Annotated in this window: 49 protein-coding genes (1 of these 49 running past the window's edge); 15 read left to right on the forward strand and 34 right to left on the reverse strand. The window is 65.1% G+C overall.

Annotated elements, in window-relative coordinates:
• Window positions 1–82: 82 nt before the first annotated feature.
• The 8 genes from truA to infA all read right to left on the reverse strand — a co-directional run bounded on the left by truA (window position 83) and on the right by infA (window position 4,813).
• Window positions 83–979 (reverse strand): tRNA pseudouridine(38-40) synthase TruA, encoded by an 897-nt coding sequence (truA, locus tag CH278_RS11945; RefSeq protein WP_027496334.1) that lies wholly within the window; start codon window positions 977–979, stop codon window positions 83–85.
• 5 nt (window positions 980–984) lie between these two features.
• Window positions 985–1,572, reverse strand: a complete 588-nt coding sequence (rplQ, locus tag CH278_RS11950) for a 50S ribosomal protein L17 (RefSeq protein WP_027496333.1) — start codon at window positions 1,570–1,572, stop codon at window positions 985–987.
• Window positions 1,573–1,606: 34 nt separating this feature from the next.
• Window positions 1,607–2,671 carry a DNA-directed RNA polymerase subunit alpha gene (locus tag CH278_RS11955; RefSeq protein WP_027496332.1) on the reverse strand — a complete coding sequence of 355 codons (1,065 nt, stop codon included), beginning with the start codon at window positions 2,669–2,671 and terminating at the stop codon, window positions 1,607–1,609.
• A gap of 99 nt (window positions 2,672–2,770) precedes the next feature.
• Window positions 2,771–3,376 carry a 30S ribosomal protein S4 gene (rpsD, locus tag CH278_RS11960; RefSeq protein ID WP_008718223.1) on the reverse strand — a complete coding sequence of 202 codons (606 nt, stop codon included), beginning with the start codon at window positions 3,374–3,376 and terminating at the stop codon, window positions 2,771–2,773.
• 21 nt (window positions 3,377–3,397) lie between these two features.
• A complete protein-coding gene (gene rpsK, locus CH278_RS11965; RefSeq protein WP_027496331.1) occupies window positions 3,398–3,811 on the reverse strand; it encodes a 30S ribosomal protein S11 in 414 nt (137 codons plus the stop codon).
• Window positions 3,811–4,185 carry a 30S ribosomal protein S13 gene (rpsM, locus tag CH278_RS11970; RefSeq protein WP_027496330.1) on the reverse strand — a complete coding sequence of 125 codons (375 nt, stop codon included), beginning with the start codon at window positions 4,183–4,185 and terminating at the stop codon, window positions 3,811–3,813. Before rpsM ends, rpsK begins: the two co-directional genes overlap by 1 nt.
• A gap of 204 nt (window positions 4,186–4,389) precedes the next feature.
• A complete protein-coding gene (gene rpmJ / locus CH278_RS11975; protein ID WP_025347279.1) occupies window positions 4,390–4,503 on the reverse strand; it encodes a 50S ribosomal protein L36 in 114 nt (37 codons plus the stop codon).
• Window positions 4,504–4,591: 88 nt separating this feature from the next.
• Window positions 4,592–4,813 (reverse strand): translation initiation factor IF-1, encoded by a 222-nt coding sequence (gene infA / locus CH278_RS11980; RefSeq protein ID WP_005140011.1) that lies wholly within the window; start codon window positions 4,811–4,813, stop codon window positions 4,592–4,594.
• 298 nt (window positions 4,814–5,111) lie between these two features.
• On the opposite strand from infA, the gene CH278_RS11985 reads away from it, so the two are divergent.
• On the forward strand, window positions 5,112–5,999 hold the full coding sequence (locus CH278_RS11985; protein ID WP_179274365.1) for a glycosyltransferase: 888 nt from the start codon (window positions 5,112–5,114) through the stop codon (window positions 5,997–5,999).
• A gap of 17 nt (window positions 6,000–6,016) precedes the next feature.
• Here CH278_RS11985 and map read toward each other — a convergent pair whose 3' ends face one another.
• From map to rpsH, 9 genes are all read right to left on the reverse strand, one after another.
• A complete protein-coding gene (gene map / locus CH278_RS11990; RefSeq protein ID WP_094621974.1) occupies window positions 6,017–6,814 on the reverse strand; it encodes a type I methionyl aminopeptidase in 798 nt (265 codons plus the stop codon).
• Window positions 6,814–7,368 (reverse strand): adenylate kinase, encoded by a 555-nt coding sequence (locus CH278_RS11995; protein ID WP_027496328.1) that lies wholly within the window; start codon window positions 7,366–7,368, stop codon window positions 6,814–6,816. Before CH278_RS11995 ends, map begins: the two co-directional genes overlap by 1 nt.
• On the reverse strand, window positions 7,365–8,687 hold the full coding sequence (secY, locus tag CH278_RS12000; RefSeq protein WP_027496327.1) for a preprotein translocase subunit SecY: 1,323 nt from the start codon (window positions 8,685–8,687) through the stop codon (window positions 7,365–7,367). The genes CH278_RS11995 and secY overlap by 4 nt, the downstream gene beginning before the upstream one ends.
• Window positions 8,688–9,001: 314 nt before the next feature.
• Window positions 9,002–9,445 (reverse strand): 50S ribosomal protein L15, encoded by a 444-nt coding sequence (gene rplO / locus CH278_RS12005; protein ID WP_027496326.1) that lies wholly within the window; start codon window positions 9,443–9,445, stop codon window positions 9,002–9,004.
• 2 nt (window positions 9,446–9,447) lie between these two features.
• Window positions 9,448–9,627: a 50S ribosomal protein L30 gene (rpmD, locus tag CH278_RS12010; protein WP_008718256.1), complete on the reverse strand. Its 180-nt coding sequence runs from the start codon at window positions 9,625–9,627 to the stop codon at window positions 9,448–9,450.
• On the reverse strand, window positions 9,627–10,301 hold the full coding sequence (gene rpsE / locus CH278_RS12015; RefSeq protein WP_032365630.1) for a 30S ribosomal protein S5: 675 nt from the start codon (window positions 10,299–10,301) through the stop codon (window positions 9,627–9,629). Before rpsE ends, rpmD begins: the two co-directional genes overlap by 1 nt.
• Window positions 10,302–10,335: 34 nt before the next feature.
• Window positions 10,336–10,752 carry a 50S ribosomal protein L18 gene (rplR, locus tag CH278_RS12020; protein WP_032365631.1) on the reverse strand — a complete coding sequence of 139 codons (417 nt, stop codon included), beginning with the start codon at window positions 10,750–10,752 and terminating at the stop codon, window positions 10,336–10,338.
• Window position 10,753: 1 nt separating this feature from the next.
• Window positions 10,754–11,293 (reverse strand): 50S ribosomal protein L6, encoded by a 540-nt coding sequence (gene rplF / locus CH278_RS12025; protein ID WP_027496323.1) that lies wholly within the window; start codon window positions 11,291–11,293, stop codon window positions 10,754–10,756.
• Between the two features lie 13 nt (window positions 11,294–11,306).
• The gene (rpsH, locus tag CH278_RS12030; protein ID WP_008718266.1) at window positions 11,307–11,705 is read right to left on the reverse strand and encodes a 30S ribosomal protein S8; all 399 of its coding nucleotides are present in this window, start codon (window positions 11,703–11,705) and stop codon (window positions 11,307–11,309) included.
• 399 nt (window positions 11,706–12,104) lie between these two features.
• Here rpsH and CH278_RS12035 point away from each other — a divergent pair, with 399 nt between their 5' ends.
• Window positions 12,105–13,472 carry a glutamine synthetase family protein gene (locus CH278_RS12035; protein ID WP_094621975.1) on the forward strand — a complete coding sequence of 456 codons (1,368 nt, stop codon included), beginning with the start codon at window positions 12,105–12,107 and terminating at the stop codon, window positions 13,470–13,472.
• A gap of 1 nt (window position 13,473) precedes the next feature.
• Window positions 13,474–14,172 carry a DUF6885 family protein gene (locus CH278_RS12040; RefSeq protein ID WP_094621976.1) on the forward strand — a complete coding sequence of 233 codons (699 nt, stop codon included), beginning with the start codon at window positions 13,474–13,476 and terminating at the stop codon, window positions 14,170–14,172.
• A gap of 91 nt (window positions 14,173–14,263) precedes the next feature.
• Here CH278_RS12040 and CH278_RS12045 read toward each other — a convergent pair whose 3' ends face one another.
• Genes CH278_RS12045 through rplN form a run of 4 tightly spaced genes read right to left on the reverse strand, consistent with a single transcriptional unit; the run spans window position 14,264 to window position 15,714 of the window.
• The gene (locus tag CH278_RS12045) at window positions 14,264–14,449 is read right to left on the reverse strand and encodes a type Z 30S ribosomal protein S14 (protein ID WP_008718273.1); all 186 of its coding nucleotides are present in this window, start codon (window positions 14,447–14,449) and stop codon (window positions 14,264–14,266) included.
• 4 nt (window positions 14,450–14,453) lie between these two features.
• Window positions 14,454–15,026 (reverse strand): 50S ribosomal protein L5, encoded by a 573-nt coding sequence (gene rplE, locus CH278_RS12050; RefSeq protein ID WP_008718275.1) that lies wholly within the window; start codon window positions 15,024–15,026, stop codon window positions 14,454–14,456.
• A 1-nt stretch (window position 15,027) separates the two neighbouring features.
• Window positions 15,028–15,345, reverse strand: coding sequence for a 50S ribosomal protein L24 (rplX, locus tag CH278_RS12055; RefSeq protein WP_008718278.1), 318 nt, complete (start codon window positions 15,343–15,345; stop codon window positions 15,028–15,030).
• Window positions 15,346–15,714 (reverse strand): 50S ribosomal protein L14, encoded by a 369-nt coding sequence (gene rplN / locus CH278_RS12060; RefSeq protein WP_027496320.1) that lies wholly within the window; start codon window positions 15,712–15,714, stop codon window positions 15,346–15,348.
• Between the two features lie 235 nt (window positions 15,715–15,949).
• Between rplN and CH278_RS12065 the strand changes: the two genes are divergently transcribed.
• The 4 genes from CH278_RS12065 to CH278_RS12080 are packed head-to-tail and all read left to right on the forward strand — an operon-like array spanning window position 15,950 to window position 22,132.
• Window positions 15,950–16,987 (forward strand): endonuclease domain-containing protein, encoded by a 1,038-nt coding sequence (locus CH278_RS12065; RefSeq protein ID WP_256991780.1) that lies wholly within the window; start codon window positions 15,950–15,952, stop codon window positions 16,985–16,987.
• Complete coding sequence (locus CH278_RS12070) at window positions 16,984–17,637, forward strand: hypothetical protein (RefSeq protein WP_094621978.1); 654 nt, start codon at window positions 16,984–16,986, stop codon at window positions 17,635–17,637. Before CH278_RS12065 ends, CH278_RS12070 begins: the two co-directional genes overlap by 4 nt.
• 17 nt (window positions 17,638–17,654) lie before the next feature.
• Entirely contained in the window at window positions 17,655–20,774 is a 3,120-nt protein-coding gene (locus CH278_RS12075) for a helicase HerA domain-containing protein (RefSeq protein ID WP_094622016.1), read from the forward strand.
• A 32-nt stretch (window positions 20,775–20,806) separates the two neighbouring features.
• Complete coding sequence (locus CH278_RS12080; protein ID WP_094621979.1) at window positions 20,807–22,132, forward strand: AIM24 family protein; 1,326 nt, start codon at window positions 20,807–20,809, stop codon at window positions 22,130–22,132.
• 65 nt (window positions 22,133–22,197) lie between these two features.
• On the opposite strand, the gene rpsQ is transcribed toward CH278_RS12080, so the two are convergent.
• Genes rpsQ through rpsJ form a run of 11 tightly spaced genes read right to left on the reverse strand, consistent with a single transcriptional unit; the run spans window position 22,198 to window position 27,498 of the window.
• The gene (gene rpsQ, locus CH278_RS12085; RefSeq protein WP_027496315.1) at window positions 22,198–22,476 is read right to left on the reverse strand and encodes a 30S ribosomal protein S17; all 279 of its coding nucleotides are present in this window, start codon (window positions 22,474–22,476) and stop codon (window positions 22,198–22,200) included.
• A complete protein-coding gene (rpmC, locus tag CH278_RS12090) occupies window positions 22,473–22,718 on the reverse strand; it encodes a 50S ribosomal protein L29 (protein ID WP_027496314.1) in 246 nt (81 codons plus the stop codon). The genes rpsQ and rpmC overlap by 4 nt, the downstream gene beginning before the upstream one ends.
• Window positions 22,718–23,134, reverse strand: coding sequence for a 50S ribosomal protein L16 (rplP, locus tag CH278_RS12095; RefSeq protein ID WP_027496313.1), 417 nt, complete (start codon window positions 23,132–23,134; stop codon window positions 22,718–22,720). The genes rpmC and rplP overlap by 1 nt, the downstream gene beginning before the upstream one ends.
• A 3-nt stretch (window positions 23,135–23,137) precedes the next feature.
• Window positions 23,138–23,947, reverse strand: coding sequence for a 30S ribosomal protein S3 (gene rpsC / locus CH278_RS12100; protein WP_027496312.1), 810 nt, complete (start codon window positions 23,945–23,947; stop codon window positions 23,138–23,140).
• A complete protein-coding gene (rplV, locus tag CH278_RS12105) occupies window positions 23,947–24,369 on the reverse strand; it encodes a 50S ribosomal protein L22 (protein ID WP_027496311.1) in 423 nt (140 codons plus the stop codon). The genes rpsC and rplV overlap by 1 nt, the downstream gene beginning before the upstream one ends.
• A complete protein-coding gene (rpsS, locus tag CH278_RS12110) occupies window positions 24,366–24,647 on the reverse strand; it encodes a 30S ribosomal protein S19 (protein WP_008718309.1) in 282 nt (93 codons plus the stop codon). Before rpsS ends, rplV begins: the two co-directional genes overlap by 4 nt.
• A 13-nt stretch (window positions 24,648–24,660) precedes the next feature.
• Window positions 24,661–25,497: a 50S ribosomal protein L2 gene (gene rplB / locus CH278_RS12115; protein WP_008718311.1), complete on the reverse strand. Its 837-nt coding sequence runs from the start codon at window positions 25,495–25,497 to the stop codon at window positions 24,661–24,663.
• Between the two features lie 39 nt (window positions 25,498–25,536).
• Complete coding sequence (rplW, locus tag CH278_RS12120; RefSeq protein WP_027496310.1) at window positions 25,537–25,842, reverse strand: 50S ribosomal protein L23; 306 nt, start codon at window positions 25,840–25,842, stop codon at window positions 25,537–25,539.
• Window positions 25,839–26,516, reverse strand: coding sequence for a 50S ribosomal protein L4 (gene rplD / locus CH278_RS12125; protein WP_008718317.1), 678 nt, complete (start codon window positions 26,514–26,516; stop codon window positions 25,839–25,841). Before rplD ends, rplW begins: the two co-directional genes overlap by 4 nt.
• The gene (rplC, locus tag CH278_RS12130) at window positions 26,513–27,178 is read right to left on the reverse strand and encodes a 50S ribosomal protein L3 (protein ID WP_027496309.1); all 666 of its coding nucleotides are present in this window, start codon (window positions 27,176–27,178) and stop codon (window positions 26,513–26,515) included. The genes rplD and rplC overlap by 4 nt, the downstream gene beginning before the upstream one ends.
• 14 nt (window positions 27,179–27,192) lie before the next feature.
• Window positions 27,193–27,498, reverse strand: coding sequence for a 30S ribosomal protein S10 (rpsJ, locus tag CH278_RS12135; protein ID WP_003938093.1), 306 nt, complete (start codon window positions 27,496–27,498; stop codon window positions 27,193–27,195).
• Between the two features lie 488 nt (window positions 27,499–27,986).
• Here rpsJ and CH278_RS12140 point away from each other — a divergent pair, with 488 nt between their 5' ends.
• The 8 genes from CH278_RS12140 to CH278_RS12175 all read left to right on the forward strand — a co-directional run bounded on the left by CH278_RS12140 (window position 27,987) and on the right by CH278_RS12175 (window position 35,227).
• Entirely contained in the window at window positions 27,987–28,481 is a 495-nt protein-coding gene (locus CH278_RS12140) for a hotdog fold domain-containing protein (RefSeq protein ID WP_032365637.1), read from the forward strand.
• Window positions 28,482–28,493: 12 nt separating this feature from the next.
• The gene (locus tag CH278_RS12145; RefSeq protein ID WP_094621980.1) at window positions 28,494–29,402 is read left to right on the forward strand and encodes a prephenate dehydrogenase dimerization domain-containing protein; all 909 of its coding nucleotides are present in this window, start codon (window positions 28,494–28,496) and stop codon (window positions 29,400–29,402) included.
• A 32-nt stretch (window positions 29,403–29,434) separates the two neighbouring features.
• Window positions 29,435–30,388 (forward strand): AurF N-oxygenase family protein, encoded by a 954-nt coding sequence (locus CH278_RS12150; protein WP_094622017.1) that lies wholly within the window; start codon window positions 29,435–29,437, stop codon window positions 30,386–30,388.
• A gap of 128 nt (window positions 30,389–30,516) precedes the next feature.
• Window positions 30,517–31,488, forward strand: coding sequence for a daunorubicin resistance protein DrrA family ABC transporter ATP-binding protein (locus CH278_RS12155; RefSeq protein WP_027496305.1), 972 nt, complete (start codon window positions 30,517–30,519; stop codon window positions 31,486–31,488).
• Window positions 31,485–32,342: an ABC transporter permease gene (locus tag CH278_RS12160; protein ID WP_032365639.1), complete on the forward strand. Its 858-nt coding sequence runs from the start codon at window positions 31,485–31,487 to the stop codon at window positions 32,340–32,342. The genes CH278_RS12155 and CH278_RS12160 overlap by 4 nt, the downstream gene beginning before the upstream one ends.
• Before the next feature lie 10 nt (window positions 32,343–32,352).
• Window positions 32,353–33,207, forward strand: coding sequence for an ABC transporter permease (locus CH278_RS12165; RefSeq protein WP_094621981.1), 855 nt, complete (start codon window positions 32,353–32,355; stop codon window positions 33,205–33,207).
• Window positions 33,208–33,288: 81 nt separating this feature from the next.
• Window positions 33,289–34,143, forward strand: a complete 855-nt coding sequence (locus CH278_RS12170; protein ID WP_176458062.1) for a glycosyltransferase — start codon at window positions 33,289–33,291, stop codon at window positions 34,141–34,143.
• 148 nt (window positions 34,144–34,291) lie between these two features.
• Entirely contained in the window at window positions 34,292–35,227 is a 936-nt protein-coding gene (locus CH278_RS12175; protein WP_032365693.1) for an esterase/lipase family protein, read from the forward strand.
• A 69-nt stretch (window positions 35,228–35,296) separates the two neighbouring features.
• Here the strand turns inward: CH278_RS12175 and CH278_RS12180 are convergent, their stop codons facing one another.
• Window positions 35,297–41,155, reverse strand: a complete 5,859-nt coding sequence (locus tag CH278_RS12180) for an amino acid adenylation domain-containing protein (RefSeq protein WP_094621982.1) — start codon at window positions 41,153–41,155, stop codon at window positions 35,297–35,299.
• Between the two features lie 111 nt (window positions 41,156–41,266).
• Window positions 41,267–57,671, reverse strand: the 3' portion of a protein-coding gene (locus tag CH278_RS12185) for a non-ribosomal peptide synthetase (protein ID WP_094621983.1). Its footprint extends 5,351 nt past the window's final position; only the last 16,405 of its 21,756 coding nucleotides appear in the window; the start codon falls outside the window, past its right edge — the gene reads right to left on this strand; the stop codon is at window positions 41,267–41,269.

Raw genomic sequence — 57,671 nt, forward strand, 5'->3', positions numbered from 1 at the left:
CGCCCCTCCCGAACGCTGCCGGTGACCACCGCTAGACGTATCGGCTGGATCGTGTCGGCACCGGACCCGGCGCAATCGTCGCTCATCCTTCTCCTCCACAGCATTCGTCGCCGACGATTGCCGGTCGAGTCTCCCGGGTGGCAGCATTGCGCGCGGCCAACATGTCGGCTGGTGGATAGTCGACCCGCACCAGGGCAAGTCCGTGGGCCGGGGCCACTGCCACCTCGCTCGCGCGTTCTCGACGACCGAGCAGGGAACGTGCCCAGTCGGGGGTTCGTCGTCCTTCACCGACGGCCTGCATCGCCCCGACCAGACTGCGCACCATCGACCAGCAGAACGCATCGGCGCTGACGTACGCGGTCAATCGATCCCCCTCGCGTTCCCAGTCGAAGCGCTGCAGTTCTCGCACTGTCGTGGCACCGTCTCGCCTCTTGCAGAACGCTGCGAAATCGTGCAGTCCGATCAGTGCCTGCGACGCCTCGCGTACCGCGTCCAGATCGATCGGCCGAGGCCAGGACACGACTCCGGCGACATCCAGAGGATCGACGCCGTAGAGCGCTGTGCCGAATCGGTACTCGTAGTGACGGCGATATGCCGAGAACCGAGCGTCGAAGTCGGGCGAGACCTCCGTGATCGCACGAACCCGGACGTCGGCGGGAAGGAAGCGCGCCATTCTTCGAATCAACCGGTCGTGCTCGTCCGGCACACCCACGGCGTCGAAATGTGCAACCTGACCGGTCGCGTGCACTCCGGCGTCGGTTCGACCGGCCACCGTCAGCTCGACCGGTTGACGGAGCACCGTGGAGAAAGCCTCCTCGAGCACGCCACACACGGTTCGGATACCGGGTTGCCGAGCCCAGCCGGAGAAGTTCGTGCCGTCGTACGAGATGTCGAGCCGATATCTGGTGGGGACCGACAAAGCGGGCCCGCCATCTCCTGAGGAAATGGCGGGCCCGCTTCGGTCGTGCTCGGAGCTCACAAGGACTAGTCCTTCTTCGCATCCTCGGCCTCGGGGGCGTCCGACGCGTGAGCGTCGTTGTCCTCGATGCCTTCGATGACTGCGTCGGCGTTGGCCACCTCGGCGTCGGTCGCGTCGGCTTCGACAGCCTCGACGACGTTGTCGTCTGCCGTGTCCTCGGCCGGAGCCTCGGTTGCGGCGGGAGCAGCCTTCGATGCCTTCACGCGGCGCGCGCGGTCGGCTTCGTTGGACACCGTCTGCTCGTTGACGAGCTCGATGATGGCCATCGGCGAGTTGTCACCCTTACGGGGGACGGTCTTGATGATGCGCGTGTAGCCACCGTCGCGATCGGCGAAGAAAGGCCCGATCTCGGCGAAGAGCTTGTGCACGACATCTTTGTTGTTGATCGTCTTGAGAACCTCACGACGATGGGCCAGATCACCCTTCTTGGCATGGGTGACGAGCTTCTCGGCGTGGGGACGAAGGCGCTTGGCCTTCGACTCGGTGGTGGTGATGCGGCCGTGCTCGAAGAGTGACGTCGCCAGGTTGGCCAGGATGGCCTTCTGGTGTGACGCCGACCCGCCGAGACGGCGGCCCTTGGTGGGCTTGGGCATGATGAATCTCCTAGTAAGAGCTCCAGCGAGCTGATTACAGCTGTTCTGTCTCGGCGTAGTCCTGCTCGGCGCCTTCGGTATCGCCGAAGGAGCCTGCGTCGGTGTCACTCCACGTGCCCGTGGTGGCGTCGTAGCCAGGCACGGTGCTCGGATCGAACGACGCGGGGCTGTCCTTGAGGGAAAGGCCGAGCGAGTGCAGCTTGACCTTCACCTCGTCGATGGACTTCTGCCCGAAGTTACGGATGTCGAGCAGATCGGACTCGGTACGACCAACCAACTCACCGACGGTGTGAACACCTTCGCGCTTGAGGCAGTTGTAGGAACGAACCGTCAGGTCCAGATCCTCGATGGGGAGTCCGAAGGATGCGATGTGATCGGCCTCGGCGGGCGAGGGTCCGATCTCGATGCCTTCTGCTTCGACGTTCAGCTCACGGGCGAGGCCGAAGAGCTCAACCAGGGTCTTGCCCGCCGAAGCGAGCGCGTCCCGCGCGGTGATGGAATTCTTGGTCTCCACGTCGAGAACGAGCCGATCGAAGTCGGTGCGCTGTTCGACGCGGGTGGCCTCCACCTTGTAGGTGACCTTGAGCACGGGCGAGTAGATCGAGTCGACCGGAATACGGCCGATCTCGGCACCCGATGCCTTGTTCTGAACGGCGGGGACGTAGCCGCGACCGCGCTCGACGACGAGCTCGATCTCCAACTTGCCCTTGTCGTTCAGGGTCGCGATGTGCAGATCCGGGTTGTTCACCGTGACGCCGGCCGGAGGCACGATGTCGCCTGCGGTGACAGCGCCGGGGCCCTGCTTGCGGACGTACATGGTGACCGGTTCGTCTTCTTCGGAGCTCACCACGAGTCCCTTGAGGTTCAGGATGATGTCGGTGACATCTTCCTTGACTCCGGGAACGGTGGTGAATTCGTGGAGGACGCCGTCGATACGGATGCTGGTGACAGCAGCGCCGGGGATCGACGACAGCAGGGTGCGGCGGAGCGAGTTGCCGAGTGTGTAACCGAAGCCGGGCTCGAGCGGCTCGATGACGAATTTCGAGCGGTTGTCGGCGATGACCTCTTCGGTCAGCGTCGGGCGCTGTGAAATGAGCATTCTGTGTTCCTCCTGTACGGGCGTCCGCTATTTGACGCCCACGTGTGGAGGCGAAGACGCATGTGAGCCTCGCGAGGAGACTCACATGCGTGCTGCGCCTTACTTCGAGTAGTACTCGACGATGAGCTGCTCCTGGAGCGGCACGTCGATCTGTGCGCGCTCCGGCACCCGGTGAACCAGGATGCGAAGACGGTTGGGGACGACCTGCAGCCACGGAGCCACCGGACGATCGCCGTAGCTCTCACGGGCGATCTGGATCGGCAGGGTCTGCGCGGACTTCTCGCGGACATCGATGATGTCGTACTGCGAGACGCGGTAGCTGGGGATGTCCACTCGCTTGTTGTTCACGAGGAAGTGGCCATGGGTGACCAGCTGGCGTGCCTGACGACGCGTACGTGCGAGACCCGCACGGTAGACGACGTTGTCGAGGCGAGTCTCGAGGATGGTCAGCAGGTTCTCACCCGTCTTGCCGGCGGCCCTGTTGGCTTCCTTGTAGTACAGACGGAACTGCTTCTCCATGACGCCGTAGGTGAAGCGAGCCTTCTGCTTCTCCTGCAGCTGGAGCAGGTACTCGCTCTCCTTGATCCGCGCGCGGCCGTGCTGGCCGGGCGGGTAGGGACGACGCTCGAACGCCTGGTCGCCTCCGACGAGGTCGACGCGCAGACGACGCGACTTGCGGGTGATAGGACCGGTATAACGTGCCATTTTCTAAACCTTTCCTTCCCGCTAGACCCGACGCCGCTTGGGCGGACGGCAGCCGTTGTGCGGCTGAGGGGTGACATCGGAGATGGTGCCGACCTCGAGGCCTGCGGCCTGAAGTGAGCGGATCGCGGTCTCACGGCCGGAGCCGGGACCCTTGACGAACACGTCGACCTTCTTGACGCCGTGCTCCTGAGCCTTGCGCGCAGCGTTCTCGGCTGCGAGCTGTGCGGCGAACGGAGTCGACTTGCGCGAGCCCTTGAAGCCCACGTGTCCCGAGGACGCCCACGAGATGACGTTTCCGGCGGGGTCGGTGATCGACACGATCGTGTTGTTGAACGTGCTCTTGATGTGCGCAGATCCGTGCGGGACGTTCTTCTTGTCCCTGCGACGCGTCTTCTGCGCCTTCTTCGGACCGGTACCGCGTGCTTTGGGGGGCATTACTTCGCCTTCTTCTTGCCGGCAATGGTGCGCTTGGGTCCCTTACGGGTACGCGCATTGGTCTTGGTGCGCTGTCCACGGACGGGCAGACCACGACGGTGGCGAAGACCCTGGTAGCAGCCGATTTCGATCTTGCGTCGGATGTCGGCCTGCACCTCGCGGCGCAGATCGCCCTCGACCTTGAGGGACTCGTTGATGTAATCGCTGAGCTTGCGCAGATCGTCGTCGCCAAGATCCTTGCTGCGCAGGTCGGGGCTGACGCCCGTTGCTGCGAGAATTTCCTTGGAGCGGGTACGGCCGACGCCGTAGATGTAAGTCAGTGCGATCTCCATGCGCTTTTCGCGCGGCAGATCCACACCTGCGAGACGTGCCATGTGGCATTTCCTTTTCTTGTCCGGAGGTCTGCTCCCAGTCCGTCCCCTGTGTCCTTCTCACCGCTGGGGTGGGAAGCGTCTTTCAACAAACTCAGTGGGGCCCCGGCCTCCGTGCCGGGGGTCTGCCGCAACGCGTGTGTTGCGGTTGGTGCTGGGAGGTCATCTTCTAGCTGTTGCCAAGCCGACGTGCGTGATGCTCGGTGGTTATCCCTGACGCTGCTTGTGACGCAGGTTGTCGCAGATCACCATGACGCGTCCGTTACGACGAATCACCTTGCACTTCTCGCAGATCTTCTTGACGCTCGGCTGAACCTTCACGTCGTTGATCTCCTGTGTGTAGCTCGGACGCGCTGCGAGCAGCGGACCGAGCATGGTTCTCCCCGACCGGACATGGCCGAGGAAGCTCTTACTTGTAGCGGTAAACGATGCGTCCACGCGTGAGGTCGTAGGGCGAAAGCTCTACCACGACGCGATCCTCGGGAAGGATGCGGATGTAGTGCTGACGCATCTTTCCGCTGATGTGGGCGAGTACCTTGTGGCCGTTTTCGAGCTCAATGCGAAACATCGCATTGGGCAGCGGTTCGACAACTCGGCCCTCTACCTCGATAGCACCGTCTTTCTTGGCCATATCCTCCGCGATCCTGGCTCTCACACCTGGTTGATTGCATCTGTTTCCGTTACCGTGATGCCCACTGACCGACTCCTCGGAACCGAGTCGGAGTATCGCCGGAGGGCCGCACAGCCCTCGAGGCATGCGGACATCCGGTACGCAGGGCGCACCGTCGATCTATGTTACCGGCAAAGGCACATCTGGCCAAATGCGCGCGAAGCGGGCACGAAACGCGTCGGATGGCGACGTTAGATTAACTGAGCTAACCTTTCGTCCGCCCGCCATCGTTCAGCCACCGAGCCCGCAAGGTGCCCTCTTGAGTTCCAACCCGTCCGGCCCAGCCGTCTCCGTGATCATTCCCGTACACAACGCCAGAGATGTGCTCGACGAGCAACTACGCGCGCTCGCCCACCAGGACTACGACGGCCCGTTCGAGGTCGTCGTCAGCGACAACGGCTCGACCGACGGAGTGCGCGAGTTCGTGCAGGACCACGCACTACGGGCCCGCTTGAATCTGAAGTACGTCGATTCGTCCGGCACCCCGGGCGCGTCGCATGCCCGCAATCGCGGTGCGGAAGCAGCCGAGGGCCCGCTGCTGGCCTTCTGCGATGCCGACGACGTCGTACACCCGACATGGCTGCGGCGCATCACCGCCGAACTGAACAGCTACGACCTCGTGGGAACCGGCCTGAGCACCGAGGCGCTGAACTCCGAAGCGACGCGCGCCGCAGTTCCGTTCGCCCCACCTTCGAATCAGGGCAAGTCGCCCTTTCGCCCGTTCGTCATCGGGGCGAGTATGGCGTGCCGCGCGTCGACCTACCGAGATCTCGGCGGGATGTTCGAATTCGTTCATGCCAGCGAGGACATGGAATTCTCCTGGCGCGCACAGCAATCGGGTGCCCGCCTGCACTTCATAGCCGAGCCGCTGGTCGAATATCGTCTGCGTACCGGCTACCGGGACAATTGGAAACAGGCGGGGGCACTCGGATACGGATCGGCCCACGTCCGCGGAATGTATCGGGCTGCCGGATGCCCGCCGTTCCGAATCAGCACAATTTCCGTAGCGCTCCTCGCGCTCGCGGTACGAAACCCATTGCTGCCGACCGCACTGACTCGGATGCCGACTCGCCTCTGGCTGCGCCTGACGGCAGCCCACCTCGGACTCATCCGAGGGGGCCGCCGGTACTCGTCACTCACCTGGTGAGCGTTGACCTGGTAGTTCTAGCGAGGCCGAACCGTCAGGATTCGCGGGCCGTCCTCGGTCACCGCGACCGTGTGTTCCCAGTGCGCCGCGCGTGAACCATCGGTGGTCACCACGGTCCACCCGTCGTCGAGAATGTCGGTCTCGTAGGTACCGAGCGTCAACATCGGTTCGATGGCCAGCGTGGAACCCACCACGAGTTCCGGGCCTTTGCCCGGCGCGCCCTCGTTCGCCAGGAACGGGTCCATATGCATTTCGCGGCCGATTCCGTGGCCGCCGTAACCGTCGACGATTCCGTATTTACGACCGTGAGCATCCTCGGCCGCGTGCGTACCGGACTCGATGGCGTGGGAGATGTCGGTCAGACGATTGCCGGGGATCATCGCTGCGATCCCGGCCTCCATGGAAAGCCTCGTCGCATCGCTCAGCAACGCATCGGCCTCGATGATGTCGCCGACGCCGAACGTCCACGCCGAATCTCCGTGCCAACCGTCCAGAACGGCACCGCAGTCGATGGACACGAGATCCCCGGTGACCAACAACTCGTCCGCCGACGGAATGCCGTGCACCACGCGGTCGTTCACCGAGGAGCAGATGCTGCCGGTGAAACCGTGGTACCCCAGGAAAGAGGGCACCGCACCGGCATCACGGATGACCGCCTCGGCAACTCGGTCGAGTTCGAGCGTCGAGACCCCGAACTTGGCTGCATCCCGTACGGCGACGAGAGCGGCACCTACCACGGCACCGGCTGCCGCCATCGCGTCGAGCTCACCAGCGCTCTTGAACGGGACAACTTTTCGTTTACGGCCGAACGCCATTACTTGCCGTGGTCCTCGATGGACTTCAGCGCGCGGGCGTTGACTTCGTCCACCTCACCGATCGCATCGACGGTGACCAGCTTGTCGGAGTAGTAGTCCAACAGCGGTGCCGTCTCGTCGCGGTATACCTTGAGCCGATTACGGATGACGTCCTCTTTGTCGTCCTCACGGCCGCGCGCCAGCATGCGGTCCACGACGACGTCCTCGTCGACGACGAAGGACAGCACTGCATCGAGATGCGCGTTCAGGTCGGAGAGGATGTCGACCAGAGCTTCGGCCTGACCGACCGAACGCGGGAAACCGTCGAGCAGGAATCCGTTGACGGCGTCGGGCTCGGCGAGTCGACTGCGCACCATGTCCACGGTGAGTTCGCTCGGCACGAGGTCGCCCGCGTCGAGGTACTTCTTCGCTTCCAATCCGAGCGGGGTCTTCTCGCCGATGTTGGCGCGAAAGAGATCGCCTGTCGAGATGTGTGGCACGCCCAGCTTCTCGGAGAGGAGGACGGCCTGAGTGCCTTTGCCGGCACCGGGGGGACCGAGCAGAACAAGTCTCACTTGAGGAACCCTTCGTAGTTACGCTGCATCAGCTGGCTTTCGATCTGCTTCACGGTGTCGAGGCCCACGCTGACCATGATCAACACGGCGGTACCACCGAACGGAAGGTTTTGAGCTCCGCCCGAACTGCCGATGTCGAGGAACAGGTTGGGAAGCACCGCAATGGTGCCCAGGTACACCGCACCGGGCAGCGTGATGCGACTGAGAACGTAGTTGAGGTAATCGGCTGTCGGCTTACCCGGTCGAATGCCCGGGATGAATCCACCGAACTTCTTCATCTCGTCGGCCCGCTCTTCGGGGTTGAACGTGATCGCCACGTAGAAGTACGTGAAGAAGACGATCAGCCCGAAGAAGATAGCGATGTACACCGGGTTCGCCGGGTTCACCAGATACTCGTTGATGATCCGCTGCCACCAGCTCGGATCGGTTGCGGTGCTGGCGGACGTGAGCTGGGCGATGAGATTGGGTAGGTAGAGGAGCGAGGACGCGAAGATCACCGGGATGACGCCGGCCTGGTTGACCTTGAGCGGCAGATACGTGGACGAGCCGCCGTACATCTTCCGCCCGACCATGCGCTTGGCGTACTGGACCGGAATTCGGCGCTGACCCTGCTCGACGAAGACCACACCGGTGATGATGAGGAACGCTGCGAAGCAGACGAACCCGAAGACCAACCCGCCGCGGCTCTCCAGAATCGAGTTGCCCTCGGACGGGATGCGCGACGCAATTCCGGCGAAGATCAGCAGCGACATTCCGTTGCCGACACCGCGCTCGGTGATGACCTCGCCGAACCACATCACGACGGCTGCGCCTGCAGTCATGACCAGCACGATGATGACGAGCCCGAAGATGGACTGGTCGGCGATGATGTCCTGCTGACATCCCTGGAGCAACTGGCCGCGCGAAGCGAGGGCCACCAGGCCGGTCGCCTGCAGGATGGCCAGTGCGATCGACAGGTAACGCGTGTACTGCGTCATCTTGGCCTGGCCCGACTGTCCCTCCTTGCGGAGTTCCTCGAACTTGGGGATGACGACGGTGAGCAGCTGCACGATGATGCTGGCGGTGATGTACGGCATGATGCCGATCGCGAACACCGAGAGCTGGAGGAGCGCTCCACCGGAGAACAAGTTGATCAACGAGTAGATGCCCGCCGAATCTCCACCGGAGACCTGGTCGATGCATGCTCGGACATTGGCGTAGTCGACACCCGGCGACGGCAGTGTTGCACCGAAGCGATACAGGGCCACCAGACCGAGCGTGAAGAGGATCTTCCGTCTCAGGTCAGGAGTCCTGAGGGCCGACACGAAGGCGGAAAGCAAAGATCCTCCTGGCACGACTGCGTTGACGCCGCGAGTGCTTCGTCGGGAGCGACTGATGCTCCCGTGAGCCTCACGAGCATGGACTGCGGACGACATACATCGACCGCATCGATACGAACTTCTCTGAACTCTAGAACTCTAACAGTGCGCATCGACCGGACCGACGGTCAGTGTTGGACCCTGGCCGATCGGTCGACACACACGACATTCCGTGTAGGCAACGATGGCCGCAGCTCAGCTACGAGAGCTGTGGCTGCGGCCATCGTCACGAACTGCTGCTCGACGCGCTGCTACTCAGCACATCGAAGCAATGCTCATACCTCGGTTGCAGAACCGCCGGCAGCGGCGATCTTTTCCTTGGCGGAGCCCGTGAACTTGTTGGCCGAGATATCGACCTTCACGGTGAGGTTTCCGTCTCCGAGAACCTTGACGAGCTCGTTCTTGCGAACAGCTCCCTTGGCGATCAGCTCGGGGATACCGATCTGACCACCCTCGGGGAACAGGCGCTCGATGTCGCGCAGGTTCACGACCTGGAACACGACACGGTTGCGGTTGGTGAAGCCCTTGAGCTTCGGGAGCCGCATGTGGAGGGGCATCTGGCCACCCTCGAAGCGTGCCGGCACGTTCTTGCGTGCGCCGGTTCCCTTGGTACCGCGACCTGCGGTCTTGCCGCGCTTGCCACCTTCACCACGGCCGACGCGAATCTTCGTCGACTTGGATCCGGCTGCGGGGCGCAGGTGGTGCAGTTTGATGGTCATGGTTAGACCTCCTCAACAGTTACGAGGTGGCGCACCGTGTTGACCAGTCCGCGGTTCTGCGGGTTGTCCTCGCGGACGACCGTCTGGCGGATGCCCTTGAGCCCGAGAGTACGCAGGCTGTCACGCTGGTTCGCCTTCTGGCCGATGGTGCTCTTGATCTGAGTGACCTTCAGCTGAGCCATTACTTCACCGCTCCTGCCTGTGCGCGTGCGCGCAGCATTCCGGCGGGTGCAACCTCTTCGAGGGTGAGGCCGCGGCGAGCCGCAACTTCCTCGGGACGCTGCAGACCCTTGAGGGCTGCGACGGTCGCGTGCACGACGTTGATGGCGTTGTCGCTACCGAGCGACTTCGACAGCACGTCGTGGACACCGGCACACTCCAGCACTGCGCGAACAGCACCACCGGCGATGACGCCGGTACCGGCGCTGGCCGGACGCAACATGACGACGCCGGCAGCGGCTTCGCCCTGGATGGGGTGGGTGATGGTGCCGGCGATCATCGGGACGCGGAAGAAGCTCTTGCGAGCCTCCTCGACACCCTTCTGGATGGCCGCGGGAACTTCCTTGGCCTTGCCGTAGCCGACGCCGACCAGTCCGTTGCCGTCACCGACGATGACGAGGGCGGTGAAGCTGAAGCGTCGACCACCCTTGACCACCTTGGAGACGCGGTTGATCGTGACGACCTTCTCGATGAAGTTCGACTTGTCCGCAGCGTTGCCGCCACGGCCGTTGTCACGACGATCGCGACCGCCACCACCGCGGTTGTCGCCGCGCTGGTTGTTGTCGCCACCTGCGTTGGGGCCACTGTTCTGTCCGGCGGGGCCGCTTCCGCCGTCACGCCGTTGACGTCCCGGCATCAGGCTGTCCTTCCGTTGTCAGTCATTGTCATCATCAGAACGTCAACCCGCCTTCGCGGGCAGCGTCTGCGAGTGCCGCGATGCGGCCGCTGTAGTTGTTGCCGCCGCGGTCGAACACGACTGCCTCGACGCCGGCTGCCTTCGCACGGCTGGCGATGAGCTCGCCGACCTTCGCGCTGACGGCCTTCTTGTCGCCCTCGAGTGCGCGCACATCGGCTTCGATGCTCGACGCGCTGGCCAGCGTGTGGCCCGCCAGGTCGTCGATCAACTGCACGTGGATGTGACGCGAGGACCGGTTGACGACCAAGCGCGGACGCTCGGGCGTTCCGGAGATCTTCTTGCGAAGGCGGAAGTGACGACGTGCCTTCGACAGGCGACGCTTCGTCGAGACGTCGGTGCCGCGCGGTGTGCGCTTGACGACGTTCGCCTTGTCTGCTGTTTGCTGGCTCATATCACTTACCCGTCTTTCCGACCTTGCGGCGGATCACTTCACCCTCGTAGCGGATGCCCTTGCCCTTGTACGGGTCCGGACGCCGCAGACGACGAATGTTGGCAGAGATCTGACCGACCTTCTGCTTGTCGATGCCGACAACGGTGAATCGCGTGGGCGACTCGACCGTGAACGTGATGCCCTCGGGTGCTTCGATCAGCACGGGATGGCTGTAACCGAGTGCGAACTCGAGGTCCTTGCCCTTGAGTACGACGCGGTAACCGACGCCGTGAATCTCCATCTTGGTGGTGTAACCGTTGGTGACACCGGTGATGAGGTTCGCGACGAGAGTGCGCGAGAGACCATGCAGCGAGCGGCTCTTACGCTCGTCGTCGGGCCGAGTGACGGCGATGGTGCCGTCGTCGGCGCGGGCGATCTTGATGGGCTCGGCGACTGTCAGGCTCAGGGCACCCTTGGGGCCCTTGACCGCAACGTCCTGGCCGTCGATGGTGATATCGACGCCAGCGGGGACTGCGACCGGCAATTTTCCAATACGTGACATGGTGTGGCCTCCCCTACCAGACGTAGGCGAGGACTTCTCCGCCCACACCCTGCTTGGCAGCCTGACGCTCCGTGAGCAGACCGGTGGACGTGGAGATGATCGCCACGCCCAGGCCGCCGAGAACCTTGGGCAGATTGGTGGATTTTGCGTACACCCGGAGACCGGGCTTGGAGACGCGTCGCACGCCGGCGAGGCTGCGCTCACGGCTCGGGCCGTACTTCAGATCGACGATGAGGGTCTTGCCCACCTCGGCGTCTTCCGTGCGGTAATCGGAGATGTAGCCCTCGCGCTTGAGGATCTCGGCGATGTTCGCCTTGAGCTTCGAGTGGGGAAGCTTCACCTCGTCGTGGTACGCCGAGTTGGCGTTGCGCAGACGGGTCAAGAAGTCTGCAATTGGATCGGTCATCGTCATGGTGTGACCTGTGCACCTTTCTCGCAGCGGTTCCCATGCAGCACGCGCGGGCTGGTGCCTTCCGGTTCCGGAGAACCCATCGGGCCTGGCTCGTCACATCGTGGGCCTACAGCGAAGTGAACATGTCCTGACCGACTGTTGCCGGTCAGGGGTTGCGCTCCAAGCAATGCATCGCTGCACTGCCAGGTGTTACGAGCTTCCGCATGTTCAATGCTGACGTGCGGAGAACTCGAGGTTGCGTTTGTTGTATTGCAAGGACTCGCGTGCAGGCACGACGAAGCCCGGGCAACCGCTCTAGTGTAGGCATCGCGCACCCGAAGACCAAATCGCCTTACCATTGCGGGACAGCTCGGGTCCAGTCGGACACCCCGACGAGTACTTCTTCGCTAACGTCGGACCATGACGGACTCGAAGGCAGTCGACATCGACCACCTCACCCACACTCTGCGCGACCGCAACATCGCAGGGGTGACGATCGGCTGGGTCGACAACAACGGCATCGTCCGATCACGCACCGTGCCCACCGCAGAATTGACTGCAGTCGCACGGCGTGGAGTGGGAGTCACCGCGGTGTTCGCGGTATTCGATTCGCATGACGGGATCACATTCGCCCACGAAGGACTGTCGACGCCGTCCGGCGATGTGCGGTTGATTCCGGTGATCGAGAGCGCGTCGAGCGTGGTCGCCCTGTCCGGACAGCCGGGGCTGGCCTGGGCGCACGGACGACAGGTCTCGGCAGACGGCACACCGTGGCCCTACGATCAGCGCTCAGTTCTCGAGCGGCAGGTGCAGAAGGCGTCCGATGCCGGTTTCGAGGTACGGGCCGGATTCGAGATCGAGTTCGCCCTGACTCGCGAGTCGGACGGACTGTCCGCTCATCGCGGACCTGCCTACTCGGCGAACGCACTCCGCGATGTCGATCAATTCGTCGTTCTATTGCTCGAGGCGCTGTCTGCGAATGGCCTCGACATCGGGCAGATTCATGCCGAGTACGGCGGCTCCCAGCTGGAGATCGCATTGAGTCCACTCGATCCACTTGCTGCGGCCGACGCGCAGGTACTCGCGCGGCAGACCATCCACTCAGCGGCCAAAGCCCAGGGCCTGAGGGCAAGCTTCGCTCCCCTGCCCTCGTCGAGCAGTGCGGGTAACGGATGGCACCTACACACATCACTGGTTCGCGACGGTCACAACGCTCTGACCGGCGACGGAGAGTACGGACTGTCCGACACCGGGCAGGCGTACATCGCGGGCCTCGTTCGAGAACTCCCGGGACTCACTGCCATCACGGCACCGAGTTCGGGGTCACTGCTGCGTCGTCGACCGGGGTACTGGGCAGGTGCCTTCGGATTCTGGGGCGTCGAGAACCGCGAGGCTGCAGTGCGACTCGTACCGGCCACGCCCCTTCTCGGCCCGGAACACACCAACGTCGAATTGAAGGCGTGCGACGCGTCCGCCAATCCGTATCTGGCGCTGGCCGTCACGATCGCGGCCGGTCTGGCGGGAGTGGCGGATTCGGCGCAGTTGCCGTCTCCGGTCCAGGAGGACGTAGGAGGTTGGGACGATGCTCGTCGGGATGCCGCGGGGATCTCCCCACTCGCGACGACCCACGCGCAACAGCGCAAAGACCTCCTGTCGTCCGCACTGGTCCGAGACGTGTTGGGCATGGAACTTCTGGGCGCGTTCGTCGCCTGCCGGGACGCCGATGCCACGTGGGCGGAGAGCCATACCGAGGACGAACTGCTCGAATCGCTGCGCTGGATCTACTGACGTGTTGCGACGGTTTGTCGGGGCAACCACAATCGTCTCGGCCCTCGATCATGCTCTGCCACAACCGGATCAACTCTGCGGACCGTTCTCGGCATCGGTTGCGCTGGCGGCCGTCATGGGCGACGACGCACCGGGCGTGACGGCCCTCGCGGTCGCGTCGAGGTCCGCGATCTGGCCGGGTGCAATCGACTCGGCCCGTCCTCCCGGAACCCCCCGAATCACCGACGGGTGGGATCTACTGCCGAGAGCCGCATCGATCGACGCAGCCGGGACCACGGCAGCAGGTCTCACGGAGGGCATCGAGACCGCGACCGACCACCGCGTCGCCGTGGTTCCCATCGTGGGGCCCTCCGTCGAGAGATTGCGTCTGTTGCTCGACCATCTTGCCGACGGGCCTTTCCGCTTCGGATCGTTGGCGAATGTACATACTGCAGAGTTGACCGAATTCGACTGGAACGTAGGACATTTCGTGACCGTCTGGGGATTCGATCCAGTCGAGGACGTAGTGGCGATTGCCGACACCTACCGGGAACTCGGAGACCCGGACATGCCGCCTGGATGTAGAACCGTCTCCACCGATGCCCTCGCGTCGGCGATGTCCGAGCGTGGCCTGCTGCTGCTCGTCGACAGCCAGAATCATCATGCGGCGGTGGATCTGGTCCGCTCTCTGGGTCTACGACACGACGTGTGGTCGGTGTGAAAGTCAGGACCTGAGCAACGCAAAATGGGCGTGGGTTCCTTTCGGAACCCACGCCCATCAGCGTGGTGTGGTGAAGCCCGGAGGCTTCAGATCACCAGGAGCTCTTGCGAACTCCGGGAAGCTCTCCGGCGTGTGCCATCTCGCGCACGCAGATACGGCAGAGGCCGAACTTGCGGAACACGGAATGGGGACGGCCGCAGCGGTTGCAGCGAGTGTATGCACGCACCGCGAACTTCGGCTTCTTGTTGGCCTTGTTGACCAATGCCTTCTTCGCCATGGACTCAGTTCTCCTTGAACGGGAAGCCGAGGTGCTTGAGCAGCGCGCGGCCTTCTTCGTTGTTGGTTGCGGTGGTTACTACGGTGATGTCCATGCCGCGCGGACGGTCGATCTTGTCCACGTCGATCTCGTGGAACATCGACTGCTCGTTGAGGCCGAACGTGTAGTTTCCGTTGCCGTCGAACTGCGTGCCCGAGAGGCCGCGGAAGTCCCTGATTCGGGGAAGGGCAATGGAAACCAGACGGTCGAGGAACTCCCACATGCGGTCGCCACGGAGGGTGACGCGTGCGCCGATGGGCATTCCTTCGCGCAGCTTGAACTGTGCGATGGACTTGCGAGCCTTGCGGATCTCCGGCTTCTGGCCGGTGATGGCAGCGAGGTCTGCAACTGCGCCGTTGATCAGCTTGGCGTCACGGGCGGCGTCGCCGACACCCATGTTGACGACGACCTTGACGATGCCGGGGATCTGCATGACGTTTTCGTATGCAAACTCGGTGTTCAGGGCGTCTTTGATCTCAGCGCGGTAGCGCGCCTTGAGGCGGGGCTGTTCGCCCGCGATGTTCTCGGTGGTAGTCATCTCAGATGTCCTTCCCGTTCTTGCGGGAAACACGAACGCGCTTGCCGGATTCTTCGTCGGTCCGGTAGCCCACGCGAGTGGGGTTTCCGTCCGAGTCGACAACTGCGACGTTCGATACGTGGATCGGGGCTTCCTGAGTGACGATGCCACCCGAGGATGCGCCGCGCTGGTTGGCAGAGACCGCGGTGTGCTTCTTGATGCGGTTCACGCCTTCGACCAGGACCTTGGAGTCAGCGGGGTAGGCCTGAATGACCTTGCCCTTGGCACCCTTGTCCTTGCCTGCGATCACGAGAACGGTGTCGCCCTTGTGCACCTTCATTTACAGCACCTCCGGGGCGAGCGAGACGATCTTCATGAACTTCTTCTCACGCAGCTCGCGGCCGACCGGGCCGAAGATGCGGGTTCCACGGGGGTCGTGGTCCGGCTTGATCAGCACCGCAGCGTTCTCGTCGAAACGGATGTACGAGCCATCCGGACGGCGACGCTCCTTGACGGTGCGGACGATGACGGCCTTGACGACCTCACCCTTCTTGATGTTTCCACCGGGAATGGCGTCTTTCACCGTAGCTACGATGATGTCGCCGATTCCGGCGTAGCGACGTGACGAACCACCGAGAACGCGGATGCAAAGGATTTCCTTCGCGCCCGTGTTATCAGCGACGCGTACTCGCGACTCCTGCTGAATCACTAACTTCTCCTTGACCTGGATGTACGTACGTGCCGGATTTCCGTCCCGACACGCGCGGTCGGCTGCCGAGAGCGGGCGCACGAAGACACACCGCTGCCACAGGCAACCGGTCAAGTGTAGGGGAACGCCGATGCCAGAGCCAAATCGCCGTCACGGAGACGTGCTCGCCCCCTACGTGTCGGACCTTGTCGGTACGGTTCGGAGATGGGGCAACAGGGGTGGGCGGGGAGCAGCTGTGACCGGGAACGGTGAGTCCGCAGGCTGGTGGTCGAGTCTTCCCGCAGATCGAGTGACTCGACTTCGCGGGGCGTCCGAACGCGAGCTCGCCGAATCCGCGAACCCGCTCCCCGCCGACGCACCTGCGATCGTCTTCTTCACTGTCGACGAGCCGGCATCTCGTCGTTCGGCAGACCTGGTCGAGATGGTGGTCACGTCTCTGGAGACCGCAGCGGTCCACTCGACCGCGCTGTGGCTCCCCGAGTTCGAGCACAACGCAGGGACCTCCACGTTGGAGCGGCGTGCCGCTCGCACGTCCGCCGTTCGCCTGGCTGCCGACTCGGCACACTTCGGCCCCTACATAGCGGCTCTGGCCGAGTCGGCCTCCTCGGGACGGCCGATACGCCGGGCGGTGTTCACCGTCGAGACCCGCGCGGCAGGTTCGGCGCGAGCTCTCGCGGCAGCTCACGGCCGCGACGTTGTCGCTCTCGTGCTGGTCGTACCCGACGCCGTGGACGCCGACTTCGTGTCGACCGCAGCGGAATGGCTGTGTGCTCACGCACGGGCGGGCGTGTGGCTCACCGGCGGTGGCTCGTCGAGGATGGACAGATTCCCGTCCGTACCGGTGCGCGCACCCGAAGTGCCTGCCGGCGTCAGCACTGTCCTCGATCGCTTCCGGCCGTTGAGCTATCCGCCGATCGCCGGGCACCCACACCCGGCGAGCGATCCGGAGAAGCGCCTGTACAGAGCGCTGGACCAGCACGAATGGGCCACCGGTCGAGAGCACAATCGCTCGATTCGGCTCGGCGAACTCAGCCGTCCGTTCACAGTCGACGTACTGTGGCGCACCGAGAGAGTCATCGTGGAAATCGACGGCGACGAGCACCGTGCCGCCCAGCGCTTCGCCGAGGACCGCGTGCGCGACAACCAGCTGCAGACACACGGGTACATGGTGTTGCGGTTCACCAACGCTCAGGTGATGGACGACCCGCACCGCGCTGTGGCTACCATCCGCGAGGCAGTATCGAGAAGACGATCGAAGGGGGATCCTCGATGAGTACCGAAGACCTGAACGGCACCGAAGCAGCAGTACTGCTCGTTCTGATGGCCGAAGCGAGTCCGGTGAAGAACAGCGCCCTCAAGGGACTCGGCCCCGAACTACCGAAGGCTTCCCGCGACAAACTGAAGAATGCGGGATTGATCGAGGTCGATTCTTCGGTGCGCCCGATGACCCTGGAGCTGACCGACAAAGGGTGGCGCACCTGCGGTGAGCTCATGGGCGGTGAACCACCGGCTCGGTCGACAGGCGCAGGCAAGGCCATGTTCACCGTGTTGGCAGGGTTACGTCGCTGGCTGGATCGCACCGACAGCCGTCCGGCCGATGTGTTCTCGCCCCGCGGGGACGAGACCGCCCCCCTCGACAGCTCCGAGAAGGCCGACAAGACCGTCGACATCGAGGCCTCGATTCGCACCGCGTACGCGTCGCTCGCACGTGAACCCGGTAGCACCGTTCGGCTGTCTCGCTTGCGAAACGAGTTGCGAGACATCCCTCGTGGCGATCTCGACGATGCTCTCGCACGGCTGCGACGCGCCGCGGACGTCTCGCTGATACCCGAGGAAAACCAGAAGACGCTGACCGACGAGGAACGCGCTGCAGCCGTCGTCGTCGGTAATCAGCAGAACCACCTTCTCTCGATCGAATCATGATGGGCGTGAACTCCACGATGACGGACAACGAGCAGATCCGGGCTCTGGAATCGGTACGGCTGAGCTGGGCCCCGACCCCCGACGACGTGTGGCGTTCGCAGTCCAACGTGCACGTTCCCGGCATGCACGAGCGGGTGTTCCTCGAGGTGATGAACGCCTACGACGACGCGGAGACGTCGGATGACGCCAGTCCGCTCGGAGTCGTCGTACGCGGGCCGGCCGGATCCGGCAAGACGCATCTGCTGGGGCAGGTGCGCGAGGAGGTGCAGCAGAAGGGCGGGTACTTCTTCCTGATCAGGCTGCTCGACGCCGCGGGCTTCTGGCGGTCGACTCTCATGGGGATGCTCGACGACCTGATGCGGCACTCCGGCCAAGGATCCGACAGCCAACTCGCACTTCTGCTGCGTCGCTTGTGCACGATCGGTGACATTCCCGACGAACAACGCGCAAAGATCATGGGCGAGAACATGATCGACGCCGAGACGCTGAACGACTTCGTCACCGCCGTATACAAGGTCCACCCCCGACATCGGCGTACCTCGCAGCACACGCTGCGCGCCTTGGTGCTGTCCATCGCCCCCGATTCGGCCGTCCAGGATCTCGGTGACGCATACCTGCAGTCGATCGACGACGTCGATGCCGAAGAATTCTCGCCCTGGGGAATCCGCCGGGCCGAGCTCGGTCACCAAGGCATTGCCGAGAACATCTCACGACTGCTGGCCATCACCGGTCCGACAATTCTCGCGATAGACCAGATCGACACGTTGGTCGCGCAATCCCGAACGGGATCGGATCAGGAGTTCGCCGACGCACAGGAAGACAAGGTCGTCGAGCAACTGGCGCACGGTCTGATGTCGCTGCGCGAAACGCTTCCTCGCACCGCGTCGGTTCTCTCGGCACTGTCGAGCGCGTGGGAGTTGATCGCTGCCCGCGGCGTGGCACCGATGCGCGACCGCTTCCGAGTGACGCAGCCTCTCAAGCCGATTCCGTCGTCCGACATCGGACGCCTGTTACTGGGACGACGTCTGGCGGCGTGCTTTCTCGAGGCCGGCTTCACCCCGCCGCATCCGACGTGGCCGGTGGCACCCGACGCATTCGAGCAGGCCCCGGACTTCACTCCGCGGCAGCTGCTGATCGCGGTCGACCGTCACATCAGGCACTGCCTCGACACCGGCGTCGCGTCGGAGTTGGAGAGTTTCACGGACAAGTCCGGGCCCGCGGATGCGCAGGACCTCCCCAAAGCACGGGTCGACGAACTCGACATACTCGACGATCGCTACGCACAACTGCGCAAACAGGTCGACGTCTCCATTCCGCTGAAGCCCGACAGTGAGGACTCGATCGTCCCCGTACTCCTGTCTGCGGGCCTGACCGCGTGGATCCACGAGCATCAGTCCTCGGACGACAGCCTTGCCCAGGACCCGCCCCCGAGCGGCAAGCCTGCTCTGCACGCTCGGCTACGCCACACCGTCGACACCGATACGGACGACGAGGAGCACTGGTGCTTCCGCGCGGTCACCTCCGGCAATGCCAGGGCCGCGTTGGCCCGTGTGGAGCGTGCGGTGACCACGGCCGGCCTCAGGGCAGACATGCCGAAACGGCGACTGATCCTCATCAGAAACGACCCGTGGCCCAATGGCGCGAAGACCGAGCAGACCGTCGCCGCTCTGCGACGTGCAGGCGGCATTGTCGTGCCGTTCGGCGACGAGGACCGCAGGGCCTTGGCGGCTCTGTCGGTGCTGCTGGCCGAGAACTCCCCCGCTCTCACGTCGTGGTTGCTCGCGCGCAAGCCCGCACACGAGGTCGAACTGTTCTCCTCCGTGTTGCCTGCAGTCAGCGTCGTCGACGACGACACCGCATTGATCGAACCCGAGAACACCGTCGCGGCCGAACCGATTGCGAGCCGCCGGCCGTCGATCGTCGCCGGGTCGGAAGTGAGCACCGGTGCGGACGTCGCAATCCAACTCGAGGCGCTCCGTAAGCACACAGCGATCTTCGCGGGTTCCGGATCGGGGAAGACGGTACTGATTCGCCGACTGGTGGAAGAATGTGCGCTGCAAGGTGTTTCGGCGATCGTGTTGGACGTCAACAACGACCTGGCTCGCCTCGGCACCGCGTGGCCCGAGGACGAACGGACGTGGCCGCCGGGCGACGAGGCCAAGGCGACGGCGTATCTACGCGACACCGACGTCGTGGTGTGGACGCCCCGCAAGTCGGCGGGCCGACCGCTGAGCTTTCAGCCACTGCCCGATTTCGTCAGCGTTCTCGGTGATGCCGACGAGTTCGATTCCTCCGTCGAATCCGCATTGGCGTCGCTCGAGCCCGCCGCCGGCGTCCTGGGTACTTCCCAGAAGGCGAAACACGGCCGCGCAGTGCTGAAGTCGGCGCTCGATCTCTTCGGTCGACGCCCACAGGGCGGCACGCTGGCGGACTTCATCGACCTGCTCGAAGAATTGCCCGAGGACACCAGCGATCTGCGCGATGCCGTACGGATCGCGCAGGGACTGGCCGAAAATCTGAAGGCTGCCGTGGCCAACGACCCCATGTTCGCAGGGGCGGGCACCCCGGTCGACCCGGCAGTGCTGCTGACTCCGGCCGACGGAAAGAAGGCCCGAGTATCGGTGATCAATCTTGCGGGCCTGACCACCGACGAGCAGAAGCAGAGCTTCGTCAATCAGCTGCAGATGGGCCTGTTCTCCTGGATCAAGAAGAACCCGGCGGGTGACCGGCCGCTCGGCGGACTGTTCGTGATGGACGAGGCGCAGAACTTCGCCCCCTCCGATCGCACGACCGCAGCGACACACAGCACACTTGCGCTGGCGTCGCAGGCGCGTAAGTACGGTCTCGGTCTCGTGTTTGCCACGCAGGCACCGAAGGGGTTGCACAACCGCATCGCCGGAAACGCGTCGACGCAGTTCTACGGGCTGCTCAACAGCCCGTCCCAGGTCGAGGCGGCCAAGGAGATGGCCCGCGTCAAAGGCGGCTCGGTACCCGATGTCGGCCGTTTGCCCGCGGGGCAGTTCTACGCTGCCGTCGAGGGCGCAGAGTTCCGGCGAACCGCCACTCCCCTGTGCCTGTCCTACCACCCGAAGAGCCCGCCGACCGAGGAAGAAGTCATCGAACTCGCGCGTTCCTGACAGCACGCGTCGACACTGGCACACTGGATCCGATGAAAAACCTCGCTCGCGGGGAGAACTGCCCCGCTCCGACCGGCCGGCTGACGGTGACACTTGCCGCCTCGACGTCGGTCGACGTGTCCGCGCTGCTGTTGGGGCCGGACGGACGGGTGCGTTCGGACGCGGATCTGGTGTTCTACAACCAACCCGAGGGCGCGGGCCTCGAGTACCAGCGCGGGCCGTCCGGCCATCTCGTCCTGATCGATCCCTCCGCGATTCCAGCCGATATCGAGACCGTTGCCATCGCGGCATCGCTGGACGGTACCGGTCCGGCAACGTTCGCTGCCGCCGGACCGACATCGGCGACCGTCTCCGACGCGTCGGGCGGTGCGATCGTCGGATTCACCGCCGACGCACTCGGCGACGAGAGTGCTCTCGTCATCCTGGAGTTCTATCGCCGCAACCAGCAATGGAAAATCCGGGCGGTGGGCCAGGGGTACGCCGATGGGTTGGCGGGCCTGGCCACCGCGTTCGGTATCAGCGTCGAGGACGACGATCCGCCCACACCCGAGGCACCGACGGCACCACCCTCGCACCGAAGCGAAGCGATCGTGAATTCACCTGTCCCACAAGGAGTCCTGACCATGAGAAGTGAACTGTTCGCGCCCGCCCACGCCGAAGTTCCCGGATCGGGGATTCAGAAACAGGGCAGCAAGATGTGCCGGGTCGGCATGAACGGCGAGATCATGGCTCGGGCCGGCTCGATGGTCGCGTACCAGGGCACTCTGCAGTTCGAGGCCAAGGGCTCCGGGGGTATAGGTCGAGCCCTCAAACAAGCCCTGTCCGGCGAAGGCGTCCCTCTGATGAAGGTCACGGGCCAGGGCGACCTGTTCCTCGCCAACGCCGCACAGGACGTCCATCTGATCGATCTCGACGGTACGGACGGGCTCACCATCAACGGGGCCAACGTTCTCGCGTTCGACTCCTCGCTGAGTTACGACATCAAGCGTGTCCAGGGTGCCGCTGCGGGTGGAAACGCGGGGTTCTTCAACTGTGTGTTCACCGGTCGGGGCCGTATCGCCATCACCACCGACGGAGTGCCGGTCGTCCTGAACGTCGACCAGCCGACGTTCGCCGACCCGCAGGCAGCAGTTGCGTGGTCGTCGTCTCTGCAGACGAGAGTGAAGAAGAACGACTCATTCGGGCTCGGAACGTTGATCGGCCGCTCGACCGGAGAGAGGTTCACGCTGGAATTCGCCGGCCAGGGGTTCGTGGTGGTGCAGCCGTCGGAACAGCCGCCGGGTGGACTGGTCGGCGGTACCGGTGGCGGTGAGCAAGCAGGCGTCGGCGGAGCACTGGGCGGCTTGCTGGGCAGGTAGGCCGCATGCTTCGGAAAGCACAAATGCCCGCCCCCGGGAAGGGAGCGGGCATTTTTGTGCAGGTACTACTTGGCCTTTTCGAGAACCTCGACCAGTCGCCAGTGCTTCGTGGCGGACAGCGGACGGGTCTCCATGAGCTGAACGCGATCGCCTACGCCGGCGTCGCCCTTCTCGTCATGTGCCTTGACCTTGGTGGTGCGACGAATGATCTTGCTGTAGAGGGGGTGCTTGACCCTGTCCTCGAGCTCGACGACGATCGTCTTCTCCATCTTGTCGGATACGACGTAGCCGATCCGAGTCTTGCGGTTGTTGCGCTCTTCAGTCACAGTCTTTTCCTCGCTCATGCCGCGTCACCTGCAGTGTCCTCGGAAGGACCAGATGCCAAGCCGAGCTCACGCTCGCGCAGGACGGTGTAGATGCGCGCGATCTCGTGACGGACGGTGCGCAGTCGACGGTTGTTGTCCAACTGGCCGGTAGCCATCTGGAAACGAAGGTTGAACAGCTCTTCCTTCGACTCACGCAGCTTGGTGACCAGCTCTTCACCGGTGAGCTCGCGGAGCTCTGCGGCTGGGGTTCCGGTAGCCATCAGAACTGCTCCTCCCTGGTGATGATGCGTGCCTTGATGGGCAGCTTGTGGATGGCGCGAGTCAGTGCCTCACGCGCAATGGTCTCGTCGGGGTACGACAGCTCGAAGAGCACGCGACCCGGCTTGACGTTCGCGATCCACCACTCGGGCGAACCCTTACCGGAACCCATGCGGGTCTCGGCAGGCTTCTTGGTGAGCGGGCGGTCCGGGAAGATGTTGATCCAGACCTTGCCGCCACGCTTGATGTGGCGAGTGATCGCGATACGAGCGGACTCGATCTGACGGTTGGTGATGTAGGCGGGCTCGAGAGCCTGAATGCCGTAGTCACCGAATGTCACCTGAGTTCCGCCCTTGGCGGCACCCGAACGCTTCGGGTGGTGCTGCTTGCGGTGCTTGACCCGGCGGGGGATCAACATGCGTCAGCCCTCCTGAGTGGGCTCGGTCGAGGCCGGAGCCTCGGTTGCGGATGCCGCGCGGCCGGCCTCGGTGCTGGTCGCCGTGGTGCCCGAGGCACCGCTGCGACGCGGACGAGTGGGACGCTCACGACGGGGACGGTCTGCACCGGCGGCCGGAGCCGCAGCGGCAGCGAGTTCACGCCGTCCGCCGACGATGTCGCCCTTGTAGATCCAGACCTTGACGCCGATGCGGCCGAAGGTGGTCTTGGCCTCGTACAGCCCGTAGTCGATGTCGGCACGGAGCGTGTGCAGGGGAACGCGTCCCTCGCGGTAGAACTCCGAGCGAGACATTTCAGCGCCACCGAGACGGCCGGAGCACTGAACACGAATGCCCTTGACATTCGGCTGACGCATGGCCGACTGGATGGCCTTACGCATCGCGCGACGGAATGCGACGCGATTGCTGAGCTGCTCGGCAACACCCTGGGCCACGAGCTGAGCTTCGGACTCGGCGTTCTTGACCTCGAGGATGTTGAGCTGAACCTGCTTGCCGGTCAGCTTCTCGAGCGCTCCGCGGATGCGGTCGGCCTCGGCACCACGGCGACCGATGACGATGCCCGGACGTGCCGTGTGGATGTCCACGCGAACACGGTCACGAGTGCGCTCGATCTCGACCTTGGCGATACCCGCGCGCTCCATGCCGGTGGCGAGGAGCTTGCGGATCTCGACGTCTTCCTTGACGTACTCCGAGTACTGCTTGTCTGCGTACCAACGCGACTTCCAGTCAGTGGTGATACCCAAGCGGAAGCCGTGCGGGTTGATTTTCTGACCCACTACTGAGCCCCTTCCTTGGACGCCTGGCCCTTACGACGGTTACGAGACGTTCCGCCGGTCTTGGGCAGGCTTTCGACGATCACCGTGATGTGGCTGGTGCGCTTGCGGATCCGGAATGCCCGGCCCTGAGCACGCGGCTGGAATCGCTTGAGGGTCGTGCCCTCGTCGACGAATGCAGTAGCGACGATCAGCGTGCTGGGATCGAGATCCAGGTTGTTCTCGGCGTTGGCGGCTGCGGACGCGATCACCTTGGCGACCGGCTCGCTCGCTGCCTGCGGCGCGAACTTGAGGATGTTGAGCGCGTCCTCGACGGAGCGCCCACGAACCAGATCCACGACGCGACGTGCCTTCATCGGCGTGACGCGAACGTGCTTCGCTACGGCCTTGGCAGTCGGATTGGCGGTGGGGGTGAAGTTGGTCATCGCCTCTTCGCCTTCCGGTCGTCCTTGATGTGACCCTTGAACGTGCGGGTCGGTGCGAACTCTCCGAGCTTGTGGCCGACCATCGAGTCGGACACGAACACCGGTACGTGCTTGCGACCGTCGTGGACGGCGAAAGTGTGACCGATGAAGTCGGGGAGGATTGTCGATCGACGGGACCAGGTCTTGATGACCTGCTTGGTTCCCTTGTCGTTCTGGACGTCAACCTTCGCGAGGAGGTGATCGTCTACGAACGGGCCTTTCTTCAGGCTGCGTGGCATTCTGAACTCCCTCCTAGCGCTTGTTCTTGCCGGTACGACGACGACGGACGATGAGCTTGTCGCTCGCCTTGTTCTTGCGGGTACGGCCTTCAGGCTGTCCCCAGGGGCTGACCGGGTGGCGTCCACCGGAGGTCTTGCCCTCGCCGCCACCGTGCGGGTGGTCGACCGGGTTCATCACGACACCACGAACGGTCGGGCGCTTGCCCTTCCAGCGCATGCGGCCGGCCTTGCCCCAGTTGATGTTCGACTGCTCGGCGTTGCCGACCTCGCCGACGGTTGCGCGGCAGCGCACGTCGACGCGACGGATTTCACCGGACGGCATACGCAGCGTGGCGTAGGGGCCTTCCTTACCGAGGAGCTGGATGCTCGCTCCGGCGGAGCGGGCCATCTTCGCGCCACCACCCGGACGGAGCTCGACCGCGTGAATGGTCGTACCCGTCGGGATGTTGCGCAGGGGCAGGTTGTTGCCGGGCTTGATGTCGGCATTGGCACCCTGCTCGATCGGCGAGCCCTGGGCGATGCCCTTGGGTGCGACGATGTAGCGCTTCTCGCCGTCTGCGAAGTGCAGCAGTGCGATGTTCGCGGTGCGGTTGGGGTCGTACTCGATGTGAGCGACCTTGGCCGGCACGCCGTCCTTGTCGTTGCGACGGAAATCGATGAGACGGTACGCACGCTTGTGACCGCCACCCTTGTGCCGGGTGGTGATACGACCGTGTGCGTTACGTCCACCGCGACCGTGCAGCGGGCGGATCAGCGACTTCTCGGGGGTCGAACGCGTGATCTCAGCGAAGTCGGACACGCTGGAGCCACGACGGCCCGGGGTTGTCGGCTTGTATTTACGGATTGCCATGAGTCTTCTCGTCCTCTATATCCGAAGAGTCCCAGTCGCTTACGCGACCGGACCTCCGAAGATCTCGATGGGCTTGCTGTCGGCGGAGAGCGTTACGAGCGCGCGCTTGGTGTCCTTGCGCTTGCCGTAACCGAACCGGGTCCGCTTACGCTTGCCCTGACGGTTCATCGTGTTGACGCTGGTCACGGTGACGTCGAAGATCTTCTCGACGGCAATCTTGATCTGCGTCTTGTTCGAGTCCGGGTGCACCAGGAACGTGTACGTGCCTTCTTCGATCAGTCCGTAGGACTTCTCGGAGATGACCGGTGCCAGCAAGATGTCGCGGGGATCGGCGATCGTGGTCACTTGCTTGCCTCCTCGTTCTTTGCAGGCCCAGCGATGAAGGTGTTCAGCGCTTCCACGCTGAAAACGACATCATCGGCGTTGAGCACGTCGTACGTGTTGAGCTGGTCGGGTGCGATGGGGTGCACGCCGTCCAGGTTCTGAACGCTCTTCCAGGCTGCGATGTCCTCGCGGCCGACGACGAGCAGGACCTTCTTGCGGTCCGAGATCTCGGCGAGGAACGTCTTCGCACCCTTGGTGGACGGAACCTGTCCGGCAACCAATTCGGTGATGACGTGCAGGCGCTCGCTGCGGGCCCGATCGGAGAGGGCTCCGCGCAGTGCGGCGGCCTTCATCTTCTTGGGGGTCCGCTGGCTGTAGTCGCGCGGCTGCGGTCCGTGGACCGTGCCACCGCCGACGAACTGAGGAGCGCGGGTCGAGCCCTGACGGGCGCGGCCGGTGCCCTTCTGCCGGTACGGCTTCTTGCCGCCGCCGCGAACCTCGCCACGAGTCTTCGTGGAGTGGGTTCCCTGACGAGCAGCTGCCAGCTGTGCGATGACGACCTGGTGCAGCAGCGCGATGTTCGCCGGTGCGTCGAAGATCTCCGCGGGGAGATCGACGGTGCCGTTGGTCTTGCCGCCGGCTTCCTTGACATCGAGCGTCAGCTTGGTCTCGGTGTTCTTCTCGAGGCTGGTCATGCCCGTGCACCACCCTTCAATGCAGACTTGACGATCACGACGTTGCCGCGACGGCCCGGGATCGCTCCCTTGATCAGCAGCAGACCGTTCTCGCTGTCCACCTTGTGGACCGAGAGGTTCTGCGTCGTGACGCGGTCGCCACCCATACGTCCGGACATGCGCATTCCCTTGAACACGCGACCCGGCGTTGCACAGCCACCGATGGATCCGGGACGACGGTGCACAGCCTGTGCACCGTGGCTCGCGCCCTGTCCCTTGAAGCCGTGACGCTTCATGGTTCCGGCGAAGCCCTTGCCCTTGCTGGTGCCGGTGACGTCGACGTATGCGCCGTCCTCGAACACTGCAGCCGTGAGCTCCTGGCCGACCTCGAACTGCGAGGCGTCGGCAACGCGAATCTCCACGATGTGGCGACGCGGCGTGACACCTGCCTTCTCGAACTGGCCGGTGGTGGGCTTGTTCACCTTGCGCGGGTCGATCGCACCGAATGCGACCTGGACGGCGCTGTAGCCGTCACGCTCCTGGGTGCGGATCTGGGTGACCACGTTGGGGCCTGCCTTGATCACGGTCACCGGAACGACGCGGTTGTTCTCGTCGAAGACCTGGGTCATTCCGAGCTTGGTGCCCAGAATTCCTGTCGCAGGCCGGTTCTTGTTATCAGTCATCGTTGTCTCCGCGCTCACTGGATGTTGACGTCGACACTGGCCGGGAGGTCGATGCGCATGAGCGCGTCCACCGTCTTCGGTGTCGGGTCGAGGATGTCAATGAGCCGCTTGTGAGTACGCATCTCGAAGTGTTCGCGCGAGTCCTTGTACTTGTGCGGCGAACGGATGACGCAGTACACGTTCTTTTCTGTCGGCAACGGCACCGGTCCGACGACGCGGGCACCCGTACGGGTGACCGTTTCGACGATCTTGCGCGCTGACGCGTCGATCGCCTCATGGTCGTAGGCCTTGAGCCTGATGCGGATCTTTTGTCCCGCCACGCTTAGTGTCCTTTTCTTGCCGCTTGGTCGTAGAACGGGCCGTTCGGCCTGCTCCACCTCGTCTGCACAGTCCCCGAGCCGGGGGAATCCCTCCGACTCGAACTGCCTTCGTGCACACACGACAGTGAAAAACGTTGACGACCAGGCGTGACCTGTATCCGTTGCCGCTCTTCATCTGTCATGGTTCTCCGGTCCACGCGGTCGGGCGTGTCGCGATTCCGCTCATTCTTCTGCGCTGAAACTTTCGCTTCAACCATCCGAGGGAGGAAACCCACACCGATCGAGCTGGTGGTCCGGACGCGCTCACGTGGAGCGCTGGTCTCATGTTCTGCACAGCCGATCTCTCGATCGACTCACCTGGTTCAGGCCGCACGCAAGCGCGTCCCGTGTCCAGGCAACCCGACCAGTATGCCGCAGTGTGCGCGACAGATCAACTCGGGGTCGATCCATACGCTCCGCACGACCTTACTCAGCAGTAAGGTAAGCCCATGAACACAGTCGCAACCACCACCGGGGCCACGTATCGAGCCTGGTCGAAGCTCCCGAACAACACTATCGGATCCACCGTGTTCTCCATCGGCATGTGTCTACGGGTGCCCTACTTCGCGTCGGTGCTGCCGCGGGTGGTTGCGCTGGAACCGGGGCGCTGCGAGGTCACTGCCCCGAAATGGCTGGGTATCCGCAACCACCTCGGCACGTTCCACGCGATCGCCGCGTGCAACCTCGCCGAGGTTGCGATGGGGATGCTGGCCGAGGCCACCGTTCCGACGTCGCACCGCTGGATCCCCAAGTCGATGACCGTCCAGTACCTGACGAAGGCGACCACGTCGCTGCGCGCGGTGGCAGAACTCGAGACCATTCCCGATTTCGCGACCGTCACCGACGGATGCGAGATCGTCGTGCCGGTTGCCATCCGTGACACCGCGGGCGTCGAGGTGGTGCACGCCGACATCACGATCTGGGTATCTGCAGCCTCTCGTTGACATACTCGACCGATGGACACGGTGACGCGGTCGGAGCAGCAGAACTCGGTAGTGGTGGTCGGGGGCTCCGGCGCCGTCGGCCGGCTATTGGTCGACCTCCTGCGCGGCGACGGCGTGCAGGTGACCGTCGTCGACGCCCGAGCCGCTTCGACATCGGTCGACGCCGCGACGCTCGTCGGCGACATCACCGCACCCGACCACCGCGTCACAGCTGCACTGTCGACTGCGTCGACGATCGTTCTCGCTGTGCCCGAGTCCGTGGCACTGTCGGCCGATCTGACCGCGGTACGCCCCGATGCACTGCTGGTGGAGACGTTGTCGGTCAAGTCCGGCTACTCGCAGTACGCCGGCCGCGGCGGACACCTCGGCCCGACGCTGGGCATCAACCCGATGTTCGCGCCGTCCCTGGGCATGAACAGACGCCCCGTTGCCGTCGTCGTGCACCGACCCGGCAGCTCGGCCGACGCGTTCGTCGACAGACTGCAGCACTGGGGTGGCCGGACCGTTCTCCTCGACGCCGAGCGTCACGACCGACTCGCTGCGGCGACCCAAGCGCTCACCCACGCCAGTGTTCTCGCGTTCGGGCTCGCCCTGGCCGAGCTCGATCTGCCGTTCGCCGACATCGACGCCGTCGCTCCTCCCCCGCACACGACGATGCTCGCCGTCCTCGCACGCATCACCGGTGGGGAGCCCGAGGTGTACTGGGACGTTCAGGCAGGTAACCCACACGCCGCCGACGCGCGGGCGGCGTTGCGCCGCGCGACGCAACTGCTCGGCGAGACCGTCGAATCCGGCTCGGAGTCCGAGTTCGCCGAACTGATGAACCGAGCAGGCAGCGCCCTCGGCAGCTCCGCCGATCGCTATCGATCCGTCTGTGCCGAGTTGTTCGGTATCGTTCGAGGTTCCGGCGACAATTCGTGATCGCCGGTCCGGACGCGGAGGCGGGGCACACGATGTTGGAACAGCCGACCTTGCCGGAGCACGACCCCCACGATGTCGTCGAGAGCGCGGTCGTAGCGCGGTTGGCGAAGAACTGGTCGCAGCGTGCCACCGTCAAGAAGCCCGAACCCCAGTTGGACGATTTGTTCGACACGACCAAGCGAGATTTTCCCGACGCCTTGATCCCGTTCGGAGAACACGACACATTCCTCGGTGCCGAACCGGAACAGCAGGATCGGCTGCGGGCCTGGGGCTGGATCGCGTTCAACAAGAACGTGATGGATGTCGAGCAGCACGTCGTTCACCCGGGATTTTCCCTGCTCGCCCAGGATGTGTTCGAGACCGGGATGGGCGACACCCTCGCGGTCGCGGTGACTCAGGCCATGGTGGACGAGCAGTACCACACGCTGATGCACCTCAACGCCAGTGCGGCGACCCGTCGCGGTCGCGGTTGGGCGTTGTCCGAACGATCCCTGCCGTTCAGTTCCACCGTCCGTCGCCAGCGGACCGCTCAGGCGAAGAGCGACGACCCGTGGTCTGCGGCGATCAGCTCGCTCGCCTTCATGACGGTCGCAGAGATTTCCATCACGTCGTACCTCGATCTGATCGAGGACGACGACGTCATTCAGCCGATCAATCGGGCGACGGTCAAGCTCCACAATCGCGACGAGTACTGCCACGCATCGATTGCCGACGACATGGCGGCGATCGTCTTCGACAGGCTCGGATCCAACGATCGACAGAGGTTTCTCGACGGTCTCGTCGACGGCATGGATGCGTTCTCGAGCAGCGACTTCTCGACGTGGGCGCGCATTCTCGAACTCGAAGGTGTCCGCGGAGCCGAGGCCATGATCGCCGACGTCGAGGCCGACAAGAGCCGTCGAGCGCTGGTTCAGGACTACAGCGGACTGCGATCCCTGTGCCGCAAGCTGGACGTCGAGGACAGTATCGATATCGATTGGGGCTGACGGCAGAACATCTGCGACTGCAATCCACAGGTAACATTTCCCGGCAGTTCCCGTATCAAGTAGTGGCCCTCCCCTCCACGGGCCCCGGCACTGCCCCGGCCCCATTCACCCCACAGCTCGGAGATCCGATGTCGTCAGCTCAGCACGCAGCCGTACACGTGGAGGACGTACACAAGTCCTTCGGCGATGTGCATGCGCTGCGCGGCATCAGCTTCTCGGCCGAGCGGGGAACCGTACTCGGCATCCTCGGCCCCAACGGTGCGGGCAAGACCACGACTGTCAAAGTGCTGTCGACGCTGATCGCGCCCGACAGCGGCCGAGCCTTCGTCGCCGGCCACGATGTTGCTGCCGACGCTCCCGCGGTGCGGCGATCGATCATGATGACGGGTCAGTACGCCGCCCTCGACGACACTCTTTCGGGGCGCGAGAACATCGAATTGTTCGGCCGCCTCATGGGTCTGGACAAGAAGGCTGCCAAGGCTCGCGCCAAGGCCCTGCTCGACGAATTCGACCTGTCCGATACCGGCAAGCGTCCGGTCCGCGGCTACTCCGGCGGCATGCGCCGTCGTATCGACATCGCATGTGGCCTGGTCGTGCGTCCCGAAGTCGTGTTCCTGGACGAGCCGACCACCGGACTCGACCCTCGGAGCCGACAGGGTGTGTGGTCGTTGGTCGAGGCACTGAAGGCGCAGGGCATCACCGTGTTGCTGACGACGCAATATCTCGAAGAGGCAGACGTACTGAGCGACAACATCATCGTCATCGACAAGGGCACAGTTATCGCCGAAGGTACGTCGGATCAGCTCAAGGCCATGACCGGCGGTAGCTACTGCGAAGTGGTGCCTCTCGATCCGGGTCAGCTACGAGCAGCGGCCGAGGCGCTGGGTGAGATGGTGCCTCCGGCGGTGCACGCCGAGATCACTGCCGCATCCGACCGCCTGTCCGTGCCTGCCCCCGACGGTGCCGCAACCTTGTCCGAGATCCTCCGCCGTATCGACGCCCGTGGCATCGTGCTGGCCGACATCGCGTTGCGCCGCCCCTCGCTCGACGACGTCTTCCTCACCCTCACCGGCCATTCGCAAGCGAGCCCCACGCCGTGACGGCCACGACGCGAGGCGTCTCGAATACGCGTGCGGTCACCGCTCCCCGGACAACCACCGGGTCGACGACGCAACAGCCCAAACGCCGGTCACGAACGCGGCCGTCCGGCTTCGTGCAGTGGCAGGCGCTGACCGGGCGTGCACTGTGGACGATGCTCACCCAGGGCGAGCTGCTGATCGCGGTCATCGCTCCGCTGATCTTCACTATCGGCTTCTACCTTCCGCTCAAGTTCGTGATGGGCCTGCAGGGCATCGACTACGCACAGTTTCTGATGCCGATCATCGTGCTGCAGGCAATGGCGTTCACCGCCATCTCCGCCGCGCAGAGGGCATCGACGGAGGCGATGAGTGGACTCAACTCTCGGTTGAAGACGATGCCCGTCGTACGCGGCGTCCCGCTGGTGTCGCGAATCTCGAGCGGTGTCGTCCGTTCACTGGTATCGCTCGTATCCGCACTCGGTTTCGGCTACGTCATCGGCTTTCGCTTCTCCGCAGGATTCGGGCAGGCCCTGCTGTTCTGCGCGCTCGCCATGCTGATCAGCACCACGTTGTCGATCGGTGCCGACGCAATCGGAACGCTGTCGAAGAGCCCCGAAGCGACCAGCCAGGTGTTGACCCTGCCCCAGCTCATCCTCGGCATGGCCTCGTGCGGGTTCGTTCCCGAGAGCGGCTTCCCGGAACTCATTCGACCGTTCGTTCGCAATCAACCGATTTCTCAGTTCTCGTTCGCTATGCGCGACATGGCCGAGGGCGGAGTCAGCTTCCAGGTGTTGTGGCCATCCCTCGCCTGGGTGGCCGGCCTGCTCCTGTTCTTCGTCCCGCTCGCCATCTGGGCGAGCTCGAGACCAGAATGACGAGTCCGAGATGACGATGGCAGAAGCGTCGGTGAACGCTGCACGCGTATCCAACCTGACCTTTCCCGAACCCAACATGGCCCTGCGAGAAGGGTCCGTTCGTGCGCTCGGGACACACAGCCTGATCCAGGCCAAGCGACTTCTGATGCGATGGATGCGCGATCCGTCGACGATGATTCAGGCGTTGCTGTACCCCGCGTTGATGCTGGTCATGTTCCGTGTCGTGCTCGGGAACTCGATCTCCGCGGCCACCGGATCGCCGGCGATCTACGGCCAGGTGCCGATGATCGCTCTGGTCGGAGCCATGTTCGGGTCCATCGTCAGCGCTGTCGGCCTCAAGGGCGAACGAAAGTCGGGTCTGTTGGCTCGGTTCTGGACAACGCCCACTCACCGTGCGGCCGGCCTACTGGGCAGGATGATTGCCGAAGCAGTTCGGGTGCTCGTGACCACCGTGGTCATCATCTGTGCCGGTGTAGCGCTGGGGTTCAGGTTCACCCAGGGAATTCAGGCCGGCATCTTGTTGCTGCTGATTCCTGTCGTGTTCGGTATCGGGTTCGCAGTCATGGTCACGTTCCTCGCCACGGTGGCCGGCGACGCACCACTGGTCGAAGTGGTGTCGATCTTCTGCACGTTGTTGATGTTCTTCAATGCGGGGTTCGTCCCCGTCCTCGCGTATCCGCTCTGGCTGCAGCCGGTGGTTGCAGCGCAGCCGATGTCGGTTGCGGTCTCCGCGATGCGCGCGCTGGCACTCGGAGGGCCCGTCATGACTCCGATTCTCCAAACTCTCGCGTGGTCTCTGGGAATGGTCGTGATCTTCCTCTACCCTGCGATTCGGGGGTACAAGAAGGCATCTGCGTCGGGCTGATCGCGTAGTCCGGGCCGACATTTCTACGTTGGGGGATTCGTTGTGGTCGACCGGGCACGACCTGAGCATCCGTCGGTATCGGTGATCATTCCTGTCGGCGGCCTCGATCCGCACTTGGACGCACAGTTGCAGGCTCTAGCCGATCAGGATGTCGGGTTTCCGTTCGAGGTGCTCGTTGCGGACAACACGCGAGGCGGGGACCTCGGCGAATACGTACTCACTCATCCTTTGCGAGAGCGGCTGCGGCTCAGGTCGGTCGATGCTTCCCGCGAGACCGGAGCGGGTTACGCACGCAACTGCGGTGCCCGGGAGGCGTCCGGCGATCTGTTGGCGTTCTGCGACTCGGACGATGTCGTGCACTCGTCGTGGCTCACCACGCTCGTACAGGAGGCGTCGTCGTTCGATGTGGTCGGTACTGCGGTCGAAACCGACACGCTGAACAGCGTTCGGGCGCTGTCGTGGACTCCCACGACAGCGCCGGAGAACCAGGGCCGCACCGACTTCCTGCCGTTCGCGATCGGCGCGAGTATGGCCTGCTGGGCATCGGTGTACAGCGATCTCGGCGGCATGGACAACCGCTACCGAGCAAGCCAGGATGTCGAGTTCAGTTGGCGCGCGCAACTGGCGGGTTACACCTTGGGGTTCAGTACCGAGGCCGTAGTGGCGTATCGACTGCGTGACGAGCTACGCCCTCTCCTGCGCCAGTCGTTTCGCCTCGGGTTCGGCTTCGCCAAGCTTCGCGGAATCTACCGGCCGCAGGGTTGCCCGGCACTGAAAGTGCGCCGAGTCGCGTCCTGGTGGATGGCGCTGCTGCTGCGCAATCCCCTGCTGCCGACGTCGCTGACCGGGATGTCACGCGGCCATTGGCTGCGTGCGTTCGTCATCCGGGTCGGCGAGCTTCGCGCAGGAATCAGATACGGAGCCATCGGTTGGTGATGTCCACCACACGGGCTCGCCGACCGGCCTGCCCGACCGGCACCCTTGACCTGCACGCCTGTTACGCCTGTGTGTCCGGCTGTTACGGTCGGTGACGCAGATGCAGGTGACAGCGGCGGATTCCCACGCCCCGGACGAGATAGAGGCCATGCCGAAGAAGTTCACGAGAGTATTGCCCACGGCGATTGCTGTCGCGGTGGCCGGTGCCCTGTCCTTCACCGGGACGGGCACAGCGGTCGCTGCGCCCTCGCCCACCGGAACCTCGGTTTCTGCCACGCCTACCCTCGAGGGTGCCAACGACTTCGGCTGTGTTCCCAGCGCGGCCCATCCCCGTCCGGTCGTGCTCGTCCACGGAACCAAGATGGATGCGTCCACGTGGAAGATCCTGGCACCGCAGCTGAAGAGCGAGGGCTACTGCGTCTTCGCACCCAACTACGGCGGAGTATCGCTGCTGCTCGACCCGGGCACGACCATCTGGGGCTCCGGCGACATCGCTGAGTCGGGCCGTCAGATCGGCCGTTTCGTCGACGAAGTGCTCGCGGCGACCGGTGCCGAGCAAGTCGACATGGTCGGCCATTCGCAGGGTGGCACCGCCACTCGGCAGTACATGAAGTTCGATGGCGGCACCGATGCGCAGGACCCCGCCCGCAACAAGGTGCACACACTGGTCACACTGGGCGCCACCAACCACGGCACGACCTTCGGTGGTTTGCAGCAGCTCTCCGAACTGCTCACCTCTCTCGGCCTGCCCGGCGACGCACTCACCCCCCTGACATACAACATGGCGGGTGCCCAGCAACTCGTCGGTTCGACGACGCTGACGAGCTTGAACGAAGGCGGAGACGTCGAACCAGGGGTCGAGTACACCGTCATCGCCACGCGCAACGACACCGTCTCGACACCGCCCGCGAACACCTTCCTCAAGTCCGGCGACCCTGCGATGGTGCACAACGTCTGGGTTCAGGACGTGTGCCCCACGGCGACGACGTCCCACGTCGGTCTCGTCGCCGATCCCGCTCCCCTGTACATGGTGAAGACCGCACTCGATCCCGATTACGCAACCACCACGCCCGCACCCTGCTGAACATTCTCCACACGCAACGACGAAGGCCTCACGACACGGTGTCGTGAGGCCTTCGTCGTTGCGTGTGGACTACCGGTGCAATTCCGCGTCCAGCACGGGCCCGATCTCGGTCGATGCCGGCGACGACGCCATCTGCCAGTGCGTCGAATGGACCGGGACGACCGTCATGCCCTCGCTCAGCGCACCGCGCCATGTCGCCGCCGCCACGTTGCCCGTGGGATCGTCGGTGACCGATGCGAACAGCAGCGCCCGTCCTGTGAAGGTCTGTGGCACATAGGTTTCGATGAGCTGTGCCGATTGTGCGATCCCGTCGAGGATCCCGGCGACCCGTTCGCGGGAAATCGAGTCGAAAGGTGCCGGCATCGACTTCAACAGTTCGGCCACGGAGTCGACCGTGAGTTCACCGATCTCGAGGTGGTTGTCCGCACCGACACCCAGCCCGCCGAAAATCTCGTCCGCCGATACCGGCCTGTCGACGAGGTGGTCCGACCCACCCGCAACGAACGAGTCCATCATGGCCAACGTCGAGACCTCGTGGCCCTCACGTTGCAGTTGCACGGCCATCGCATGCGCGATCAGTCCGCCCATGGACCACCCCAGCAAGTGATACGGGCCCGACGGTTGCACGGCGCGAATCTTGTCCACGAATACCGCAGCCCACTGTTCTATCGACTGCGGCACAGGTTCTGCACCGGACAGCGCGGGCGACTGCAATCCGTAGATCGGACGGTCGTCGCCGATGTGTGACGCCAGGGCACCGAAGGCCCAGGACAGACCCACGATGGGGTGGATACAGAACAGCGGGGCCGAAGAACCACCTACCCGTAGAGGTATCAGGACCTCGAGCCCGCTTGCTTCCGCTCCGTCGACTCCCGATGCCGTGGCAGCAGTGATCCGTGCCGCAAGGGAGGCAACGGACGCGTCCACGAACAACCAGTTCAGAGGAACAGGCCGACCACCGAGGGCCCCCTTCAGCTCGGAGACCAACTTGACGGCCAGCAGCGAGTTGCCGCCGAGCGAGAAGAAGTCGTCGTCGAGTCCCACGCGTTCGACTCCCAGAACGTCCGCGAACACACCGGCAACAGCTTCCTCCACCGGTGTCTGCGGCGACCTGAACTCGCGGGTCTCGAACTCCGGACTCGGCAGCGCCCGACGATCCAGCTTTCCCGCAGCGTTGAGCGGTAGAGCGTCGAGCACCACGAAGGCCGACGGAACCATGTAGGACGGCAGCGCAGAAATTGCCTCCGCCCGAACGAGCTCGACGTCGATGTCGGTACCGGGTGTAGGAACCAGGTACGCCACCAACGACTCACCGACCGCCGAGTGCGACACCACGACGACAGCCTGACTCACCGACGACCGCGCCGTCAGCGCAGTCTCGATCTCTCCCAACTCGATTCGCTGCCCACGGAACTTGACCTGAAAATCGGTGCGACCGATGTACTCGAGCCGATCGGCATCCATCGACCACCGCACCAGATCACCGGTCCGGTACATCCGCGTCCCCACGCCGTCGAACGGGTTCGCCACGAACCGCTCCGCCGATAGGTCCGGCCGCGCAACGTAACCCCGCGCCAACTGCACACCCGCCAAGTACAACTCCCCCGGAACGCCCGCCGGTACCGGATGCAGACGCGAATCCAGCACGTGCACCGAGGTGTTCCACTCGGGCACACCGATGGACACCGATCCGGACCCCGCCCCGTCCTCGGAGACATCGCGATAGGTGACGCTGACCGCCGCCTCGGTAGGCCCGTACAGGTTGTGCACCCGTGCATCCGACACTGCCCGCCAGGCATCGACGGTACCCGCGGGCAGCGCCTCACCGATGACGAAAACATGTCGCAGCGTCGAGATCGACTGCGCCGACACCGCTTCGACGAACACCGTCAGCATCGACGGCACGAAGTCCGTCACGGTCACCCCGTGCCGCGCGATATCGGCGGCGACCGCCTCGACGTCACGCTGCGCGCCCGGGGCAGCAACGATCAACCGACCGCCGGTTCGCAGCGGCAGGAAGAAGCCCCACAGCGAGACGTCGAACGTCGTCGCCGTCTTCTGCAAGTACACATCCGACGCATCGAGGCCGTATTCCTGCGCCATCCAGGCCATCTGGTTGACGATGGCCCGGTGTTCGATCGCCACGCCCTTCGGACGACCGGTCGACCCGGACGTGAACAACACGTACGCCAGATTGTCCCCGGAGGCACGCGGAAACACCACCGACCCGGACGGCTCCGGTGGATCGGTGATATCGACGACCGGAACAGCGGTCGCCGTGACGAAACCATCTCTGGCCGTGGACAACACGACCACCGGAGCGGCCGTGTCGAGGATGTAGTCGTTACGTTCGGTCGGCTGATCCGGGTCCACCGGAACGTATGCCGCGCCCGATCGCAGCACCGCATACATGCCGACCACCAACTCGACGGACCGCCGCATCGCGAGCCCCACCAGAACCCCTGGCCCGGCACCGTACTCGAGCAACAGCTGCGCAGTCGCGTCCACCCGAGCCGAGAACTCCCGATACGTCAGCGACAGTTCGCCGAACACCATCGCAACCGCGTCGGGCGTGTCGGCCACCACGCGATCGAAGCCGTCCAACAACACCTCGGCGGATTCGACGGCCACCTCGTCGCCATTGCCGCGCACCATGATTCGTTCACGCTCGGCCGAATCGAGAACGTCGATATCACCGACCACGACATCCGGACGAGCGGTCACCGCCTCGAGTACAGCCACCAACCGTCGCCCGAACGACGCCACCGTCGACTCGTCGAACAGATCCGTCGCGTACATCAGCTCGCCGGCCAGACCTGCGCCGTCTCCGAGTTCGGTGAGCGTCACCTGGAGATCGAACTTTGCCGACGCCGCCCCGGACCCGAATGCCTCGACGCCCAGATCGGGGAGCTCGAACGATCCCTGGGAGAAGTTCTGGAAGAACAGCGCTACCTGGACCAGCGGGTGCCGCCCTTGCGAACGCACCGGATCGAGTACCTCGACGAGACGCTCGAAGGGTACGTCCACATTGTCGAATGCCTCCAGGTCGGACGTACGTACGGCATCGAGTACCGCACCGAACGAGGCGTCTCGAGCGATCTGCGTTCGCAGGACCACCGTGTTGACGAACATGCCCACCAGGTCGTCCAACCGTGCGTCGCCGCGACCACCCACCGGTGCTCCCACGGCGATGTCGGACGTCCCGGACAACGTCGCCAGCAGCACCGCCAACGCTGCGTGCACCACCATGAACGCGGTGGCGTCGTGCGCGCGTGCACACTCGAGTACACGGGCGTGCAGTGCAGCGTCGATCTCGAACGCCGTCACCGCCCCCTGTCCCGATGCGACCCGCGGGCGCGGCCGGTCGGAGGGCAGATCCAACTGCTCGGGGAGGCCGTCGAGCGTGCGACGCCAATAGTCGATCTGCTTGCGAGCCAACGACTTCGGGTCCGATTCGGAGCCGAGCATGTCGAGTTGCCAGAGTGTGTAGTCGACGTACTGGACCGGCAGCGGTGCCCACTGCGGTGCCGATCCGCCGTGCCGCGCGAGGTACGCAGTCATGACGTCGCGGGACAGCGGGGCCATCGAGAGCCCGTCCGCCGAGATGTGGTGGGCAACGAAGGCCAGCACGTACTCCGGTGCTGCACCGGCGGGGTCCGTGATGTGGAACAGCCGGACACGAAACGGGATCTCGACGGTGACGTCGAATCCGCGGGTGAAGAACTGGGTGACCGCAGCGAGCGCGTCGTCACGAGCGATGCGGACCACGTCCATCCCGACGTGCGTCTCGGCCTCGTCCCGCACCTGTTGATACCCGACACCGTCGATCTCCGGGTACACGGTGCGCAACGATTCGTGTCGACCGACCACGTCCCCCACGGCAGCCTGCAGCGCGTCGACATCGAGTTCTCCGCGGAGCAACAGAGCGACCGGCACGTTGTTGAGGGCGGAGTCGGTGTCGAGGCGGTTGAGAAACCACATTCGCTGCTGTGCGGACGAGAGCGGGATGCGCTCGGGCCGCTGCCTCGACGTGTCGAGCGCAGCTCGAACCGGACCGTCCGCCGAATCGGCGGCCTGCGCCAAGGCCTCGACGGTGGAGGACTCGAACACCGAGCGCGCCGGAACATGAACGCCCAGAGCCGAACCCAATCGAGCCGCAAGCTGTGTGGCGATCAGGGAGTTGCCCCCGAGTGCGAAGAAGTCGTCGTCCAGGCCGACCCGTTCGACCCCGAGCAGCTCGACGAAGATATCGGCCACCACATGTTCGGTAGTGGTCGACGGGGACCGGAACTCCGCGGCCTCGAACACCGGTTCCGGCAGTGCGTCTCGGTCCAGCTTGCCGGTGGGAGTCAGCGGGATCGAATCGATCCGTGTGATCACCGAGGGCACCATGTGCGCAGGCAGACTCCGCCCGGCCTCGTCCAGCACCCGGTCCAGGTCGACGTCCGTCCCTGCCACCGGCAGTACGTACGCTGCGAGAACGGTTGCGCCGGTGGGACTGCGGTGACCGAGGGTCACCGCGAAATCGACCCCGTCCTGCGCTGTGAGAACGGCGTCGATTTCACCGAGTTCGATTCTGAAGCCTCGGATCTGGACCTGAAAGTCGTTGCGGCCCAGGTATTCGATGGCCCGTCCGGACGCCACTTCCCGCCAGCGCACCAGGTCACCGGTGCGGTACAGTCGGCTCTGTTCCGAGTTTCCTTCGGCTGCATACGGATTGGCGACGAAACGCGCAGCGGTCAGCGCGAAGCGTCGATGGTAACCCCGCGCAAGGCCGGCACCGGTCAGATACAACTCCCCCGGCACCCCGGCGGGCACCTGCCGCAACCGGTCGTCGAGCACGTGGTAGCCCATGTCCTTGGTGGACGGCCCGAGCAGCACGGCTTCGCCCGCGTTCAAGGGTGGCGAGATGTTGCACACCATCGACGCTTCGGTGGGGCCGTAGACGTTGTGAAAACGTCTGCCCGGTGCCCACTTCGACATCAGTTCCGAGGTGAAGGCCTCGCCGCCGATCGCGAGCACTCGCATGTCGGGCACCTCTGCCGGATCGAGTGAGGCCAGCGCCGCCGGGGTGATGAACGCATGGCTGACGCGGTGGCTGCGGAGCATGTCACCCAGATCGGAACCGCCGTAGACGCCGGGCGGGACGATGACCATCGTCGAACCTGCGCCCACAGCCATCAGTAGCTCCAGCACGGACGCATCGAAGCTGGGGGACGCGAAATGCAGTGTGCGCGAATCGGAGTCCAGCCCGTAGATCTCGACCTGAGTGGAGGTCAGCGGTGCCAGCCCGGCGTGGGAGACGGCGACGCCCTTCGGCAGACCGGTCGAGCCGGAGGTGTAGATGACGTACGCGAGCGTGGACGGGCGAATCGGTGCCCGTCGGTCGTCCGCCACGACGGGATCGTCGGACAACCCCTGGAGTGCGCCTTCGGTGTCGGACGAGTCGAGACTGATCCACGACACCGACGTCGGCATCGATTCTTCGAATTGTGTTGCAGTGACACCCATTCGCACGCCGGAGTCGTTCACCATGTGCGTGATGCGGGCGGCTGGGTAGTTGGGGTCGATGGGCACGAATGCAGCACCGGTCTTCGCCACGGCCCACACGGCCGTGACAGATTCGATCGAACGGGTCAGTGCCAGTGCCACGAAATCCTCGGGGCCGACCCCGCGTTCGATGAGCAGCCGGGCCAGCCTGGACGACCGAGAGTCGATCTCCCGATAGGTGAGCGACCGGGTGCCGCACTCCACCGCTATACCGTCCGGGTTCTTTTCCACCGCCGCGGCGAGCAGAGTCGGCAGCGCGACCGTACGGGCCGGTCGCTGTCGGGTGGGTCGTGCACGGGTAGGCCTGGGGCGGCTCGACCGTCCACCCACTCGGCCGCCCGATTCGGACGGTGTGCCGGTCGATCCATCCGAACTCATCTGAACTATGACTCCTCACCAGTGTTGCCCCGCGCTCGGTCGTGGACGACGCGTCGGCCGATCCGACCGTTCATCGTCCACGACGCGGCGAGCGTTGCAGTTCGCCTCACCTTATCGGGCGGCGGTTCCTATCGACCCGGGCAGACGATGCACCGGAATGTCGACACCGCTCATCTCGGCACCGTCACCGTCGACCGACACGATCGCAACGAGGTCCTCGATGTCCTCGGGTTGCAGTCGATCGACCGCGGCGGCATCTGCTGCGGAGAGGAACGCATGGGTGACCCATTCTGCGGACACGATGTCGGCGGCGTCCTCGGCGGACTCCGCCCGATCGGTCACCAGGGCTGCACCAGCAGTCACGGCAACCACGCCGGCCAGAACCGCTGCAGCGGTGTCGAATCGGGTGGGAACGGCCAGCCGCGAATCGTAGGCCACGGCCCACTCCGTCACTGCGTTCGTCGCCAGTGCAGCGAGTGTTCCGTGGTCGATCGCAGTGCCGTTTTCGACCACGACCAACGCTGGGCTGTCGGGTCCCAGAACCGCCGTTCTGTCCGAATACGTCACCGGCCGCCCAGAACTCGCGGCAATGGCGTCGACGACGTCCGGATGCCCGAGGTGGATGGTCGTGACGGACCCGGCCCAGCTCGGCGCGTCGTCACCGTCCAGGACGAGGACGGATGCGCCTGCCCGCTCCAGAACGTCGGAGGAGTTCGACGGGGCGACCGGAGCCACGGCTCCGCCTGCCTTGGCCACCGCCCACTGCGTCACGGCTGCCGCAACAGTGTCGCTGACGAAGACGGCGACGACGACTCCGGTTCGGACGCCACGTTCGATCAGTACCCGAGCCATCCGTGAGGACTGTTCGTCGAGCTGACGGTAGGTGGTCTCGACTCCGTCCGACGACAACGCGGGCGCGTCGGGATCTGCGTCCACCGTCGAGGTGAGTACCTGGGGCAGGGTCAGGTCCGACCGAACCGGTGCCGCAGTGGAGTCGGCGGTCTGCGGGGTCTCGGTCAATGCCGCCCGCTCGGCGGCGTCGAGAACGTCGATGTCGCCCACGACGACCGCTGGTGTTGTCGCCACTGCACCGGCGATGCGTGCGAATCGTTCCGCCAGCGACGCGACCGTGGACTCGTCGAACAGATCGGCGGCATACACCCATTCGACGTTCAGGGTTCCGGTGCCGCTGTTCCCATCGGCGTGCTGGGTCTCCACCGTGACCTGCAGGTCGAATTTCGCCGTCGGCTCGAAGCCGCTGACGGGTTCGACCACCAGGTTCGGCAGCTCGAAGCGCGCCTCGCCGTGGGGCTCCACCGACAGAACCGTCTGGAACAGCGGGGTGTACCCGGCGTTCCGGTCCGGTGCGATGGTGTCGACGACCCGCTCGAACGGGACGTCCGAATTCGCGAAGGCCCGCAGGTCGGTCTCGCGTAGAGCGGTCAGCAGCTCTGCGAACGTCGCATCCGGGTCCACGTCCGTGCGCAGCGCCAACGTGTTGACGAACATGCCCACCAGTCCGTCGAGCGCCTCGTGCCCGCGCCCGGCGATGGGCGTGCCGACGGCAAAGCTGCGGGAGCCGCTCATCCGCGACAACAGCACCCCGAGAACCGCGTGCAACACCATGAACAGGGTCGCGTTGTTCTCGCGCGCGATCGCGGCGAGCCCGGTGTGTACCGACTCGTCCAGCTCGACACTCACACTGGCTCCGCGCAGGTTGGCGGTAGCCGCTCGCGGCCGATCCCACGGCAACGACACGACCGGGGTGATCCCGCTGAGCTCGTCCGCCCAGAAGGCCAACTGCTGCGACAGAATCGACGTGGGGTCGCTGTCCGAGCCCAGCACCTGCCGCTGCCATACCGCAAAGTCCGCGTACTGCACCGTCAGCGGTTCGGGCGTGTAGTCGGTTCCCGACGCGGCAGCAAGGTACGCAGTCATGACGTCACGGGCCAGTGGTGCCATCGATGCGCCGTCTCCGCTGATGTGGTGCATCACGATGACGAAGACGTACTCGTCCGGGCCGAAGCGGAACAGAGCTCCCCGGACCGGGGGTGCGACGGTGACGTCGAAGCCCTCGTAGACGAGTGCGCGAATCCGTTCAGCGGTGTCGGAGTCGTCGGTCGCGTCGATGGGAGTCAGATCGGGTACGACCGATCCGGCGTCGACGAACTCCTGGTAGGGCGAACCGTTCGCATCTTCCGGGTAGCGCGTGCGCAGTGCCTCGTGGCGTTCCACGGTGCTGGACACGGCGCTCTGCAGTGCCGCGACATCCAGCTCGCCTCGCAGACGGAGCGCCAGCGGCATGTTGTAGGCCCCGGACTCGGGGTCGAGTCGGTTCAGTACCCACATGCGCTGTTGCGCGAGCGACAACGGAACGGTCTGGCCGGCCGGTCGGCGACGCAGCGGCATATCGTTCGCGTCGTCGATGCGTGATTCGGCGCGCGCGGCGAGTGCAGAGACCGTCGAGGCCTCGAACAGGTCTCGGACACCGACCTTCTTCCCGAGCGCAGCCGACACCCGTCCCGCCACTCTTGTGGCGATCAGCGAGTTACCACCGAGATCGAAGAAGTCGTCGTCCGATCCGACCCGCTGCACGCCGAGCAGCTCGGCGAAGATCTCCGCCACGATCTCCTCGACCGGCGTTGCGGGAGCACGGAACTCGCGAACCTCGAACACCGGCTCCGGCAGTGCTTTTCGGTCCAGCTTGCCGCTGGTGTTCAGAGGGAATTCGGCGAGCACCATCACCGTCGCCGGCACCATGTACTTCGGCAGAGCGCCGCCGACGAAGGTGCGTACCTCGGCCGGGTCCAGCGTTCTACCCGGCGCGGGCACCACGTATCCGACGAGCTGGTCGCCGGCACCGGTGGTCGCCACCACGGCCGTGGCCTGGTTGACGTCGGGATGGGCCAACAGTGCGGTCTCGATCTCACCGAGCTCGATCCGCTGGCCACGGAACTTGACCTGGAAATCGGTGCGCCCGATGTACTCCAGGACTCCTGCAGCGCCCGGCCCCGATCGCCATCGGACGAGGTCTCCGGTGCGATACATGCGCTCGCCGGCAGCCGAGAACGGGTTCGCGACGAAGCGGTCCATCGTCAGGTCGACCCGCCCGAGGTATCCGTCGGCGAGCTGCGTTCCCGCCAGATACAGCTCACCCGCGGTCCCTGCGGCAACCGGATGCAGCCTGCCGTCGAGAACGTAGGCCTGGGTGTTCCATTCCGGCGCACCGATCGGGACGGTCGCGCCCTCGTCGGCAGACGTCTCCCAGTACGTCACACTCACTGCGGCTTCGGTGGGGCCGTACAGGTTGTGGATCCCGGCAGAGGTGATCGCGCGGAAGTCCGTCACCGTCTCCGGCGGCAGTGCCTCACCCACCACGTAGACGTGTCGCAACGACCGGCACTGCTCCTCGGTGGCGTACGCGGCGAACACCGTGAGCATCGACGGCACGAAGTCCGTGACGGTGACGCCGTGCCGGGCGATGCGCTCCGCGACGTACGCCGGGTCGCGGTGGCCGTCGGGGGTCGCGAGAACGACGCTCGCACCGACCTGGAGTGGGAGGAAGAAGCCCCACAGTGACACGTCGAACGTCGTCGCCGTCTTCTGCAGGTAGACGTCGTTCTCGTCGAGCGAGTACTGGTCGATCATCCACGCCATCTCGTTGACGATCGCGCGGTGCGGCACCGCGACGCCCTTGGGTCGCCCGGTCGACCCGGACGTGAAGATGACGTAGGCGGTGTTCTCCGGGCGTACCGGTGCCAGTCGGTCGGCGTCGGCCACGGCGTCTGCCGGGTAGGACGCGAGATCGAGGGTGTCCAGTTCGAGAATCGGGAACCGTTCCGGCAGTCCCGTCCGATCGTGGCTGGTCGAGAGAACGGCGACCGGCACCGCGGTGTCGAGGATGTACTCGATGCGCTCGGCCGGGTGGTCCGGATCGATGGGCACGTACGCGCCGCCGGCTTCGATGACGGCGTACATGCCGACCATCAGATCGATGCCTCGCCTCATGCCGAGAGCGACGAGCGACTGCGGGCCGACGCCGAGCGAAATCAGGTGTCGGGCAAGACGATTGACCCGCTCCGAGAACTCGGCGTAGGTCACTGCGGTGCCCTCGTAGAGCACGGCCGTGGCGTCCGGGTTCGCCGCAACCCGAGCCCGGAACGGCGCGGTCAGCATGATGCCCGCGTCGACCTCGTGCGCGGTGTCGTTCCAGGTGTCGATCACGCGGGTTCGTTCTTCCGAGCCGAGCAGATCGATATCGCCGACCGCCGTCGTGGTGTCGGAGACGAAGGTTTCGAGAACACCGACGAGCCGGGACAGGATGGACTCGACGTACGTAGCGTCGAACAGATCGCTGATGTACTTGAGCGTGAACGAGATTCGATCCTCGGCCACGACCAACAACGTCAGTGGGTAGTGAGTGTTGTCGTTCGAGCTCACCGACTCGACGGTCATTCCGTCGATCGCTGCCGCTTGCTGCGTCAGCTCGGCTTCGTCCACCGGGTAGGACTCGAAGATGGTGAGGGTGTCGAACAGATTCCCCATTCCGATCGCCCGTTGGATGTCGACGAGTCCCATGTGATGGTGGTCGAGCAGGTCTGCTTGTTCTCCCTGAATCCGGACCAGGTAGTTCTCGACAGTGTCGGCCGGATCGAATCGAACGCGCACCGGGATGGTGTTGATGAACAGGCCGATCATCGACTCGACGCCTGGAAGAGCAGCGGGACGGCCGGAGACCGTGGCACCGAACACGACATCGGTGCGGCCGGTGATGTGTGCGATCAGCAGGCCGTAGGCCGCTTGCACCAGCGTGTTGACGGTGACGCCGAGCCTGCCACCGAGCGCCACGAGCGACGCGGTGGTCTCGGGATCGACGAATCGCACCGTCTCTGCCGAGCGGGCGGAGATCTCTCGTCCGACACTCGGCGGTGCGACGAACGTCGGCTCCTCGACTCCGGCCAGCGCGGTGGTCCACGCACCGAGAGACACGGCCGGGTCCTGTCGGTTCAGCCATGCCAGGTAGGAGCGATACGAGCGAACCCTCGGCATCGACGAGGTGGAACCACGAGCGGCGTACAGGTACAACAGTTCCTTCATCACCAGCGGCAGAGACCACCCGTCGAGGAGCACGTGATGGTTGGTCATCGCGAGCTTGTAGGTGGTCGGGGTGATTCGCACGAGGACGAAACGCAGCAGCGGTGCAGTGGAGACGTCGAAATGCCGTCGTTGCTCGGCCGCCAGGGCATCGGCGACTGCTGTGCCACGTTCCGGCTCGTCGAGGTGCGACAGGTCCATCGTGGTCCAGGGCAACACGACGTCCTGATGGACGATCTGCACCGTCTCGCCGTCTGCGGTCGCGGTGAACGAGGTACGCAGATTGTCGTACCGATCCAGCAGCGTCTGGGCAGCGTGATGCAACCGTTCGGCGTCCACCTCGCCGGCCAGGTCGAGTACGACCTGCATGGTGTAGACGTCGATCGACGCGTCGGCGAACAACGCGTGGAACAGCAGTCCTTGCTGCAACGGTGACAGCGACCAGATGTCGGTCAGCTGTGGGTAACGCGCCTCGAACGACGCGATGTCGGCCTGCGACAGCGCCACCAGAGGCACGTCCGACGGGGTCAGGCCACCCGAGCCGGGTACCTCGGCGTACGAGGCCAGCGCCGACAACGCCTCGGACCACAGCCCGGCGAGACGCTCGACCGTGTCCGCGGACACGGCTCCGGTCGGGAACGCGAAGCTGGCGCTCAGGACCCCGCCCTCGTCGGTGTCGAGCACGATGGCGTTGATGTCGACGGTCTTGTTCGCGGCCATGTCGGCGTCACCGGGCGCGGAGAGCTCGCCGTCGGCGGCCGGCAACCAGCCGAGCGACTTCATCTCGTCCGGGACCTCGCCGGCGTCGACCCGGCCCAGGTAGTTGAAGCTGATCTGTCCGGTACCGAGTTCGGCCAGTTCCGCAGCGGTCTCCGAGTTCAGGTAGCGGAGCAGTCCCCAGCCCATGCCTCGATCGGGCAGCGCCAGCATCTGCTCCTTGACTGCCTTGACTGCGTCTCCGAGCTGCGACCCTCCCGCGAACGCAGCATCGACGTCGATTCCGGTCAGGTCGAGGCGAACGGGGAACAGACTGGTCAGCCAGCCGACGGTCCGTCCCAGATCAGCTCCGGGAACCACCGCTTCCTCGCGGCCGTGGCCTTCGAGCTGCACCAGTGTTGCCGGTGCAGTGATGCCGCGCTCGGACCGCAGTCTCGTGACGGCCAGAGCGAGCCCGGCCAGCAACCCGTCGCCCACTCCGCCGCGGAAGATCTCCGGAACGGTGGTCAGCAAGGTGCGCGTGACGTCGGGTGTCAGTTCGATGTTCACCCGTTCGAGCGTCGCCACGACATCGACCGCGGGATCGAAGGGGCGGTTGCCCAGCACGGGGTCCTCGGTGTCGGCGATCGAACGCCACAGCGGCAATTCGGCCAGCCGCGCCTCGCTCGCTGCCGCGTCGACCAGTGCATGGGTCCAACGCCGCATCGAGGTCCCGACCTCGGGGAGGGTCGGGGTCACTCCCCCCGACACCTGAGCCCAGGCGGAGACGAAGTCGGGGACCAGGATTCGCCACGACACTCCGTCGATCACGAGGTGGTGCGCCGCCACGGTCAGCGTGCCCGGCACCTCGGGTCCTCGATCGACCCAGACGAGGGCGAGCATGCGACCGGCGGTGGGGTCGAGCGTTCCCACCGCATCGTCGAATACTGTTGCAGCCGAATCGGTATCGGCGCGGGTGAGCAACGCATCCACATCGACGGCTCCGGTGCCCGCAACCTCGAGGCCCCAGCCGCGGTCGTCGTGTACCACGGTGGACCGCAGCACGTCGTGTCGATCGACCACTGCAGTCACCGTGGCGAGAATTCCGGCTCGGTCGATACCGATCGGCAACTCCAGGGTGACGGCCTGATGGAAGCGTGACCACCCGCCGCCGCGCTCGATCATCGCTACACCGAACGGGGGCAGCGGCATCCAACCGACACCGCCGCCGTCGAGTTCCTCGAGCACGACCGCGTCATTGCCCTCACCGACGATCACGGCGACCTCGGCGAGACCGGCAACGGTCTTGCGCTCGAACACATCTCGCGGCCCGAACTGAATTCCCCTGGCCTTGGCGCGAGAGACGAGCTGAATCGAGACGATGCTGTCGCCGCCGAGCGCGAAGAACGAATCGTCGACCCCGACGGCGTCGAGGCCGAGGACGTCTGCGAAGACCTCGGCAATGATGCGTTCGGTGTCGGTTGTGGCGGTGCGGAATTCGGCATCGCTGCCGAATTCCGGTTCGGGAAGTGCTCTTCGGTCCAGCTTGCCGTTCGGCCCGAGTGGCAGGGCACCGAGCACGATGAGCCCGGCCGGAACCATGTATTCCGGAACCAGGGTCGCAACCGAGGCGGTGACCGCTGTGGTGTCGATCGTCTCCCCGGCGACAGGAACGACGTAGCCGACCAGGAGTTCACCTGCCGACGGCGTCCGGCGCACGAGAACGACGGCTTGGTCGACCGACGGATCTGCAGTCAGCGCGGCTTCGATTTCACCGAGCTCGATCCGCAGGCCTCGGAGTTTGACCTGGAAGTCGGTGCGGCCGAGGTACTCGAGTTCACCGTCGCGCCTCCAGCGCACCAGGTCTCCGGTGCGATACATCCGCGAGCCGGCTGCGCCGTGCGGATCGGCGACGAATCGGTCGGCAGTCAGGTCCGGGCGGCCGAGGTATCCGCGGGCCAGTTGACGCCCGGCGAGATACAGCTCCCCGGGCACCCCGACGGGAACGGGGTGCAGTCGCGCGTCGAGCACCGTCACCCTCGTGTTCCACACCGGTGCGCCGATGGGAACCGACACGGTGTCCGACGGCAGGACATGGTGATACGTGACGTCGACAGCGGCCTCGGTCGGGCCGTAGAGGTTGTGCAGCTCGGTGGCGGGCAGTGCAGTGCGCAGGGCCGAGGCAACCGATGCAGGCAGCGCCTCACCGGAGGCGAACACCGCACGCAGGCCGGTGCAGTTCGACACGCCGTCCGCGGCGGCGAACACGGCCAGCAACGACGGCACGAAGTGCGCGACCGTGACGCCGCGTTCGGCGACGGTGCTCACCAGATATGCCGGATCTCGGTGGCCGTCGGGCACCGCGATGACGAGTTCGGCACCGATCTGCAACGGCCAGAACAGCTCCCACACCGACACGTCGAACGTGACCGGCGTCTTCTGCAACACCTTGTCCTGCTCGGCGAGACGGTATTCGGCCTGCATCCACAGCAGACGGTTGACGATGGCCTCGTGGCTGACCGCAACGCCTTTGGGGCGACCGGTGGAGCCGGAGGTGAAGATGACGTACGCGGTGTCCGCCGGTCGCAGCGGTGCGGTTCGCTCGGCATCGGTCACCGGTGCCGTGGACAGACCTGTCGTGTCGACGGTGTCGACCAGGATTCTGGCGGCGTCGGTCACGAGATCTGTACCGTCGCGCTCGGTCGTGAGCAGCACCACGGGTGCCGCCGTGTCCAGGATGTAGCCGATTCGTTCGGCCGGTAGATCCGGGTCGACCGGAACGTAGGCACCACCGGCGGCGAGCACGGCGTAGATACCCGCCAGCATGTCGATGGAGCGGCGCATGGCCGTCGCCACCACGGTTTCCGGGCCGACTCCCTCGGCGATGAGCAGACGCGCGAGCGCGTTGACCCGCTCGGAGAATTCGCGGTACGTCACCCGATCGTCGAGGAAGCTCGTGGCGGTGTTGTCCGGGGACTCGGCAACTCGGGACTCGAACAGCGACACCAGAGTTGCACCGGGAGCCACCTCGTGCGCGGTGGCGTTCCAGTCCTCGAGGACGCGGGTACGTTCGCCTTCCTCGAGGATGTCGATGTCGCCGACGACTCCGTCCGGTGCGTCGGTCAGCGCGTGCAGTACCCGGACGAGCCGTCGCCCGAGGGAGGCCATGCTGGATTCTTCGAATAGATCTGTGGCGTAGTCGAACTGCACGTCGATTCCGGCGGGAGCACCGCGGTCGTCCGTGTTCTCCCAGAGCGTCACCTGCAGGTCGAATTTCGCGAACGCGCTACCCAGATCGATGCCCTCGACACTCAACCCCGGCAGGGCCAACGTCTGGCGGTTCAGGTTCTGGAACGTCAGCATGACCTGGAAGATCGGGTGGCGAGCCTGTGATCGGTCCGGGGCCAGCTCGTCGACGAGCCGCTCGAACGGCACGTCGGCGTGCCCGAAGGCTCCCAGGTCGGCCTCGCGAACTGCGGCGAGTTGCTCGCGCAACGTTGCCGCGGGGTGCACCGCGGTACGCAGGGCGAGCGTGTTGACGAACATGCCGACGAGCTCGTCCAGATCGGCGTCACCGCGGCCGGCGACCGGGGTTCCGATCGTCACGTCGTCGGTACCCGCCATCGCGCCGAGGAGCACCGCGAGCGCGGTGTGGACCACCATGAAGTTCGTGGCGTTGTTGGCGCGGGCAGCGCGAGCGATGTTCGACTGCAGAGCCTCGTCGATCGAGAAGTTGTATGCCGCACCGCGATACGACGCCACCGCCGGACGCGGCCGGTCGGTCGCGAGGTCGAGCTGTGCCGGGGCACCGGCCAGAGCCGTCGTCCAGTAGGCGAGCTGCTTCGCCAACGGCGAATCGGGGTCGTCCTCGGAACCGAGTACCTCGCGTTGCCACAACGCGTAGTCCGCGTACTGCACCGGGAGTGGTGCCCACTGCGGGTTCTCCCCCGCGGCACGGGCGGTGTAGGCCACCATGACGTCGCGCGTCAGGGGTCCCATCGAGAACCCGTCCGCGGCGATGTGGTGGGCGACGAAGGCCAGTACGTGCTCGGTCTCGCTGACCCGCAGGATCCGGATTCGGACCGGAACAGCTCGGGTCACGTCGAATCCCGCGGACACGAAGTCGCGCAGTGCCTGCTCGATCGAACTCTCGTCGACGTCGTCGACGACAACCGTCACGCCGGCCTCCGCGGTACCGAGTACCACCTGATGGCCTCGTCCGTCGACCTCCGGGTACACGGTGCGCAGAATTTCGTGCCGTGCCAGCACGTCGTGCACGGCGTTGGTGAGTGCATCGACATCGATGCTGCCGGACAACCGAATTGCGACCGGGATGTTGTTCACGGCGGAGGTCGGATCGAATTGGCTCAGGAACCACATGCGCTGCTGGGCCATCGACAGCGGCACCGAGTCCGGTCGTGTTCGAGCCGTCAGTGCCCGGCGCGCACCGGTACCCACCTCGGACTCGATCGCACGTGCGAGCGACTGCACCGTCGGAGACTCGAAGATCGAGCGGACAGGTACCTGAGTATCGAGCGCCGCCCCCAGCCGGGAGACCACCTGAGTGGCGATGAGCGAGTTACCGCCGAGCGCAAAGAAGTCGTCGTCCAGACCCACGCGCTCCACAGCGAGTACCTCGGCGAAGACCGCCGCGACGGCCTCTTCCACCGGATTGGTCGGCGCGCGGAATTCGGCTGTCTCGAACTGCGGTTCGGGGAGCGCCTGTCGATCCAGCTTTCCGTTGACGCCTCGAGGAAGAGTCTCGAGCACGACGAAGGCCGCCGGGATCATGTACGACGGCAGACGTTCGGCGAGTGCACGACGGATGCCGTCCTGATCCAGCGTCACCCCATCGGCGGGCACGAGGTAGGCCACGAGCCGCGCGCCTGATCCCGTGTCCGCGAGAGCGATCACGGCGACGTCGCGAATCTCGTCGAGCGATCCGAGAGCGGCATCGATGTCGCCGAGCTCGATACGGAAACCGCGAATCTTCACCTGGAAGTCGGTGCGCCCGACGTACTCCAATTCGCCTTCGGCGCGCCAGGATACGAGGTCACCGGTGCGGTACAGGCGGCCGCCGGGGGTGAACGGGTCCGCGACGAATCGCTCGGCGCTCAGATCCGGCCGCGCGAAGTACCCGTCGGCCAGCTGCGCCCCCGCGAGGTAGAGCTCACCTGCGACGCCGACCGGAACGGGAGCCAGACGCGAATCCAGCACGTAGACACGGGTGTTCCACTCCGGGCCACCGATCGGAACCGTGGTGCCGTCGACGGTCGTCACCCGATGCGAAGTCACCGAGACCGCGGCCTCGGTCGGTCCGTACAGGTTGTCCAGTCGCGCAGCAGAACTGCGCAGCGCGCGCTCGGCCGTGGCGACCGGCAGCGCTTCGCCGATCGCCAGGATCCGCGTCAGTTGTTCGGGCAGGGTGCCCGCCGACGCCGTGACCAGCGCGTCGAGCACGGACGGCACGGTGTGCAGTGTCGTCACCGATTCCCGGTTCATCAGCTCGACGAGGTAGGCGGGATCGCGGTGACCCTCGGCGTCGGCCACGACGATCGCACCACCGGAGACGGTGGCGACCCAGAACTCCCACACGGACAGGTCGAAGGTGGCCGCGGTCTTGAGCAGTACTCGGTCGGTGCTGCCCAGTCCGTAATGGGCGCTCTGCCACAGCAATTGGTTGACGATGGCGGCATGACTCACCGCGACACCCTTGGGGCGGCCGGTGGATCCGGACGTGAAGATGACGTACGCGGTGTTCGCAGGCCGCAGCGGCGAGGTGCGCTCACTGTCGGTGACGGGCGCGTCCGAGACCTCTGCGTCGAGCACTCGCGGATCGGTGTCGACCAACAGCACCGGAACCGAGTCGACATCGACACCGTCCCGCGCAGTACTCAGGACCAGAGCGGGAGCAGCTACCTCCAGGATGTAGGCATTGCGGTCCGCCGGCTGATCCGGATCGATGGGCACGTACGCCCCGCCCGCCTTGGCGACGGCATACATCGCGACGAGCAGATCCACCGAGCGCCTGATAGCCAGAGCAACCGTCACCTGCGGGCCGACACCGGCACCGATCAGGACGCGGGCCAACCGGTTGATTCGACGATCGAACTCGCCGTACGACAGTGACTGACCGGCATGGACCACCGCGACCGCGTCGGGCTGCGCCTGCACCTGTCGATCGAACAGCGATACCAGCGACTGCGACGCATCGACATCGTGATCGGTGTCGTTCCACGTGCGGACGATCCGGGTGCGTTCCTCGGGCGAGAGCAGCTCGAGATCGCCGACGACGGCCGACGGGTCCGCGGCCACGGCAGCGAGGAGGCGAACGAACCGGTCGGCAAAACCTTCGACCGTCGCGCGATCGAAAAGATCGGTGGCATAACTGAATTCGGCCGACAGTTCCGCGGGCGAGCCGTCCGGGGCGTAGCGATCCGAGATCGACAGTTGCAGATCGGTTTTCGCGGTCACCGCATCCGCCTCGACGGCACTCACCGTCAGACCCGGCAGCTCGAACGTCGACTCGGCAAGGTTCTGGAAGGACAGGCCTACCTGGAACAACGGGTTGCGTGCCGTCGACCGCACCGGGTTCAGCACCTCCACGAGACGCTCGAACGGAACGTCGGAGTGCGCGAACGCGGCCAGGTCCCGCTCTCGGGCCTGAGCGAGCAACTGGCGGAAGGTCATCGACGATTCGACCGACGACCGGAAGACCAGGGTGTTGACGAACATACCGATCATCGAGTCCAGAGCCCGCTCACCGCGGCCGGCGATGGGCGTTCCGACCGCGATGTCCTCGGAACCGGACAGGCGTGCGAGCAACACGGCGAATGCCGAGTGCACCACCATGAACAACGTTGCCTGCTCGGTACGTCCGAGTTCGGCGAGAGCAGCGTGCGTGCCGGCGTCGACGGTGAACCGCACGGCATCGCCGCGGAAACTCTGCGCAGGCGGGCGCGGGCGATCGGTGGGCAGCACCAGCTGATCCGGCAGCTCGGCGAGCGTATCCTTCCAGAACGACACCTGCCGCGCTGCAACCGAATCGGGATCCGATTCGGTGCCGAGTACGGTTCGCTGCCACAGCGCGAAGTCGACGTACTGCACCTCGAGTGGCTCCCAGTCCGGAGCCGTCCCTGCAGATCTCGCGGTGTATGCGGTCATGACGTCGACGGCCAGCGGGCCCATCGACGCGCCGTCGGCCGACACGTGGTGGACGACGAAGGCCAGGACGTGCTCGTTCTCGTCGACGCGGAACACGCGCGCGTCGACCGGTACCTCGACGGTGACGTCGAAGCCACGCGTGAAGAATTCGGTCACGGCGGTGACGACGTTCGCACCGGCCACGTCTCGGACGGCGAGGTCCATCGGTACCTCGGACGCCGACAACACCTGCTGGAACGGGCCCTGTGCCGAGTCCGGGTACCGGGTACGAAGAGACTCGTGGCGCTCGACGACATCGCGCACCGCCGACTGCAGCGCAGCGACGTCGAGCTCACCCGACAACCGCACGGCGAACGGAATGTTGTCCACCGACGACGTCGTGTCGAACTGGTTGAGGAACCAGTACCGCTGCTGCGCAGGCGAGAGCGGCGGGTGCTCGGGACGCGGACCCGCCACGAGTGCAGCTCGTCCCCCCGAACCGACAGCGCTCTCCACGTGCGCCACCAGTGCGGCCACGGTCGAGCTCTCGAACAGCGCCCGCACCGGGACCACCGTGTCCAGGGCCGCGCCGAGCCGCGAGACCACCTGGGTGGCGATCAACGAGTTACCGCCCAGGGCGAAGAAGTCGTCGTCCAGTCCCACTCGCTCGAGGTGCAGGACGTCGGCGAACACTCCGGCGACGATCTCTTCGACCGCGGTGGTGGGTGCGCGGAATTCCCGGGCCTTGAACACGGGTGCGGGAAGCGCGGCGCGATCCAACTTGCCCACCGGGGTCAGTGGAACGGTGTCGAGAACGATGATCGACGACGGGATCATGTAGGCGGGCAATGATTTTCCGACGAAGGCGGTCAGCTCGTCGACGTCGACGACCGAACCACGCGTCGGCAGCACGTAGGACACGAGGGTGGTGACACCCGAGGGCAGTTCGTGTCCGAGTGTGACGGCGAAGTCGACCTCGGGAACAGCGGTGAGCGCGGAGTCGATCTCGCCGAGCTCGATACGGAACCCGCGCACCTTGACCTGGAAGTCGGTGCGGCCGACGAACTGCAGCTGCAGGTCGTCCGTCCATCGCACGACGTCGCCGGTGCGGTACATCCGTGCGCCGTCGATGCCGTACGGATTGGCCACGAAGCGCTCGGAGGACAGACTCGGCCTACCGAGATAGCCGCGAGCGAGCGCACCGCCCGACAGATACAGGTCACCCGCGACACCGGTCGGAACCGGTTCGAGCCTGGAATCGAGGATGAGCACGGACATGCCGTGAATCGGTCGACCGATGGTGATCGGCTCGCCGGGCGTCAACTCGGCGAAGCTCGAGATGATCGTGGTCTCGGTCGGTCCGTACCCGTTGAAGTACTTCCGGTCCCCTGCCCACCGGGCGAGGAGTTCGGGAGTGGTCACGTCGCCGCCCACCGAGAGCACCTCGAGCGAATCGATCCCGTGGGGATCCATCGTGCCGAGCACCGCGGGCGTGATGATCGTGTGAGTGACCCTCTCCGCCTTCAACAATTCGGCCAGTTCGGTGCCGCCGAGAATCGATGCCGGTACCACCACCAACGTCGCGCCGACGGAGAACGCCGCCATCCACTCCAGAACCGACGGATCGAAGTTCGGCGAGCAGACGTGGAGGAACCGCGAGGCCGGTTTCAGGTGATAGAGATCGGTTGCTGCGTCGAGGACGCCGCCGAGTCCGGCGTGCGTGACGACGACGCCCTTCGGCTTGCCCGTCGAGCCCGAGGTGTAGATGACGTAGGCGGGGTTCTGGAACGTGACGGGTCGCAGGCGGTCGGCGTCGGTGACCGGCTCGGCAGAGCGGGTGCGGACCTCGGCCACGAACTCGTCGTCGTCGACGCTCAGCCAGGCCAGGTCCTGCTGTCCGCCGGCGAGCCGATCCGAGTGTGCCCGGGTGGTCAGGCCCAGTAGGGCCTCGGAGTCCGAGACCATGTGGGCGACGCGATCCTGCGGATACGTCGGGTCGACGGGTAGGTGCGCGGCCCCCGATTTCGCCACTGCCCAGACCGCGAGCACCATGAAGTAGGAGCGTTGGAACCCCAGAGCCACAACGGATTCGGGGCCGGCCCCGCGCTCGATGAGCACCCGGGCGAGCTGCGAGGACGTCGCATCGAGTTCGGCGTACGAGATCGAGCGGCCCTCGTAGCGAATCGCGGTCGCCGACGGGTCGAGTGCGGCTCCGGCAGCGAAGATCTCGGCCAGAGTGCCGCCGGCCAACACGTCGTCACCGTGGACGTGGGTGAGCCGGTCGTATTCGTCGTCGTAGAGGATGGACAGATCGCCCACCGGGGTGTTCGGTGTCGCCACGATCGCTTCGAGCAGCCAGCGGAAACGTCGCGAGAACACCTCGATCGTGTTCTCGTCGAACAGGTCTCGCGCGTAGAGGAAACCGGCGGACAGACCGGTGCCGTCGGCCTTCTCGTGCAGCGTCAGCGACAGGTCGAACTTGGCGGTGTCGACCTCGACGTCGACCGCCGAGACCGTCAGATCGGGAAGGTGGAATTCGCTCGGCGGCAGGTTCTCGAACGCGATCGCCACCTGGAACAGCGGGTGCCTGGCCGTCGTTCGCTCGGGTTCGAGCAGATCGACGAGCCGCTCGAAGGGGATGTCCGCGTGTGCGAATGCATCGAGGTCGACGTCCCGGACGTGGCCGAGGAGGTCGGTGAATCCCTTGCTTCGATCGACCGAGGTGCGGAGCACCAGGGTGTTGACGAACATGCCGATCACGTCGTCCAGGACGGCCTCGCCGCGGCCTGCGACGGCGGTACCCACCGCAACGTCGTCCGAGGTGGACATGCGAGCCAGGAACAGCGCGAGAGCACCGTGGAGCACCATGAACAGGGTGGTTCCGGTCGACCGGGCCAGATCGTCGAGCGAGGCACGCAGATCCGCATCGATGTCGAACTGGAACCGCCCGCCCGAGTACGACTGCACCGCAGGACGCGGCCGGTCGTACGGCAGGGTCAGCTCACTGGGCAGGTCCGCCAGGGCCGAACGCCAGTAGTCCGCCTGTGCTGCCATCAGGCTGCTCGGATCCGCGTCGTCGCCGAGCACGGCGCGCTGCCACAGCGCGAAGTCGGCGTACTGCACCGCCAGCGGCGTCCACTGCGGAGCGTCGCCGGCCACACGAGCGAGGTAAGCCGTCATCACGTCGCGGGTCAGCGGTCCCATGGACCACCCGTCTGCGCTGATGTGATGAACCACGACGACCAGCACGTACTCGTCGTCGGTGACCTGGAACAGTTTCGCGCGCAGGGGAATCGACTGGGTGACGTCGAATCCTTCGGAGGCGAACGCGATCAGGTCGGCCACCGCACCGTCGGCGGACGGTGTGGTGGGTGTCAGGTCCGGTGCCACCGATTCGGCAGGCAGGATCACCTGATGCCCCGCTCCGTCCACACTCGGGTAGACGGTGCGGAGTGCTTCGTGCCGGTCGAGAACGTCGACGACCGCTGCGTTCAGGGCCGCAGTGTCGAGTGCTCCGGTGAGCCGGATCGCCACGGGGATGTTGTTGACCGCCGATTCGGGCTCGAATCGGTTGAGGAACCAC

This window comes from Rhodococcus sp. 05-2254-5 (assembly GCF_002258575.1).
In the GTDB taxonomy this organism is placed as follows: domain Bacteria; phylum Actinomycetota; class Actinomycetes; order Mycobacteriales; family Mycobacteriaceae; genus Rhodococcoides; species Rhodococcoides fascians.

Excerpts from the sequence above, each read along its gene's own strand:
- rplQ (WP_027496333.1), bottom strand. The coding sequence starts at position 1,572 with ATGCCCAAGCCCACCAAGGGCCGCCGTCTCGGCGGGTCGGCGTCACAC.
- CH278_RS11955 (WP_027496332.1), bottom strand. The coding sequence starts at position 2,671 with ATGCTCATTTCACAGCGCCCGACGCTGACCGAAGAGGTCATCGCCGAC.
- rpsD (WP_008718223.1), bottom strand. The coding sequence starts at position 3,376 with ATGGCACGTTATACCGGTCCTATCACCCGCAAGTCGCGTCGTCTGCGC.
- rpsK (WP_027496331.1), bottom strand. The coding sequence starts at position 3,811 with ATGCCCCCCAAAGCACGCGGTACCGGTCCGAAGAAGGCGCAGAAGACG.
- rpsM (WP_027496330.1), bottom strand. The coding sequence starts at position 4,185 with ATGGCACGTCTCGCAGGTGTGGATCTGCCGCGCGAAAAGCGCATGGAG.
- infA (WP_005140011.1), bottom strand. The coding sequence starts at position 4,813 with ATGGCCAAGAAAGACGGTGCTATCGAGGTAGAGGGCCGAGTTGTCGAA.
- map (WP_094621974.1), bottom strand. The coding sequence starts at position 6,814 with ATGGCGTTCGGCCGTAAACGAAAAGTTGTCCCGTTCAAGAGCGCTGGT.
- rplO (WP_027496326.1), bottom strand. The coding sequence starts at position 9,445 with ATGACCATCAAACTGCACCACCTGCGCCCCGCAGCCGGATCCAAGTCG.
- rpmD (WP_008718256.1), bottom strand. The coding sequence starts at position 9,627 with ATGGCTCAGCTGAAGGTCACTCAGATCAAGAGCACCATCGGCCAGAAG.
- rpsE (WP_032365630.1), bottom strand. The coding sequence starts at position 10,301 with ATGCCGGGACGTCAACGGCGTGACGGCGGAAGCGGCCCCGCCGGACAG.
- rplR (WP_032365631.1), bottom strand. The coding sequence starts at position 10,752 with ATGAGCCAGCAAACAGCAGACAAGGCGAACGTCGTCAAGCGCACACCG.
- rplF (WP_027496323.1), bottom strand. The coding sequence starts at position 11,293 with ATGTCACGTATTGGAAAATTGCCGGTCGCAGTCCCCGCTGGCGTCGAT.
- rpsH (WP_008718266.1), bottom strand. The coding sequence starts at position 11,705 with ATGACGATGACCGATCCAATTGCAGACTTCTTGACCCGTCTGCGCAAC.
- CH278_RS12035 (WP_094621975.1), top strand. The coding sequence starts at position 12,105 with ATGACGGACTCGAAGGCAGTCGACATCGACCACCTCACCCACACTCTG.
- CH278_RS12045 (WP_008718273.1), bottom strand. The coding sequence starts at position 14,449 with ATGGCGAAGAAGGCATTGGTCAACAAGGCCAACAAGAAGCCGAAGTTC.
- rplE (WP_008718275.1), bottom strand. The coding sequence starts at position 15,026 with ATGACTACCACCGAGAACATCGCGGGCGAACAGCCCCGCCTCAAGGCG.
- rplX (WP_008718278.1), bottom strand. The coding sequence starts at position 15,345 with ATGAAGGTGCACAAGGGCGACACCGTTCTCGTGATCGCAGGCAAGGAC.
- CH278_RS12070 (WP_094621978.1), top strand. The coding sequence starts at position 16,984 with ATGAGTACCGAAGACCTGAACGGCACCGAAGCAGCAGTACTGCTCGTT.
- CH278_RS12075 (WP_094622016.1), top strand. The coding sequence starts at position 17,655 with ATGACGGACAACGAGCAGATCCGGGCTCTGGAATCGGTACGGCTGAGC.
- CH278_RS12080 (WP_094621979.1), top strand. The coding sequence starts at position 20,807 with ATGAAAAACCTCGCTCGCGGGGAGAACTGCCCCGCTCCGACCGGCCGG.
- rpsQ (WP_027496315.1), bottom strand. The coding sequence starts at position 22,476 with ATGAGCGAGGAAAAGACTGTGACTGAAGAGCGCAACAACCGCAAGACT.
- rpmC (WP_027496314.1), bottom strand. The coding sequence starts at position 22,718 with ATGGCTACCGGAACCCCAGCCGCAGAGCTCCGCGAGCTCACCGGTGAA.
- rplP (WP_027496313.1), bottom strand. The coding sequence starts at position 23,134 with ATGTTGATCCCCCGCCGGGTCAAGCACCGCAAGCAGCACCACCCGAAG.
- rplV (WP_027496311.1), bottom strand. The coding sequence starts at position 24,369 with ATGACCAACTTCACCCCCACCGCCAATCCGACTGCCAAGGCCGTAGCG.
- rpsS (WP_008718309.1), bottom strand. The coding sequence starts at position 24,647 with ATGCCACGCAGCCTGAAGAAAGGCCCGTTCGTAGACGATCACCTCCTC.
- rplB (WP_008718311.1), bottom strand. The coding sequence starts at position 25,497 with ATGGCAATCCGTAAATACAAGCCGACAACCCCGGGCCGTCGTGGCTCC.
- rplD (WP_008718317.1), bottom strand. The coding sequence starts at position 26,516 with ATGACCAGCCTCGAGAAGAACACCGAGACCAAGCTGACGCTCGATGTC.
- rplC (WP_027496309.1), bottom strand. The coding sequence starts at position 27,178 with ATGACTGATAACAAGAACCGGCCTGCGACAGGAATTCTGGGCACCAAG.
- CH278_RS12140 (WP_032365637.1), top strand. The coding sequence starts at position 27,987 with ATGAACACAGTCGCAACCACCACCGGGGCCACGTATCGAGCCTGGTCG.
- CH278_RS12145 (WP_094621980.1), top strand. The coding sequence starts at position 28,494 with ATGGACACGGTGACGCGGTCGGAGCAGCAGAACTCGGTAGTGGTGGTC.
- CH278_RS12150 (WP_094622017.1), top strand. The coding sequence starts at position 29,435 with ATGTTGGAACAGCCGACCTTGCCGGAGCACGACCCCCACGATGTCGTC.
- CH278_RS12155 (WP_027496305.1), top strand. The coding sequence starts at position 30,517 with ATGTCGTCAGCTCAGCACGCAGCCGTACACGTGGAGGACGTACACAAG.
- CH278_RS12165 (WP_094621981.1), top strand. The coding sequence starts at position 32,353 with ATGACGATGGCAGAAGCGTCGGTGAACGCTGCACGCGTATCCAACCTG.
- CH278_RS12175 (WP_032365693.1), top strand. The coding sequence starts at position 34,292 with ATGCCGAAGAAGTTCACGAGAGTATTGCCCACGGCGATTGCTGTCGCG.
- CH278_RS12180 (WP_094621982.1), bottom strand. The coding sequence starts at position 41,155 with ATGAGTTCGGATGGATCGACCGGCACACCGTCCGAATCGGGCGGCCGA.